Origin of the sequence: Noviherbaspirillum galbum (assembly GCF_010974945.1) — a bacterium.
Classification (GTDB): Bacteria; Pseudomonadota; Gammaproteobacteria; order Burkholderiales; family Burkholderiaceae_D; genus Noviherbaspirillum; species Noviherbaspirillum galbum.
This window is the reverse complement of sequence record NZ_JAAIVB010000078.1, coordinates 1-56,092: the sequence shown is the minus strand read 5'-3', so window position 1 is coordinate 56,092 and position 56,092 is coordinate 1. Positions and strand designations below refer to the sequence as shown.

Sequence of the window (56,092 nt, the reverse complement as noted above, 5' to 3'; positions counted from 1 at the left end):
TATCCACTCCGATTTCTTCGACGTCGTGGCAGGGGATCATACGGCAGGACTGTTCTGGCGATCCAGCGGCACCACGGCCACCGGGCAACCCCTGCAATACGACGGCGTCAGCCATCTCGAGCTGAACGACGAGGGAAAGATCGCGCGCTTTCAAGGATTCTTTGATACGCGGCAGATGACCTTCAAGACCGGCGCACACTGAAGGGTGCCGGCTGTCCGACTGTTTGCCTATCGGAGAACCCGGACAAATCCCGGACAATGAATTTAACACCAGGAAAGGAAACGCTATGCTAGGACGTCTCGTCACTGCCGCTGCCATCGCTGCCGGCGGCTATATTCTCTCCAAGCAATTGATGAAGTCCCGCGGATCCGACATGGAGTCGACCGTGGAAGAATCCATCGAGGTCAATGTGCCGATCAGCACCGCCTACAACCAATGGACGCAATTCGAGGACCTGCCTAAGTTCATGGACAGCGTGCATGAGGTGCGCCAGATCGACGACAAGCATCTGCACTGGAAGGCCAGCATCGCCGGCAAGGACAAGGAATGGGATGCGGAGATCACCGAGCAGATTCCCGAAGAGCGCATCGCGTGGCGCAGCACCGGCGGCGTGCACAATGCCGGCGTCGTCACCTTCCACAAGATCTCGGAAAACAAGACACGGGTCATGCTGCAAATGGACTATGACCCGGAATCCGTCGATGAAAAGGTCGGCGATGCCCTCGGATTCGTCAAGCTGCAGGCCAAGGCGAACCTGAAGCGCTACAAGGAACTGGTTGAGAGCCGCGGCTCGGAAACCGGCGCCTGGCGTGGAACGATTCCCCGGCAATAAGGCATCGCCGAGGCATCGATGAAAAAGGGGGCGCGTCGCGCCCCCTCTTCATTTCGTCCCTATGATGACGGCAAAGGCGGCCTAGTCGTCGTTGATCGCGGCCTGGCTTCCGGCGCGCGGCGCCGCGGCAAGGCCGGTTCGCGGCGATGCCTCCATCGAGCGCGAGGCGGCGACACGGTGCGAAGCGCTCGCGGCATTCGCCGCATTCGATACGCTGGCCGCCGCCAGGTTTTCCACCATGTCGGCACGCTCCTCCAGCAGCGCATCGAGCAGGGTTCGCATGCTTTCGGCAGTGGCGTCCCATGATGTGCGCGACAGCTTCTCGCGCATGGCGCGGATGCGGGCGCGGATGGCTTCGCTCGACATGCTCAGCACCCGCTCGCAGGCAGCGATGAATTCCTCCGGCGTGGCGGCGATCTCGACAACATCGCTATGCAGGTCCACCACGTCGGTCACTGGCGTGCTGACGATGGGCAGTTCGGCCGCCATGTATTCCAGCGACTTGGTCGGACTGATGAACCGCGTGGACTCGTTCATGGCGAACGGCATCAGGCAGACATCCCAGGCTGCCAGGAACTTGGGCAGGTCCGCATAGGACTGCTGTCCGAGGTAATGGATGTTGGGCCGCTGCGGCAGCGTGTCGGCGTCTATCTTCTGCGCGACCGGTCCGACGAGGACGATTTGCCACTCCGGGCGCGCGTCCGCGACGCGCGCAACCAGATCGGTGTCGAGCCGCTCGTCGATCACGCCATAGAAGCCAAGCCGCGGATGCGGCAACGATTCTTGTGAAGGATGGGCGATGTTCCTGTCGAGCGCTTGGCGGAAATGGCTGGCGTCGACGCTGCTCGGAAAGCAGTGAACGTCGGGATGCCTGTCCTTCTTGGCGCGGTACAGGCTGGGGCCGCCGGTGAACACGATGTCCGCGCGCTTGAGCAGCGCGTCTTCGCGTTCCAGCAGTCCGGCCGGCGGATTCTTGAACAGGCTGAGCTCGTCCATGCAGTCGTACACAACGCGGTCGGGATCGACTCCCTCGAGCAGCGGCAGCGCCATGGGTGTATAGAACCACACAAGGGAAATCGCGTTCTTGTCGGTGATCTGCTTCAGCAGGGATTTCAGGTAAGGCATCTGGGCATCGGCATATCCCGGATCCTTCGACGGCGTGAGCGGTCTGTAGACCGTCAGGTTAGGCATGGGCCTGGAAACTTGCAGGGTACTCGGACCTTCGTGGAATTCTGGCTCTTCGAAAAAGAGCACGCGGTAATGCTTGGCTAGCCGGGAGAGAAGATGCTGTGGACGTTGATAGACAAAGTCCCAGCGTAGATGGGAAAAGACAAGAATGGAATCCATGCAGCCTCTGGTTCTGGTAATCGATGGAAAGGAGCATCCTATTCGATGCCATACTTGTCAATTTGTTCAATTGCACCGCGCGACCCGGCATGCGCAGGCGCATGGCGCAATGAATTAGCGCCGTGAAGCGGCGCGATGTTCCGCGAAGGCAAGCGCCGTCGACGCGGACCTTGCGAACCGTCCGCGTCGACGGCCTTGCGAAAGACGATCAGGCCGCGCGGAGCGAAGCCATGTCGATGACGAAGCGATATTTCACGTCGCTCTTGAGCATGCGTTCGTAAGCATCGTTGATGTCCTGGATGCGGATCATCTCGATGTCCGACACGATGTCGCGCTCGCCGCAGAAGTCCAGCATTTCCTGCGTCTCGGCGATCCCGCCGATGAGCGAGCCTGCAAGACGCTTGCGTCCGAAGATCAGGTTGAATACCTGAGGCGATGGATGCGGAGTGGCAGGCGCGCCTACCAGGGTCATCGTTCCGTCCCGCTTGAGCAGTTCGATGAAGGGGTCGAGCGGATGAGGCGCGGCCACCGTGTTGAGGATGAAGTCGAATGAGTTGCGGTGCGCGCGCATTTCCTGAGCATCGCGGGATATCACCACGTCATCCGCGCCCAGCCGCTTTGCGTCTTCGCGCTTTCCCGGGGACGTGGTGAACAGCACGACATGCGCGCCCATGGCATGTGCGAGCTTGATGCCCATGTGCCCGAGACCGCCGAGGCCGACGATGCCGACTTTCTGTCCGGGCCCGACTTTCCATTGACGCAGCGGGGAATAGGTCGTGATGCCGGCGCACAACAGCGGCGCGGCGCCGGCCGGGTCAAGCTTGTCGGGGATGCGCAGCACGAACTTGTCGCGCACGATGATGTTGTTCGAATAGCCGCCATAGGTCATGCCGCCGCTATGGCCTTCTTCGCCGTTATAGGTGCCGACGAAGCCGTTCTCGCAATATTGTTCCAGACCCTCGCTGCAGGCGCTGCAGTGCTGGCAGGAATCGACCATGCAGCCAACGCCGGCGAGATCGCCTTCCTTGAAGCGGGTAACCTGGTTTCCCACGCGCGTGATGCGGCCGATGATTTCGTGTCCGGGAACGACGGGATAAATGGTGTTGCCCCATTCGTTCCGCGCCGTGTGGAGGTCGGAATGGCAGACGCCGCAGAAAAGGATATCGATCTGGACGTCGTCAGGCCGAAGGTCGCGGCGCTGGAAATCCAGCTTGCTTAGTGGTTCGTTCGCGCTCGTCGCGCCAAATCCGGTGGATGCCAGCATGATCCAGGCTCCTTGAATAAAGATCAATGGAGTTGGATGGACTGGAAGCGCGCTGGCCAGTTCCTTTTTGCCAAGCCGCGAAGGAGAGATTCCTGTCTGGGCGTGAACCCGAGGGTGCCCGGGCCCGCGCCTGTCCAGGGTGTCAGCGCTTGTAGTAGCCGCTGGAGAAGATCATGTCATCCGTCTTCTCGAAGTAGACGGTCTTCGGCTGCAATTCCTTGGTCACCGGGTTCGGCCACACGTAGTCCGCATGTCCCTTGCCGCCGGTCTTTGCCTGTCCGATGATGTCCTTGATGAATTCCTTGCCGTTCGCATCCTTCAATGCCGACACGTCCTTGCCGATCAGTTTGGGATTGGTGCCATGGGCCAGAACGTTTCCTTGCATGTCATAAACGGAAATGTAAAGGTCACGGTCGACGAATTGGCCCTTGTTGTTAGACACTTCGGCCAGGGTCTTGTCTTTGCCATTGGCCTTCAGGTAGGCCACCGCTTTTTTAACCATCGCCGTGGCTTCGTCCGCCGTGCCACTTTCCGCCGCGACACACAGGCTGCTTGCCGTGAATGCCAGCGCCGTCACGAACAATTTGATGGATCGGGTCATCATGCTTTTGTCCCCCTCTGTATTTATTAGTTAATGAAAGCTAACCTAGAGTAAATATATCATTTCCCTAGAGCAATACAAGGGGTGGTTGCGTGGATCTGACAAATGGCGTTGTCTGTTGCAGTGCACGACAAGTCCATGCGGGCATGTCCGTCAAGCCGGAGCGGCGACGCGCGTGCAAATCATTGAGGTAATTAAACGAAACGCCGGCTTTTTGGACGGGCCTCACCCAAGATCGCGCGAAGCGGCTAAAGTAAATCCCTGAGCAAGAGCACCAGGGTTTCCGGACACGATGAAGTATCCGGCAGCTGCTCCGTTTTCCGCGCGGAGCCGCATTCAAGACTGGAGCGCTCGAGTGGCAACCGGAGACCGCCCCATGAAGGAAACATTCCGCCTGTTTCGTGACCTCATGCTCGCGCCATTGATGCTGCTGTTGCTTCTCGGCGCTTATGTCTTCCCAGAACGAGAAGGAAGAGGCGATCCTTACGGCAGCACCGACAGTCGCGACTAGGGTAGCGTTCCCGCCCGCTTGCCGCGCAAGCATGAACACACAATCCCGCAAGAGAATATGATGGTGGCCGGCGCGCCCGCGTGCGGACGCGCCGGAAATTCATCACATCACATTCGACAAGAGGGGGAACATGCACGCCTATCGCAAGCCGTTTTTCATCCACGCCGTCAGCGCACTGGCCTTGTGCTGGAGCGCCGCCGCTGCCGCCGCGCCGGATACCGCCGTCCTGGCGCAGGTGCAGAAGCAGAAGGATCCGTTGCTCGCCACGCTGAAGGACCTCGTGTCCATCGAGTCCGGAAGCAAGGACAGGGAAGGCCTGGACCGCATCTCGCAACTCGTGCATGACCGCCTGAAGGCGCTCGGCGGGCAGGTAGAATTCATCGAGCCCGGGCAGGACGCCTATCGCATGCATGACACGCCGGAAAAGATCGGCCGCATGGTGCGCGCCACCTTCAAGGGCAATGGCAGCAAGAAGATCCTGCTGATCGCGCACATGGACACGGTCTACCTGAAGGGAATGCTTGCCAAGCAGCCCTTCCGCATCGATGGCAACCGCGCCTACGGCCTGGGGATCGGCGATGACAAGGCGGGCGTGGCAGTGATCCTGCATACCCTGGCGACGCTGAAGTCGCTCGATGCGCGCGACTTCGGCACCCTTACCGTGCTGATCAACGGCGACGAGGAAATCAGCTCGCCTGCGTCGCGCGCATTGTTCACCAAGCTGGGCGCGGAACATGACCTGACGATGTCGTTCGAAGGCTCTCCCGTCAGCAAGGACCACTTGTCCCTGGCGACAGCGGGAATCGCGGCGGTGACGATGAAGGTGACCGGCAAGGCCTCGCATGCGGGCGCCGCTCCCGAGCTCGGGAGAAATGCCATCTACGAACTCGTGCACCAGATCCAGCAGACCAAGGACTTCTCCGATCCGGCACGCGGATTGAAGATGAACTGGACGATGATTTCCGGCGGCACCAACAGGAATGTCATTCCCGCCGAGGCGCAGGCCGCCGCTGATGCCCGCGCCATCCGCGTCTCCGATTTCGATGCCCTCGAGACTCGCCTGCGCGACACGGTGAGGAAGCAGAGCATTCCCGATGCCAAGGTCGATATGCAGTTCGAACGCCGACGCCCGCCCCTCGAATTGCGGCCGGCCGCAGTGAAGGCAGGCGAGATCGCCAAGCGGGTCTATGCCGAACTCGACAAGAACCTCATCATCGACGACTCTGTGCAAGGCGGCGGCACCGACGCGGCATTCGCCGGATTGAACAACCAGAACGCGGTGCTGGAAAGGTTTGGCTTGCTGGCATTCGGCGCGCATTCCAACGACAACGAATACATCCTCATCGACTCGATCGAGCCGCGGCTGTATCTTGCCACCCGCCTGATCATGGAGTTCTCCCGCCAATCGCCCTGATGTCTGGATGAATCAGGCATCGCCAGCTTGACCCTCACGTTACGTCAGACTGTATGCTGTCGGCAGTTGGATAGACGGGATGACTGACATGCTGCTGAAAGTTGGCGAGCTCGCAAGGCGCACCGGATTGACGGTGCGCACCTTGCATCACTATGACGAGATCGGACTGCTCCGGCCATCCGCACGGTCGGGGGCAGGGTATCGTCTCTATGACCTCGATGACATCGAGCGGCTGCATCGCATCCAGGCATTGCGGCAGCTCGACATTCCGCTGGCCGAGATCGCCGCGCTGCTGCAGTCCGATTCGGCGGATCTCGGCACGGTCATCGACCGGCAGATCGCCGCGCTGGAGCAGCAGGCGGAGCGCGCGCTGCTGCTGCGCGACCGGCTTGCCAGCCTGCGCCGGCTGGTTCATCTCAAGGATGAAGCCAACGTCGGCGACTGGCTGGATACCTTGGCCATGATGGCAGTCTATGACCGGTATTTCACGCCGGAAGAACTGCAGCGCTTGCGTGCGCGCGAAAACACGCATACGGCCATCCTCGAACGCCTCGTCGGCCAGGTGCGCGACCTGATGCAGCGCGGCGTTTCCCCGGCCAGCCCCGAGGCCCTGGCGCTGGCCGGGCCGTGGCTGGTGCACTCCCTCGAACACATGGCCGGAGATTCGCGGCTCATCCACAAGCTCGATGCCCTGCATCGCGAGCAAAGCGAAATCCAGCGCCTGACCGGCGTCGACCGGGCCATGCTCGACTACATGACCGAGGCGACCGCCGAATACCGTCTCGGCCTGTACGCGAAGCACCTGGATCCCGCCACGATCGCCGAAATCCGGCCGCGTTATTTCGCGCATTACCGCGCGTGGCCTTCGCTGATCGCACGGGCGCACGACCTGCAGGAGCAGGGCGTTTCCCCGGCTTCTCCCGAGGCGCAGATGCTGGCCGCAAGCTGGGTCAAGGTATTCCAGGACACCTGGGGCGCCGATCCAGTCATGCGCGAAAAAGTGCGCGCGATCCATGTCCGCGAACCGGACATCATGGCAGGCAGCGGCTTCGCCGCGCAGACCATGGAGTTCGTCACGCTGGCCATCTCGCATTGGCAGGGAAAGGAGAAAAAATGAAAGCGACACAGGAAAAACAGGGGCCAAGCCTCTTTGCAAGCGCGAGTTTCCGCTGGCTGTTCGGCGGCGCGCTGATCTCCCAGCTCGGCGACCAGTTCACCATGATCGCCCTGCCGTGGCTGGTGCTGACGCTGACCGGCGACACGCTTGCGCTGGGAACGGTGATGGCCTTGATGGCAGTACCGCGTGCGCTGTTTATCCTCGTGGGCGGCGCGCTGGTGGATCGGTTTTCGCCTAAAAGCGTGCTGTTGCTGACGAAGCATGTGAATACCGCCCTGCTCGGCGCGCTGGCGCTTGTCGTGTTCTTCGATTGCCGGTCCCTCTGGCTGATCGATGGGCTGGCCCTCGCCATCGGCCTTGCCACCGCATTCAGCCTACCGGCGGCGACGTCGATCATGCCGCACGTCGTGCCGCGCGAATGGCTCGGCAAGGCAAACGGCATCATGATGGGCGCGCGCCAGCTTTCGATGTTCCTCGGGCCGCTGTTCGCCGGCGTGCTGATCGCCGTGTTCGGCCAGGGCGCGAAGGCTGCGGATGCCATGCCGGATTCGGCGGGCGTTGCCGCGGCATTCGCGGTCGATGCCTTGAGCTTCATCGTTTCCGCATGGACCTTGTCGAAGGTCGTTACCCGTGATCCCGTCGGGCCCGTTGCGGCGGTAAAGGAAAAGGTATGGAGTGCCGTGAGCAGCGGCCTGGCGTACGTGTGGCGCGATGCGAGCCTGCGCACATGCTTCTGCTACTGGGCGGCCGTGGCCTTGTTCATCAGCGGACCGATCCAGGTAGCGATCCCCGTGCTGGCGCATGAGGTGGGCAGCAGCGCATCCGCGCTCGGCATGCTCGCCGGCGCGTATGGAGCAGGAAGCCTGGCCGGCATGGTGGCCTCGATCGCACGACCCGGCCTGCGCATCATCGGCTTCGGCGCCACGATCCTGCTGCTCGACGGCGTGATCGGCTTGCTGTTCGTGCCGCTGGGACTGATCCGGGCGACATGGCAGGGACTTCCGCTCCTCCTGGCGATCGGGCTTCTTGGCGGCTACCTTCAGGTCATGGTGTTCAGCTGGCTGCAGCGCCGGATCAAGCCGTCGATGATGGGCCGCACCATGGCGCTGTTCATGTTCATCATGATGGGAGTGGCGCCGATGTCCTCGTCCGTGACGGGATGGCTGTTGCGCAGCATCAGCCTGCGCGCGCTCTTTGCGTACAGCGGATGCCTCCTTGTGCTGATCGTGCTTGCCACGGCTGTCCTGTCAGGCATGCGGTCCGTGACGGACGCGGCGGCGGAATCACCCTGATCGGGAAATGAACCCATTGCGGGCATCACGGTGCCCGCAAGGGATCGCGGTTGCATTATCAAGCTTCAAACTTAAACCTCAAGGCCTGAGCCTTAATGCTCAAGCCGGCGCTTAATGACCTTCCTTTCCCCGGCCCGTCTTGCGCTGCAATTCGTCGATGCGTTGCGCCGCCTGTGCCTTGGTCATGTTGCCGTCGACCTCCTCGTGCGCTTCTTCCGCCAGGGTCTGCAGATAGGAACGCTGGGCGCCCGTCATCGGCTCATCTCCCGTGGTCCAATCCTTCGGATCCTTGATCATGTTGCTTTCCTGCGCGTTTTCCTGCGTTCGCTTGTCCATCTTCAACTCCAGAAACAAATGATGTTCGTTTAAGACTACTGTATAAAAAGCCAGTTCCCTGAAGTTGATGGATGTCGGTTAGCTGTGCAGGCATCGATGCGATCGGGCCAGTACACTTGCCGGCAAGCGAGCAATACAGTACCGGCAGGGAAACGTCAAACTGGCACTGTGGCCATCGCGCGCCGGCGACTACACTTTCACTTCCCATCGTGGCCGCCATGCAAGAGCACGGACACGACCAACCGACACCGCAGGAAGGAAAGAATCATCATGGCAAGAGTGCCGTTCAAGACCGTGGACGTCTTCACGACGACGCCGTTCCAGGGCAACCCCGTTGCCGTGGTCATGGATGCAAGCGGTCTTTCCCCGGAGCAGATGCAGCAGATCGCGCGCTGGACCAACCTTTCGGAAACGACATTCGTCATTCCCGTCACAGCGCAGGGAGCGGATTACCATGTGCGGATCTTTACGCCGGGCGCTGAATTGCCCTTCGCCGGCCATCCGACGATAGGCACGGCGCATGCGCTTCTCGAAGCGGGCAAGGTGGAGGCCAGGAACGGTATCCTTGTCCAGCAATGCAAGGCGGGACTCATCCGGTTGAACGTGGAGCAGGCCAGCGACGGCAATCGCTGGATACACTTCGACCTGCCCGAGCCGCGCATTGCCGCGCTGGACGGGGATCAGGCCCGGGAACTCGAAGCCATCATCGGCTCGCCGCTGGAGCCGGGCAGGGCGCCTCTCCTGGTGGATGTCGGCGCGCGCTGGATCATCGCGCAGCTTCCCGCCGCACAGGCAGTCCTTGCCGTCCGGCCAGACCTGCAGCGCATGAAACGCCAGGACATCGCGGGCCGCCATACCGGGGTCGTCGTCTTCGGCGAGCATGCACCGGGCACGCATGCGGGCATCGAGGTCCGCGCGTTCGCGCCCGCTCATGGTATCGATGAAGATCCGGTATGCGGCAGCGGAAACGGTTGTGTTGCCGCCTACATACGCCACACCGGGCAAGTGTCCAGATTCGGAAGTGAATTTCTCGCCACGCAGGGCGCGGCGGTTGGACGTGCCGGAACGCTCCGGCTTGCCATTTCCGGCGAGAGGATACGCGTCGGCGGCAATGCTGTGACTTGCGTCGACGGCACGCTGGGCCTGTAGCCTGCCGACAGCGCACCCCACTTCTTCGCCATACTCAAGGAGGTTGCCGGCGCGGCTTGGTCCCCGCCAGCAACCCGATCATTGCTGGCCCATTCAGGCAGCGCCGGATTTTGCGGCCATCGCCTTTCCGACTTCCATCTGTCCCTGCTGCATGCCGGAGCGGGGCACGATCTCGCCCTCGCGGTCCGCGAGCCGCTCCTCCTGCGCGGCGAGCCGCTCGGGCGAACTAGCGCCTGAACCGACGTGGACGCCGTCCGTAAGCGTGATGTTGGAACGGGAAAAGGTCCCGGCGCCCGCGCACAACACGGTCTTGGTCGGGCCGTTGGGCGACACGAGATAAATGAGGCCCGGCGTGACGGCTTCCGGCGCCAGCATGGCGAGGATTTCCGGTGTCATGATGCCTTCGGTCATGCGGGTGGCCGCCGTCGGCGCGAGGCAATTGACGCGGACATTGTATTTTTCCCCTTCGAGCGCGAGGGTCTGCATCAGTCCGACCAAGGCCATCTTTGCCGCTCCATAATTCGCTTGCCCGAAATTGCCGAAGAGGCCGGAGGAGGAAGTGGTCATGACGATGCGGCCGTAATTCTGCTGCTTCATGATTTCCCACACGGCCTTCGTGCAATACACCGCACCCATCAGGTGGACGTCCACGATGGTGCGGAAGTCGTCGAGGGTCATCTTGGAAAAGGTCTTGTCGCGCAAGAAGCCGGCATTGTTGACCAGGATATCGACCCGTCCCCATTGCCGCATGGCCTGGTCGACCATTTCCTGCACGGCGGCGGGATCGGTGACCGATGATGCGTTCGCGATCGCCTCGCCGCCCGCGGCGCGGATCTCTTCGACCACGCGTTCGGCAGCCGAGAGCGCGCTGCCGCTGCCGTCGCGCGCGACACCCAGGTCGTTCACCACGACCTTTGCGCCGCGTGCCGCGAGCTGCATGGCATGGGAGCGCCCCAAGCCTCCGCCGGCGCCCGTCACGATTGCAACCTGACCATCGAAGCGGATGGATGAAGAGTCGTTGGATGTTGTCATAACCCTGGGAAAGAAGTTGGTTTTTGGAACGGCCATCTTACCCAATGCCAGCCCGATTTGCTCGGAATCAAAACCGGGCGGCGGTCCGATTCACACATGCTTACAAAACTCGGATTGCCATCACGGAATAAAATTGCGATATTGCAACCCAAATCGGATCGGGGTCTTGTAAATTACGGAACCTTGAAGCGCACGCCGAACGAGTCGTGCCGACCATGCTAAGGCCCAAAGCAGACGAGAGGAAATCATGCTGAACAAATTTATTGCCATTGCTTCCATCATTGCCGTTCCCGCGCTGGCCAGCGCAACCTCCTACCAGATAGTCGAACAACCGCGCCAGGAATGCTGGAATGAACAGGTCCCCGTGCAGACTTCCTCCCAGGGAATCGGCGGGGCGATCGTCGGCGGCGTCGCGGGTGGCATCCTCGGCAATCAGGTTGGCGGCGGAAGCGGCAAGACGGTGGCAACCGCGGTGGGCGCCGCCACAGGGGCAGTCGTCGGCGACCGCATGGCCGCGCAAGGCAGTGCCCGCGGTACGTCCTACCAGACGGTTCAACGTTGCCGTACCGTCGTCGAACAGGTCAAGGTCCCGGTGCAGGAACAGCGCGGACATTTCTGCCCGCCCGGCCAGGCCAAGAAGGGCAATTGCTGACCTTCCCGTCCTGTGACGGCGACCGGCGCGCCTGAACTTCCCGGCCCGGCATCCAGCCATGCCGATGGCGGCATTTCGTTGCCAGAACCATCACCGATCCAGCATGTCATAGCGGAAAACCTCTTTCCGCCATGGCAAGCTCATCCATACTCACCGACGAATCGGCCCGGCTCGAAAACCTGTATAGCCACGGCTTGCTGGACACGCCTTTCGAAGTCGTCTTCGACGAAATAGCCTCGCTGGCCGCCAAGATCTGCGGCGTGCCCTATGGCATGGTGACCGTGCTTGACGGCAAGCGCCAGTGGATCAAGGCGGCGCGCGGCCTCGACGTCCAGGAAATTTCGCGCGACATCAGCTTCTGCAGCTACACCATCCAGCAGGACGACGTCTTCTACGTTCCGGACATGCTGGCCGACGAGCGCTTTGCCAGCAATCCCTTCGTTACCGGACCGCTGGCGATCCGCGTGTACGCCGGCGCTCCCGTCGTCAGCGACGAGGGGTACAAGCTGGGAACGGTGTGCGTCCTGTCCGACCGGCCGCAAGCTTTGGATAACTGGCAGCTGGACGCCCTCAGGCAACTTTCGCAAGTCGTGCGCACCCTCTTCAGCGCCCGGCGCAAGGAATCGGAACTGGAACGCGAAAGAATCCGGCTGCAGGAAGCACTCGAGCGCCGGCATCACGAGCTGGACCTGACTTACCGCCGGCTCAGCGAAGAAATGGAGCTTGCGCGCGAGCTCCAGCACCGCTTCCTTCCTGCCTACAAGCGCGTCTTCAATGTCACCTTCGACTGGTTGTTCCGCGCCTCGAGCTATCTCAGCGGCGACCTGTTCGATTACTTCCCCCTTGACCAGCGCTATCTCTGCTTCCATGTCTGCGATGTGGCGGGCCACGGCGTTGCATCCGCCCTCCTGGCGTTCGGCATGCAGCGCCAGCTGTCCGCCGCAAGGTTCGACATGGCGGCATACCTGCAACGAATGAACGGCGATTTGCGACGCGCGATCAGGATGATCGCCGGCGAGTGCAACAGGCGCTTCCTATCCCTGAATGAAAGCGGCCTCTACGCAACCATGGTCATCGGCGTGATCGATGCCGAGACCGGCGAAGGCGCACTGGTGCAGGCGGGCCATCCTCATCCCCTGATGATCGCGCCCGGTTCGGGGCAGGTCAGCGCCATCGGCGAAGGCGGCCTTCCCATCGGCATGTTCCCGGATGCCGAGTACGACGCATGCGGCTTTCATCTGCAGACGGGTTCCCGCCTCTTCCTGTATTCGGATGGCATCCTGGACTGTGAAAATCCGGACCAGGCCCCCTTCGGCCGGCAACGATTCGAACGCATCCTTTCGGATTTCGCCGACGCCCCGCTCGACCAGGCGAAGAAGCGCCTGGAGCAGGCCCTGCTGGAATGGCATGGAAGGAACAGGGGATTTTCGGACGACATCACTTTTCTCGCCCTGGAGTACCGCGGACGCCTGACCGGCCAAGTCAATACGCCCTCATGATGCAGGAAACGATCTGCAATATGGCTGTAATGGCAGTAATGGCCGCATCGTTCTCGCTTGCCTGTTCCGCTGCAATGGCGCAGGTCCGGGAATGGAACGATCCCTTCGTGCCGCGGCCCAAGCCGCCGGACGGGGAAGAGCAGGCGCCGACGCTGAAGCTGCGGCTGGCATTCGACCTGCCGCTGAAGACGGGAGAACGCAATCCGACGGGCAAGTCGACCCAAGGCTCGCCGCCGGTCTCACCGACGATGCAGGCTGAGTTGCGCTGGCAGTCGGCCGACTACTGGTTCGCCGGCATGACGTTCTACCGCTATGTGCTTTCCGGCCGGCAGCCATGGAACCCAGAATTCACCTACACCTTTGGATACGACGACTGGCATCCGAACACCTTCAGCCTCGTCTATGGCAATTACTCCGGCAACCGCATTCATCCAGCCCAAGGCCATCCGTTTTCCCTGTTCCGCCAGGGGAACATCTCTCTCGGCTACAAGTTCAAGCTGCCGGAAGAACTGGACCCGATATTCAAGGCGGATGAAACGCATGATGTGAATTGCAGCGTCAATGCCAACGCGACGCCGCGCTATCTCGACCTGAAAACGCTTGCCACGCAACGATACAAGCGCACGTTTTCAGTGGGTTGCCGTTATTCGCTGCCGAGCAACCTTTATGCGAACGCTACCTTCTTCTATTTTCCCGACAAGAACCAGCAGCAGCCCTGGGATCCTGATTTCACCTATGGCTTCGGCTATTTCGACTGGCATCCCGGGACCGTGACCGTGCAATACAACAACTATGCAGGGAACCGCCTGCCATGGAACGACCGCGCCGGCGACGGCAATTTTCGCCGCGGCAGCATTTCCATTTCATGGTCGATGAACTGGTAATTGCCTCCTTGGCAAACTTCTTTGCAGATGCAATGTCAATCTGGACAAGAACGGACCGAGCCCGGTAGAAACCGGCAGCATGGCGAACCAAGCGGAGAGAACGATGGCGGCGGAACAGGAACTGATCGATATCAGCAAAAACAACGAGGTAACCATCATCCGTCCCCGCATCAAGCGGCTCGATGCGACGGTAGCGCTGGCGTTCAAGGAGGCCGTCCTCAAGGTCATCGCGACGGGCGAGCAGGTCCTGGTCCTGAATCTCGATGCCGTGCAGTTCATGGATTCAAGCGGACTGGGCGCCGTCGTGTCCGTGCTCAAGGCGCTGGGATCGAGGGGAAAGCTTGCCGTCTGCAATGCGAATGGCGCCTTGCTGAGCCTGTTCAAGCTCACGCGCATGGACAAGGTCTTTACCATTTCAGGAAGCATGGAAGAAGCCATGCAGCAACTCGGCACCTGATCCTGTCGGGAGGACGGATGACAACGAATTCTCCGAGCGACGATGAGCTTGATGGCGATGAGCCGGTCAGGGACCTGCTTATTGATCCGCCAGGCGATGCCATCTTGCCTTCCGGCGGCATGCGCGGTCTCGCCCACCGCCGTGTGCGCTTCCATGTGCCCGCCGCGCTGGAAGACATTTCCGCCGTGGCGGTATCGGTCAGGGCATTCATCGCGGGCAACGTGGCGGAAGAACTCTGCAATGCCATCGAGCTCGGCGTGACCGAGGCGCTGACCAACGTCGTGACTCATGGCTATGCGGGCGTGGCCCACGCGGCCGTCGAGGTGACCGTGGAAGAGTCGCCCGCCGCCGTGGTGGTCCAGGTGATCGACAGCGGCAGGCCGATCCCGGAAGAAGCGTTTCGCCGCGCCGGCCAGGATGTGTTCGACTTCGATCCCGATGACATCGACCGCCTGCCGGTGGGCGGAATGGGTCTCTCTCTCATCAAGGAATTGTTCGATGCGGTGAGATACGAATCGCAGGATGGCATCAACCGCCTTACCCTGGCGAAACGCATCGGGGCGACGCCGTCGGCAACCACCGAATCCGACTTTTAGGGCAACGACAAGAAGCAGGAGAAAGGCTTGGATTTTTACTTCAGACAATTCGAACATCGAAAACCGCCGCCGCCACTGCCCCATTCGCCCGCCATCGAAGCCATCTGGCAGTTCCTCATCGTCATCGCCCTGATCCTTGGCGCCAACTACATCCGCTGGCGCTGGATGCACTCATTGAACATGGATGCGCTCTGGTTCGCCATTCCGCTCGGCGTGGCGGAAACCTTCGCCTATGTTGGCCTGGTGCTGTTCGCCTTCAACCTCTGGCGTACCGGCGACTACCCGATGCGGCCGCCGCCGGCAACGATAGGCGATTGCGCAGACAACCCGGGCGAAGAACATCGCCGCATCGTCATCGACATCTTCATCACCACATATAACGAAGAAGAAGAACTGGTGCGCCTGTCGATCCAGGACGCCAAGGCGGTACGCTATCCGCATCCCATCGACGTCCGCATCCATGTGCTGGACGACGGACGGCGGCAGCTGATGCGGGAAGTCGCGGAGCAGGAGGGCGTGAACTACATCACCCGGGCCAGCAACATCGGTTTCAAGGCCGGCAACCTGCGCAACGCGATGGAGCATACCTCGGGCGATTTCATCGTCATCTGCGATGCCGACACCCGGCTGTTTCCGACCTACCTCGAACATACGCTGGGATACTTCCGCGACCACGACGTCGCCTGGGTGCAGACGCCGCAATGGTTCTATGACATCCCCGATGGAGAAACCCTGGACCATTACCTTCAACGCAAGGCCGGCGGGGCGGGGCGATGGGCCGGCATCGCGGTGCAGAAGCTGGTCGGCCCGGTACGCGTCGGGGACGATCCGTTCGTCAGCGACCCGCAGATGTTCTACGACGTGCTCATGCGGCGCCGCAATCCTGCCAACGCCTCGTTCTGCTGCGGCGCCGGGTCCATCCACCGGCGCGAAGCGGTGATGCAGGCCGCGCTGCGCGCATTTGCCAATACCGTGGGCCGCCATGTCGAGAAGCACACGGCCGACGTGGCGGATCCGGAACTGCAGCGCGATCTCGGCGACGCCATGCGCACGCAGATGGTCCTCGAAACCGAGTTCACGCCCTACAAGTTCCACGTTTCCGAAGACATCTATACTTCCATCGTCCTGCATAACGATGAAGCGAGGCGCTGGAAATCGGTGCTGCATCCGCAGGTCGAGTCCCGCATGCTTTCTCCCCAGGACTTGCTGTCGTGGGCGATCCAGCGCTTCAAGTATGCCGGCGGCACGCTCGACATCTTCTTCCGCGACAATCCCCTGTTCAGGGGGCGCATGACCTGGGCGCAGCGGACCATGTACCTGTCGACCTTCTGGTCCTATTTCGGTTGCCTCTGGAACATCGTTTTCATCGCCGCGCCCATCATCTACCTCTTTACCGGCGTGGCGCCGCTCGCGGCCTACAGCACCGCGTTCTACCTGCATTCGCTTCCCTTCCTGATCGCTACCGAGCTGGCCTTCATGTTCGGCATGTGGGGCGTGAAGGCATGGGAAGGGAAGGCGTCCTACCTGTCCTTCTTTTCGATCAACTTCAGGGCGCTGTGGACGGTGCTCAAGGGCGAAAAGATCAAGTTTCCGGTCACGCCCAAGGAAAGGCAGGAGGGCAACTTCCTCGAGTTGGTGATCCCGCAGATCATCGTGGTTGCCCTGACCGCCGCAGGCGTGCTGTATGGCTGCTTCCGGGTGTTCGGCCTGGGCGAGTCCGACCAGCTGCAAAGCCTGATCGTGAACGCCGCATGGGGACTCAACAACATCCTGGTGATGCTGCCCATGATACGCGCCGCGACATGGAGGCCGTCCGACGATGGGGAAGGAGAAGCGCAAGGGCAGTTACAGGGGGCGGCATGAACAAGGAAAATCTCATCAGGGCGCGCAGCAACATCATCTTCATCCTCGCGCTCATCATCGGCTTTGCGCTGGTCATGATGATCGAGCGCAACAGCGTCGAACCCGCCGCCGCGAGGAGCAAGGCGCCGGCCGCGTCCCAGGCGGCTCCGCCTGTTGCCGCGAGCCGCGACCTGCCGCAGCCGCCGGAGCTGCGCGGGCTGAATCCGTCCGAACAGGCGTGGGCCCGCATCGCATGGCATTACTTCGAACGCAACGTCGATCCCGCCACCGGCCTCGCGCACTCCGTGGACAATTACCAGGCCACGACGATGTGGGACTCGGCTTCCTACCTGCTGGCCTTGATGTCTGCCGAACGCATCGGCCTGGTGGGCCGCAAGGAATTCGACCAGAGGATGGACAAGGCCCTGGCGTCGCTCGCCAGCCTGCCTCTGCAGGACGGCGCGCTGCCCAACAAGTCGTACAGCACCTCTTCGCTCGCCATGGTCGATTATACCGGCAAGCCTGCGCCCGACGGCATAGGCTGGTCGGCGCTGGACATCGCGCGCCTGCTCGTTCCGCTCGGCGCCATCGCCTGGAATTATCCCGAGCACGCGGCCGGCGCGTCGAAGCTCGTCGGCCGCTGGCAATTGCAGCGCATGGTGCGCGACGGCGCGCTGGCCGGCATGCACCGTACCGAGGATGGCAAGCTCCAGCTCCTCCAGGAAGGCCGGCTGGGTTATGAACAGTATGGCGCGCGAGCCCTGGCGCTGACCGGCATGTCCGCGCCCGCCGCGCTGGACTACGATCGCCAGCTGGCATACGTCGACATCTATGGCATCGCGGTGCCGCGCGATCTCAGGGAAGCCGCGACGGGCGGCGCCCATAACTACGTGCTCAGCGAACCTTATGTTCTCGACGGCCTCGAGCTGGGGTGGGACCAGGTCTCGCGCGAACTGGCATGGCGGGTATACCGGGCGCAGGAAGAGCGGTTCAGGCGCACCGGGCAACTGACGGCGGTGTCGGAAGACCACCTCGACCGGGCGCCTTACTTTGCCTACAACACGATCTATGCCGACGGCAAGCCGTGGTTCACGCTGACCGATACCGGCAAGGATGTGTCCGCGCTGCGCAGCATCAGCGTCAAGGCAGCCTTCGGCTGGTACGCGCTGTTCCGCACGCCCTATGCGACGCAGCTGGTGGAGGCCATCGCGCCCATGAACGACCCGGAGCGAGGCTGGTATGCCGGCATGTATGAAGCCGACAAGTCGGCCAACAAGGCATTGACGGCGAATACGAACGCGGTCGTCCTCGAAAGCCTGAGCTACATCGCGCGGGGACGCCTGCTCGGACCGTCCGCCGACCTGCCGAAGGAGAAACCATGAAGCGCATCGGAATGCGCGTTGCCGCATTGACCGTGTTGCTGGCGTTGGGCGCCTGCGGCACGATTGCCGCGACCCGCTACGAGCAGGTGCCGGCGGCTCGCTACGAGCAGCGGACGGGCGCGCTGAGCGACGTTGAAATGAACATGGCACGGACGGCCTGGAAGTATTTCGAGAACAACACCCAACCCGAGACCGGGCTCGTGAATGCGGTCGATGGTTATCCTTCGACGACCATGTGGGACACAGCGTCCTACATCGGCGCGCTGGTCGCGGCCCGCGAGCTGGGCATTATCACGCCGAAGCAGGCATACGACCGCTTCTCGGCATTGATCCGCTCGCTCAACGAGCTGAAGCTGTTCCGCAATGAATTGCCCAACAAGGTCTACCACACCAAGACACGGGAGATGACCGACTACGGCAACAAGCCGGGAGAGATCGGCTTTTCGGCGCTCGACCTCGGGCGCCTGCTGGTTTGGCTGAAGATCGTGAAGGAACGCTATCCGGAGCACGCCGAGGACATCGACCGCTTCGTGCTGCGCTGGAACTTCGAGCATGTGGTCGACCGCAGCGGGACCATGTACGGTGCCAACCTCGACAAGGAAAAGAAGGTGCAGTACGTGCAGGAGGGGCGGCTCGGCTACGAGGAATATTCGGCGAAGGGATTCCAGCTGTGGGGCATTTCGACGGAGATGGCTTCCAGGCCGGAGCCTTATGAGACCGTGACGACGCACGGCGTGTCGGTTCCCTTCGATTCCCGAGATTCCCGCGAAACCTCGCAGCATAACTATGTGGTGTCGGAAAGCTATGTGCTGGACGGGATCGAGTTCAACTGGGACCTCGCCCTCGACCGCGGCACCGACATCAAGCGGCATAGCCATGACTGGATGGAGAACTTCGCGCACCGCGTCTACCAGGCGCAGGAGAACCGCTACCGGGACACCGGCATCCTGACCGCCCGCTCCGAACACCAGCTCGACCAGGAACCCTACTTCGCCTACGACACGGTGTACACCGACGGCTTCACCTGGAACACGATCACCGACACCGGCAAGCATGTGCCGCAGTTTGCCGCGGTGTCGCTCAAGGCCGCGCTTGGCATGTGGGTGCTATGGAAATCCGATTACACCGACGTGCTGTTCAGGTCCATCGTCAATACCTATGATCCGCAGAAGGGCTATTACGAAGCCATCCTGGAAAACGGAAAGGGCCCCATCAAGGCGTTCACTGCCAACAATAACGGCATCCTGCTGGAGGCCTTGCTCTACAAGGCGCAGGGCAAGCTGTTGAAGTGGGGAGGGCGGGGCAAGGGCATGTGGGAAAAGACCCTTGACCAAGCCTATGGGACCGATGCCGCGACGCGATACAGCTTCCGCCGGGTCGGCGCCGAGGCTTGTCCCGCCGCGTCATGCTGATGCGCGCACGCATTCCGTCATGTTGGCGCCGCATTGCCGGCATGATTTGCTGGACCATCATTGCAGGCAACCTGGCATCTTGCGGAGTCGTGGCGCGACAGGGCGAAAAGCTGGCCGACCTGCAGAAGCATGAAGGATCGGTCGGCCGCTTCGGACGTCCGACCGAGACCGAGATGCTATGGGCCAAAGCCGCCTGGCGCTACGTCGAGAACAATACCAATCCGGAGAACGGACTCGTCAACGGCTTAGACCGTTACCCGGTCTTTTCCATGTCGCAGGTTGCGGATTACCTGGCTGCCCTGGCGGCGGCCCGCAGCTTCCAGTTGATCGACGCGCGCGAATTCGACCAGCGCATGTCACGCCTTCTCAAGTTCCTCAACACGATGGAATTGTCGGAGAACAGCGTTCCGGCCAGGCTTTACAACGCCATGACGGGCAAGATGGTGAACCAGGAAAACCAGCCTGGGGACATCGGCTGGTCCGCGATCGAGGTCGGCCGCTTGCTGACATGGATGAAGATCATTGGCCTGCGCTTCCCCCAATACCGCGAATACCTCGACAAGGCAGTGCTGCGATGGAATTTCTGCCAGGTAGTCGATGATTGCGGTGTCATGCATGCCGTCTCGCGCGGAAAGGACGGGCGCAAGCGTTACCAGGAAGGGCGCCTCGGTTATGAGCAGAGCGCCGCCGCCGGCTTTGCCGCATGGGGATTCGATGCGCGCCGCGTCTGGTCTTCGATGCGTACGGAAACCGTCTCCATCCTTGGCATCCCGCTCGAATATGATGCGCGCGATCCGCGCACCACGGGCGCCCAGGCGCCGGTGGTCACCGTGCCTTATGTCTTGCTGGGCATGGAATATGGCTGGCGCTATCCCGGGACGGAGCAGCGCCTCGATCTGCATCGTTATGCCGACCGGGTTTACCGTGTCCAGGAAGCCCGCCATGCCGAACAGGGAATCCTTACCGCCCGCACGGATTACGCGATCAGAAAAGAACCCTTCCATGTGATCGATGCGATTTATGCGGCGGGTTTTCCGTGGAATACCGTCGACGAGTCCGGCAAGCGCCACGAGGAGATGGCGCTGGTCTCGACCAGGGCGGCGTTCGGCATGTGGGCGCTGTGGCCGACGCCCTATGCAGATAGGCTGATGCGGTCGGTGCGCCAGTTATACAACCCGGAGCGCGGATGGTATGAGGGACGTTTTGAGAAAACGGGAGAAGTGCTGGAATCGCTCAGCCTGGAAACCAACGCCATGGTGCTGGAAACCTTGCTTTTCAAGGCTTACGGCCAGCTTCATCCGGAGAACGCGGCGCCGGGGTACTTCGATCGCCGCACGTCCGATCCTTTCCTGCCTACAAAGCAGTGTTTGCCGCCGGAACGAAAGATGTGCGCGGCACCGTGAACTGCATGCGAATGGCGGCGCAGTGGGGCGGCTACTGGCCTATCCATACCGAGTTGTAGTCCGCCTTGCCGGGCGTCCCGTCGTAGTAGCCGGGGAAGACGAGCGCGCTGTCCATGTTGTCGCCGTACCAGGCATTCATCATCAGTTTCATCGGCGTCGACTGCGCCGCCGCGACGCGGCGCAATTCGACCCACTGCCCGGCGTCGTTCATCACGAACCAGGAAATCGAGTCAGGCTGCCACACGATGCTGTATTTTCGCGATGACTTGAAAGGATCGATGCCGTAGGCGCCGAGGTCGATGTCCAGTTGGTCGGGTTGTCCGGCGATCCAGTAATTCGTGTGCAGCAGCGGTTTGCCGCCGATGAATTCGATGTCGATCTCTGCATGGCTGCTGGTGCCGGCCACGCCGTCGTACAGGAAGAATGAACTGACTGTGCCCTTCACGTTGGCAGGCTTCATGTCGACGATATAGGTACCGTACTGCCAATACTGGTTCGTTCTGACCTCGGCGCATTTTCCGGAGCTGCCGCTGAAGCTGAGCGAGAGCAGGCCCTTGTTCTTGGAAACGTCCTGGCTGGAGAAAGTGCAGCCGAAGGGGTGTCCGTTCACCCAGGACGAAATCTGCCAGGCGCTGCCAAGTCCACCCTTCGTGTTGAAGTCATCGAAGAATACCTGGGTCGCCTGCGCGTGCGCGCCGCCCGTCATGAGAGAGCCGGCAAGGCACAAAGCCGCCGCCATGAGTTTTTTTGCTTCCACGTTAATCGCCGCCTGATGTTGCCCGTATTGACCGCGGCCGCGCCTTCAAGGAGAACGTTGCCGTGGAGTAACATTAGCATAAGCGACTTAGCCTGCGTAGACATAAATGAAAGCAGTTGTAAAAAGACAGGTTGCCAAGGCCAGCGGCTGGAGCGGGATGCATCAGCGAGGGATCCAGCGAAAAAGGAAGCGATTTTTGACCATGACCCAGCAAATCAGCAGGGCCAGGGCATGGATCAGGGTGTTCACCCACGGATCGTGCATGCCTGGAAGAGGAGAATTGGAAACAATCAGCAAAAGATAAACATGCACGAAAAAGACGTACATCGATTCCTGGCCGAGAGGGATGAAAAGCCATCCGAGCGCCTTGTCGATGGGCCGCCATGCCAAGGTCAGCAGGCACATCAGGCTAACCATGAGCACGGCGGTGTTCAATACGCGCCCGGGGCCCAGCTTGTACTTGAGGAAGTAATCCTGATACAGCGACTGGAAGGTTTCTGGGGCGATAAGGTGCATGGTGGCCCAGTCCGGCAGCTCGGGCAAGGGATGATTCAAGGAGAAAAGCATCAGCAGCAGGGACGCGGCGATGCATGCCGCAACGACCATGTGGCCGGCGGGCGTGCGAAAGAAGGCATCGATGGTGCGGCGGTGATAGCCGGCGGCGACGCCGTGCACGAACAACAGCTGCCACGCCAGGATGGGAAAGCCATATTCGAACTGGCAGACCGTGAGGCGGATTGCGGCCGTGCCTGGAATCGATTCCGGCGTGACGTAGTTGACGAAGTAGAGCAGCCAGCTGGCGGCCAGCAGCCAGCCAGTCTTGCCATGGTATAAGGCCCGGAACAACAAGGGCGTGAACAGGAACAGCGCCACGTACAAGCCGACGATCTGGAACTGGTGGGGCGCCGCCGCAAGCACGAGCACGTGCAGCAGGGTAACGAAAAGGCCCGCCTCGACCGGCGGGTAAAGCGAATAAGTCTGCCCGCTGACGGGGTCGGTGAAATGCGTGAGGACGGAAGCATCGATTCCGGGAACGAGCCGCAGCAGGGCGACCGAGCCGGCGACGATGACGGCGATCTTGTATAGCGTCCAGCACCGCTTGAACAGTTTGATGGTGCAGGCGGGAAGGCCCTCCGTCCTCAGCTTCTTGCCATACACCGCGCCGGTCACCACGCCTGCCAGCAAGATGAACACTTCCGCCGAGGACATGACGCCGATGCGCTCCCAGGCGATGAGAGCGAACCAGGAGAAGTAATTGAAGTGAGCCGTGAACAACAGCAGGAAAACCATGCCTCGCAGGAAGTCGATGCGCAGGTCCCGCGTCGAGCTGCCCTGAATGTAGCGCATGGAAGGCCGCGCATTCACATGGCCCTCGGTTTGCCGCTCGGAAGAGAGTGTTGGAGAGATGGGCATGGCTCCGCGCTGATTCGTCCTGATGCTCCGACTATGCATGTTGGACAACGTTCTCTGTGCTTCACACCGGCATTAAGGTAGGCCAAGGAAATGACCGCATTGCTGGCAGGCCAGGCCAGGTATGGGCCGTCTTACCTTCCCCGGGATTGATTTCAATCAAATACCGGCCCGTGCTTGTTGCGTGGTAGAAACTTCTTGTCTAAGATATGCCTATAAGAAAATATAAATAAACGGAGACGTCATGCGGACCGGCCAAGCCGGCTGCATCGGCAGTACAACCATCCTGCCAGTCATGCCGGCCCCGCGCCGGCGCCGGCCTGCGCAGCGCTCACGCGCCGACATCGCGCGCCTGTCGCGCTGATGCTGTTCGCCCCATCTTTTGCGGGCAAAGACTCGTCCTTAGTCGTTTGATTCCACGGGCTTGCGAAAGAGATATCATGAATATTCGGTCACTGAAAATCGGAGCGCGTCTCCAACTCGGCTTCGGCGTGCTCCTCGCGTGGGTAGTCTGCGTCCTGATCGCGGGAATTCTCGTCAGCGGCAACGCGCGGCGCTCCCACAATTCCGCTACCCAGGTGGCGAACAGCAAGGTCCAGCTTGCCAACACCATGCGCAGCGCCGTGCTGGAAGGCGGCATCGCCATGCGCAACGTCGGGCTGCAGTACAGCATGCCTGAAATGCAGAAGGAAGAGAGCAAGCTGGCGGTGCAGCGCAAGCGGTTCCAGGAAGCGAAGGACAAGCTCGTGTCCACCGGGCTCGACGACGACGAAAACAAGATCCTCGTAGCCATCGAGGGTCTCGACAAGCAGACGGAAGGCCCGTTCAAGGAAGCGATCGAGCTGGTGAAAGGCTACAGCAACGAGGGTGCCGGCAAGCTGATCTCTTCCAAGATCGACCCGCTTAACCAGCAGGCCGTGCAGCAGATCGACAAGCTGGTCCAGCTGCAGCAGGTGCACATCGACCGGCTGATGGAAGCCTCCGAGTCCACCGGCCAGAAGATCACCATGGTGCTCATCATTACCGGCATCGCGACGGTGTTGATGGGCGGCGCGGTGTCGTTCTTCACCACCCGCAGCATCACCGGACCCCTGGGCGAAGCGCTCGATGTCGCCAAGCGCGTCGCCGCCGGCAAGCTGGGCACGCCGATCGAGGTGACGGGCAAGGATGAAATGGGCGAGCTGCTGGGCGCGCTCAAGGAAATGGACGAAAGCCTGTCGCGCATCGTCAGCCAGGTCCGCGACAACACCGAGCAGATCCGCGCCAATTCGGACGAACTGTCCGATGGCAATGCCAACCTGTCTTCTCGTACCGATGCCCAGGCAGATGCCATCCAGCAGACCGTGGAATCGATGAGCCAGCTGACCTCGCGGGTGAATGAGAACGCCGCCAATGCGCAGCAGGCGAACCAGCTCGTTCAATCGGCTTCCGCTTCCGCGCTCAAGGGCGGCGAGGTCGTCAGCCGGGTGGTCGGCACGATGACCTCCATCAAGGACAGCTCGCGCAAGATCGTCGACATCATCAGCGTGATCGATGGCATCGCCTTCCAGACAAACATCCTTGCACTGAACGCCGCGGTCGAGGCGGCGCGCGCCGGGGAGCAGGGTCGGGGCTTCGCCGTGGTCGCATCCGAAGTGCGCAACCTGGCCCAGCGTTCGGCCGCCGCGGCAAAGGAAATCAAGGAACTGATCAACGATTCAGTCAGCAAGGTGGAGAGCGGCAATGCGCTCGTCGGCCAGGCAGGCACCCAGATGGAAGAGATCGTCACCGCCGTCAAGCATGTCGTTGCCATCATGGATGAGATCAGCGGCGCCAGCCAGGAGCAGAGCGCCGGCATCGAGGAAGTGAATCAGGCCGTCTCCACGATGGACGAGATGACGCGCCAGAACGGCGCCCTGGTGCAACAGGCCGCCGTTGCAGCCGCCGCCATGCAGCAGCGGGCCGCCGTGCTTGCCCAGGCTGTGTCGGCGTTTCACGTCACTGGCCATGCAGGGAATGTGATCCAAGCCAGCTTTCCGGGCGTCAGTCCTGATGTCGAGGAAGAAACCGATCAGCCCAGCCTGAGCAACGTCCGGCTGAAGCTGATCGGCTAATTGGCTGAGTGCACCGCCGGTCAGACGCCCGGAGGCTGGGGAGCTTCCAGGCGCTCCGGCGAGCGCTTGATGCTTTCATGCTGGTGGTCCTGCACCTTTCCCTTGTATTTCAGGACCTGCCGGTCCAGCTTGTCCACCGCACAGTCCACCGCCGCATACAGGTCTTCGGCAAAGTGTTCGACGTGAATCACGTTGCCCTTGAGCCGCATATTGATTTCCGCGCGCTGCCGCTTCTCCTTTTCGGACGGCTTTTCCACACCTAGAACGACGGCAATGTCGATGATCTGGTCAAAATGCCGGGTAATTCGTTCCAGTTTTTTTTCGACGTATTCACGCAATGCCGGGCTGACGTCGACGTGTTGTCCTGTAAGCAGTAGATTCATGGAAGTTCCATTCCGCAAGTTAAGGAAATCCTGATCCGAAGATCAAGTGCTCTTGTGTCCTTATGACGGTGGACAATCATGCAGGTTCATCATCGGACCAGGAACGTTGACATTGCGGGCGCGCAAGATTGCATCATCCCAATCGTCACCGGCAGCGTTTCTGCGGCAACGATGGACGAACAAGAGCCTGTTCGGAAAAGCCGCCTTCCGAATCGGCGGCATTTTCGAACAGGCTCTTGCAGCATGAGGATCGCAGCGGCACCTCGTGCTGAGAGGTCGGCATCGCTCATTGTTGATCAGCGGATCAGATGAACGAGATTTTCCTGCGCCTGATAGGCGGAGTCGCCACGATAGGTCATCGGTACGGCATACTCCGATCCGCTGCGCGTGCGGTACCAGAGTTCGCCATCCCGGAAACCCTGGAGGGTTTCGCTTTTCTGGTCCATCTGTTTCATGATTTCTTCGAGGCTCATTTTCATTTCCTTTGGTAGGTGGTCTTTAATGGCATGCCGTGCAACTGCGACTGCGCCATCCCGCACGGCGAGGGTGGTGCGTTGAAGAGGTGCGGCGCAATCGGGTAATGCGCGCCGCGTCGAACGGATGTGGAAAGCGAAGGGTGAGCGAGATCCTGGCAATGCCATGCGCTTTCAAAAAGCGCGAGGGGAGTGCAGGACACGATTGCCTTGCAGGCGTTCCCCGGCCAGGCAGGCACGGCTGAGAGCCATGTCTGCTTGAACGGGTGAAGCCTCCTTCCGTGCGTTTCAAAGATCGACGTCTTGTCCGGTTCTCCGGGGACGGCCTCCTAAGAGGACTTCACTGCCGGCCGCTAGACGCGGCATTACGCGCAAGGACGATGAAAACAAAAAGCCCGGATGTCCTTGGGATCATCCGGGCTGGTCGCCTTGCCTGACTGTCAGGCTGGTCGAAGGTGGTGCTGCTATCCTCCTTCGTCCAGGAGGACATTCCTCCGGATGATGCTGTATTGCGTCGAATGATTCAGGCCGTTGGATCGGTTGCGGCCATTGGTGAGATGCATGCTGCGGGAGCCATTCATGCCGTCGTTGCTGCGGACGCCATTGCGGGATCCGGCGCGGGATGCGGACGGAACGACGAACGTGGAGCAGCGGAAGGCCATGACGGACGTCGGGCGTTGCTGCAACGTGGTCTGCTGTAGCATGCAAGCTTTCATATCGCCCTCCGTCTAAGTTGAATGACACTGGTGGAAGTCAGGGCAGCCGCTTCAAACGAGCGCGCTGCGCGTGGACCGGATGCCTGTCGATGAAATCTCTCGGACTCATCAGCGGCCTGAGGCCTGGGCCAAGACACCGGAAGAATTCATTCTGCCATGTCAAAAAAATAAAAACAATCGGGACAGGGGTGTTTTTTTCAGACGCGGGAATATCCCGTCACGCACGCGCGGCTTGTCGCTGTCCCGTGACTGTCTTGTCACTGGCCCGCAAGGCAATTACCATTGCCACCTCGCAGAGCGGCATGGCTCGGTCGCCGCGCCGCATCGCGAACCGATCGAATCGGGCATTGATATTTCCCATCCCCGGCCATTGCGCGTGGTCGATAATCGTGCCCAACACTTGATCGTTGCCATGTTCAACGGACTTCCGGAATTACTGTCATGCCGCGTGCAAGACCTGAACTGACAAGCGTCACTCTCCGCAGGATGATGTCCGTGGCCACGGCATGCCTGCTCGTCGCGGCTTCGCTCGCGACGACCGCACGCGCTGCTGATGCCGACGACCTGCCTGCCGGGAAGCGCGTCCTGTTCATCGGCAACAGCTATACCTACTACCATGCCATGCCGAGGCTGGTGTCCGAGCTTGCCGAACTGAACGGCGCGCCCCATCCCGTCGTCAAGACCGTCACCGTCGGCGGCGCGCGGCTGGGAGACCATTGGTTAAATGGCGATGCCCAGCAAGCCATCGATTCCGCGAAATGGGACGTCGTGGTGCTGCAGGAGGCCAGCCAGCAACCCTTCATCGACGATCGCTCGACGCGGCGATACGTGGCCTCATTCGCGGACCGTATACGCCGCGCCGGCGCCCAGCCTGCGATCTATCTCACCTGGGCGCGCGCCTACGCGCCCGAACGGCAACTCTCGCTGAACAGCTTTTACCGGGCGCTTGGCTTGGCGAACAACGCGATGGTCGTTCCCGTGGGGCCTGCCTGGCAAATCGCCATGCGCATGCAGGCCGGACTGCGGCTGCACGACCCCGACGACAGCCATCCCAGCCTGGCGGGATCATGCATCGCCGCCTATGCGTTTCACGCCGCCATCTGGCAGCGTCCGGCAGAGACGCCACATCCGGCGTGCGCCGAGTGGCACGCCATCGCGGTCGCGGCCGTGGCCGAAGCGATCGATCAGGAACGCCTGCAGGCGCAAGCCTTGCGCCGCTGAGGCATGCCAGGATCCGCAAGCACGCACGCTCGCTCTGTCCATCCAAGGACCGTTTACTTCGGGGCCTTCGACCGCCACAATCTTGGCGATCTTCTCTTTCCCCATGTCTTCCATGCCATGCGCACCAAGGACGCCGAAGAGCCTCTCTTTGCCGGACTGGCAGATCGGGACTTGCGACCTCTTGGCGGGCATGACGTCCATTCCATCACGCAGATCCTTGCCGATGCGCGCGGGCCGCTGAGGATCATCCATGTCGGCGGCGAGATACTTACCTGCGACGCATGGGAAGCGGCCGTCATGCTGGCAGCGAACGACGAGGCGGCGCGCATCGTTCGTGCTCTCGATAGGCATCCGGAAGAGCGGATGACGTGGGCGCGCAAGCGTCTTCACAGGCCGGACCTGGCGCCCTACGTGCTGCCGCCTTCTGGCCTGCATGACCTTCCCGCTGGAACCTCCGTGCATTTTCACGCGGCGGGCGGCGTGACGCTTGGCCGGCGCGACCCGGCGTTCCAGCATGAAGTCCTGGGCAAGCTTCGGCGCGCCAACAGCCTGACTGTACGCGACAACATCACCGTTTCGCAGCTGGCACGTGCGGGGATTCGCGCAAGCGTGATACCCGACGCCGTCGTCATGGTGGCTGACGCATGCGCGACGGAGATCGCGGCGCGGATGCCGGCGGGATCGAAAGAGGGAGAGGCGGCCGACGTGGCGCGGCGCTGTGCCAAAGGATACATCGCGGTCCAGTGCAACGCCGAGTTCGGGGACGATGCCACGGTGCGCGCGCTGGCCGGGCAACTGCGGGCCTTATGCGTGGCGGCCTCGCTGCCCTGCGTCCTGTTTCGTGCCGGTGCAGCGCCGTGGCACGATGACCTAGAGGTTCTTCGACGCATCGCGCAAGCGATGCGACCCGCTCCAGCTCTGCTCTTCGAATCCCAGCACGTATGGGAAGCATGCGCCTTGATCGCCATGGCGCGCCTGGTATGCGCGAGCAGTCTCCATGCGGTCATCGTCGCCATGTCGCACGCCATCCCTTGCGTCACGATCGGCAAGCCGGGGAATGATGCCGTTGATGGCAAGCATGCCGCCTTTGCGGCGACGTGGGGCTTGCCGGGTTTTCCGGCGGCCGCGCCGGCAGACGCCCTCGTAGAAGCTGCCTTGTCCGCGCTGGCAACGGACCCGGCGCTGCGGCGCCGCCATGCCGGCGCATTGATGGATGCGCATGAACACGCCATGGCGAACTTCGACGGGGAGAAGCGGTGAACGGCCTGCTGGAATGGAAGGATGCCGCCCTGCAGCGTGAGGAGGCTGGCGGAAAAGGCTGGCAGCTCGGATTGCTGGCGCGGTATGGCGTGCCGGTGCCTGACGGATTCGTGGTTCCCGCAAGTGCCTGCCGCCAGGTCATGGAAGAGACGGGCTTGATGGCGGAGATCGAGGCGGCTGAGCACGGCGGCGATGCCAGCGCAAGCGCCGCAATTGCCGCCGCCTGCCATGCGGCGCTGCTGGCTTGCAGCATTCCGCCCGGCCTGACCGCCGATCTGGCTGCGGCGATGGACGCTCGGGACTGGGCAGCGCAGCCGCTTGCCGTGCGGTCTTCCGGCACGTCGGAGGATTCGGAAAAGGCCTCCTTCGCCGGCATCCACTTGTCGCGGCTGAACGTGCGCGGCATGCCGGACCTGCTGCAAGCGATCCGCGAGGTGTGGGCGTCGCTGTGGACGCCGCAAGCGGTCGCCTATCGGGAACGCCTCGGCATCTCGCACGCGCAGGCATCGATGGCGGTCGTGATCATGCGCCTGCTGCCGGCGCAGGCGGCCGGCATCGCCTTCAGCTGCGATCCGCGCACCGGGCGGGACGACAGGATCGTGATTCACGCGCATTGGGGCCTGGCGGAATCGCTGGTGTCGGGCGAGGCGGCCGGGGACGAATATCTCTTGCAGGAAGACGTTCATGGCGGCGCGCTGATGCTGGCCGAGTGGCGGGTCGGCAGCAAGCTGCGGCAGACCGGCCTGCGAGAAGACGGCGGGACGGCGCTGCGCGACACCGATCCAGCCGCCGCGCGCCGCCGCGTGCTCGACGATGGGCAGGCGCTGGCATTGGGGCAGCTTGTGCGCTCCACCGCGTTCGCGCTGGACATGGGCCGGCCCTGCCATGACATCGAATGGGTGTGGGATGGCGAACGCTTCTGGCTGGTGCAAGCGAGGCCGGTGACCGCCATGGCAACGAATACCTATGCGGAAATCGCGAGCCAGCCCGTGATCTGGACCAACGGCAATACGCGCGACGTCGTGCCCTTTCCTCTCTCCGCGCTGGACTGGTGGTCGGTGCGGCGGATGGTCAACGTCATCCTCGAGCAAGGCTTGCGGATGGCGGCCTATCCCGTCCTTCCGGGAGCGCAAAGGACGGCACTGCACCAGGGCAGGCTGTATCTGAACCTGTCGCTGGTCATGTGGGAAGGCTATGACGCATTCGGCGTCTCGCCCGGACGGATCAACGAACTCGCCGGCGGCCACCAGCCTGAGATCGCGGTGCCGCCCCAACGCTGGAAGGATCGGCTGCGGCGCCTGCCGCGCATCGCGCGCTACCTTGCCGGCTCGATCGGCGTGCGCCGCAGGGCACATGCCATCGCGGCCCGCGCCGAACGGCTGGCGGCGCAATGGCGCGCCATGCCCTTGCCGCGGGATGCGCTTGCCTGCCACCAGGCGCTGCTCGAACGCATCGCCCAGGTCCAGGGGCAGCGTGAACTGGCATTCCTGCAAGGGTCGGGCGGCGCCAGCCTTGCCATCCTGGTCGACAGGCTGGAGCGTTGGCTGCCCGGACAAGCCTACCGGCTCGCGTCGGCGCTGCTCGCGGGCGGCGAGCCGAGCGTCACGGCGCAACAGGGTTACGCCATGATGGACCTGGCGCGCGCCGCTGCGGCGGACCCGCCATTGCGCCGATGGATCACCGGCGCGGAACGCGACGACCAGGCATGGCAGCGGTTGCCGCCATCGCATCCTTTCCGCCAGGGATTCGAGGACTTCCTGCGCCGCTACGGCCATCGCGGCATCTATGAAAGCTACTGGCGCCAGCCTCGCTGGCACGAGGATCCTGGCTATGTTCTCGACAGCATTGCCGGCCTGCTGGACGTGTCCCGCGAGGCGGTGCAAGCGAGGCAGCGCAGGGCAGTCGACGACGCCTGGGAAGTCGTGCGCGCCGGCGTGCCATGGTATCGCCGGCCAGGCCTCAAGGCCCTGGTCCGCCAGGCCAATGCGGAAAGCAGCCAGCGCGAACTGGCGCGCAGCAGCTTCATGCGGCTGTCCGATGCCTGCAGGCCGTTGCTGCTGCATATCGGCGGGCTCCTGGCGACCCGGCAGGCGCTCGCCGCGCCCCCGGAAGTGTTCGAGTTGACGGCGGAGGAAATCGGGATGGCATTGACCGGACGGCTCCCGCCGGCAGGCGCGGCGGCCCGCGTGCGGGACCGCCTCGCGCAGCGCGCGCATTGGGAGCGGCAGCCTGGCCCCGATGTCGTGATGGAAGGCGGCCAGGCCGCGGTTTCCGGCAAGCCCGAGGTCCGGGGCATGGCGGGCGACGTGCGGCTCGGCGTCGCGACCGGGGCGGGCATCGCGCGCGGCGTGGCGCGCATCGTACGCGCCCCCGGGGATGGCGCGCGGCTGGGTCCAGGCGAGATCCTGGTGGCGCCCTCCACCGACCCCGCATGGACGCCGCTGTTCCTGAAAGCGGGAGGACTGGTGATGGAAACCGGCGGTTATCTTTCGCACGGGGCCATCGTCGCGCGCGAATTCGCGGTGCCGGCGGTGGTAAACGTGAAGGGCGTGCTCGACTGGATACGCGACGGCGATCTCGTCGAGGTCAACGGCGCGACCGGCGAAGTGCGCCGCCTGGCGCCAGGCACGGCGTGAGCTGGATGGAAGCGGATGGATTGGCCACGCAGGGACGTGCGAAATCCGGCCTTGAAGCGCCGCGCAAGGCTTATACTTCAAGCTCGGCATCGACGTCGTTGTTGACTGGAAAAACGGATACTGAAAAGCCGCGCGACAACAGCCATGGGAGCGGAAAACAACGTGCAACACGCATCAACAGCGAAAGACAAGACCATTCTCGTCGCCGTGCGTCCGCGAGACGTGCCGCAGGTCACTGACGTGCTGGGTAGCGAATTCAGCCTGGTCATCACCCATTCCATGGAAGACGCCGTCGCGGAGCTCGACGAGCGGATCGGCTTCGTGGCTTGCGGCGTGCACTTCGACAGCGGCCGGATGTTCGACCTGCTCCGGCACGTCAAGAGCCATGCCCCGTTCAATGCCCTTCCTTTTTACATCCTGCTTGGCTCTGGGCGGTATTCGCCGCAGATCATGCATGGCATCCGCAGCGCCGCGAAGCTCATGGGGGCGTCGGGCTTCACCGACCTGTCCGTGCTGCGCGAAACGTACGGCGACCAGGCGTACGCGCGGATGCGCCAGGTCGTGCGCGAGGCGCTCTCCGGCCCCGGAAACGATGTGCTTGCCGGCAGGCCGGTCTCCGAGGGAAGCGGCCAGGCGCATGACCGCTGATCCCGTTTTTCTCCCTTGCAGGAGCGCATGATCATGGCGATGAAACGCATAGCGATCAATACCGGAGGCGGGGACGCCCCAGGCCTGAATGCCGTGATCCGCGCGGTGGTCAGCGCCGCGACGAACCGCGGCTGGGAATGCATCGGCATCCGCGACGGTTTCGATGGCATCCTTCAACCCGAACGTTACCCGTCGGGCGGCTTCGTCCGTCTCACTCCTGATACGGTGCGCGGCATCTCCCACCTCGGAGGCACGATCCTCGGCACCACCAATCGCGGCAATCCGCTTTCCTACCCGACCCGCACGCCTGCGGGCGAGACGGTGCTTGCCGACCGGTCCGACGACATCCTCGCCTTCTTTGCCAGCAAGGACATCGATGCCCTGGTGGCGGTGGGCGGCGACGGCTCGCTGACCATCGCCGAGGCGCTCGGCCGCAAGGGCTTGAAAGTCATAGGCGTTCCCAAGACCATCGACAACGACCTCGACAAGACGGTCACCACCTTCGGCTTCGACACCGCGGTCACCTTCGCGACCGAATGCCTGGACCGCCTGCACAGCACGGCGGAAAGCCACCAGCGCATCATGGTCGTCGAGGTCATGGGACGCTACGCCGGATGGATCGCCCTGCATGCGGGCATTGCCGGCGGCGCGCATGGCATCCTGATTCCCGAGATTCCCTACGAGATCGACCGGGTGGCGGACAAGGTCAAGGCGCGCGACCAGCTCGGGCGCATGTATTCCATCATCGTGGTCGCCGAGGGCGCGCATGCCAGGGGAGGCGCGATGGCGGTTGCGGCGCCCGCCGCGGACGGCCACGTGGAGCGGCTGGGCGGCATCGGCGAACGGGTCGCGCACCAACTGCAGGAGCGCACCGGCAAGGAGGCGCGCGTCGTGGTGCTCGGCCACCTGCTGCGCGGCGGCAGCCCGACGGCGTTCGACCGGCTCGCGGCCCTGCGTTTCGGCGCGGCAGCGGTGCGCGCGCTGGACGAGGGCAAGCACGGCATCATGGTGGCGCTGGCGTTCCCGAACGTGCAGTACGTGCCGCTTGCCGAACTCATCGGCCGCATGAAGAGCGTACCGCTCGAAGGCGATACCGTGGCGACCGGCCGCGACCTCGGCATCAGCTTCGGCGATTAAGGAAAGGCGGATCGGATACGCTCATGCAGGCCGAAGACCTGAAGCTTCTCGTCACATGGCGAATGCCGTACGGAAAGTACAAGGACAGGCTGCTCGCCGACCTGCCCGGGCATTACCTGGGCTGGATGTCCCGGGAAGGATTTCCTCCAGGGCGGCTGGGCGAACTGCTGGCGATCATGTTCGAGCTGGACCACAACGCCTTGCGCCACCTGCTCGATCCCTTGCGCCGTCAGTGACAGGCGCAACGGATCGGCCTTCCAGACGCGCTCCTTACATGCTTTCGTAGACCGATTCGCGCCGCTCGAACAGCGGACGCTGGCCGGAACGATCGATCGCCCGCCGCATCGGGTTCCTGCCGGCCAGGAAGAAATGCATGGGATTGCGGCGCTCCATGCCGCGGTCGGAAGCGCGGCGCGACCGCAGCTGCCTGCGTCCCGATGCGACCCAGGTGACGGCGGCGGCGGTGCCGACCAGGCCGATGATGACTGCCCTGCCAAGCATTGACATCCCTTGGCGTTCTGTTTGCTCCTGACGGTATTTCATATTCATTCCACGTGCCCCGAGGCGTTCATTGAACATCAGCTCTACTATGACCGGAGGGGCGCAGGCTTGTTCTTGGCAATCATCAGCTTCATTGCAGATTTTCGGTCTTTCGGCGCGCCGGCTGCGTTTGTTCAACAGCGCGCCGGCCGCCCGGCGCCAGCCGGAGGATCGATGCCGGATGCGATAATGGCGGGAACGCGGCCGGTCCGGGCCGCACCCGTCCAACCAATTCAGACAACATGGAAAACGATCCCCGTCCCGTCCCGCCGGAGGAGCCGGCCTTGGAAGACTGCTGCCAGAGCGGCTGCGATCCCTGCATCTTCGACCGCTACACCGACGACCTGCAGCGCTACCGGCAGGCGCTGCGCGAATGGGAGGCCCGGCATGCGCCGGCCGGCCCGGTCACAGGAAGTTGACCTTCGGGAATTTCGCCCGGAATTCCTCGGGCATGGGCGCCACGCGCTTGGCCGTGTAATTGAAGAAGACAAAGCCCGATTTCGCCATGGCGATCAGCATCCCGTCGCGCGGACGCGAGATGCGGAAGATGATGTCGCCGCCATAGGCATTGAAATCCATGACGCCGACGTCGAACAGCAGCTGGTCCCGTGCATACGCTTCGCTCTTGTAGGTGGTCGCCAGGTCGGTGACGATGATGCCCACGTCGTCCGCCTGCCTCTCGCGGATGCCGAATTCCCACAGGAAGCGGGCGCGCGCTTCGGAAATCATGGAAATCATCGAGTCGTTGCCAAGATGGTTTGCCGCATTGATATCGGTGACGCGGACCGTCAGCGTGGTGGAATAATGGAATTGGTCTTCTGGAAATTCGAGGGTGAGGCGGGCCATGGCGAAGCGATCTTGCAAAGGAGACGCCATTGTACCCGTCATTCCCTGCGGATACGCCGCCTGGCTTGCGCGCGGGAAATCGTGCCGCCCTTGCCCTTGCGCATATCGTTTCCGCCTCACAGCCTTTTCAAGCTTTAATGCGGAGTGCTCTGACCAGCCTCAATATCACGGGTTGCATGCGCGGACAGTTCCATGGGCACAATGTATAGTGTTTTGCATCGACGTTCCTGCCAAAGCCGCTCCGGCAGCGCGTGCATCACCGTACCCCATAATGTGTCATGGCGCCGCCATTGCCGGTCAGCCATGCGAATGTGCGGACACCGTGCCCTTGCGCGGTCCGTACGCCTACCCTTCCGCCGTCACGAGAAAGGATGCCCCATGGCCTCACGTGAAAACAATCCACGCCTGACCGAGCACGGCGTTGTCTTCCAGGTCAGCATTGGCGGGTCGGAACACCAGTGCGTCATTTCACGCGAGGCACTGGAGTCGCTTTCCGACATGAAGGATGTCGACGTGTCGGACGCCGACTCGCTCGACGTGTTCCACGCCTTCGAAACCACGATCCGTTCCACCGCCAAGACCCTGGCGGATGCCGAGCCGGCGCAACCCATCCTGGAAATCAAGCCTTCCATCTTCCGCCTGCATCCCGAAGGACGCCCCGCAGCTCCCTGATCCCCGGGCCCGCTGCGCGGGGCATCACTGGAAGGCAACCTCGGCGAAGCTGCGCAGCTTGCGGCTGTGAAGCTTGTCCACTCCCTGCTTGCGCAGCAGCTCCACTGCACGGATGCCGATGCGCAAATGCTGGTCGACCCGTTCCCGGTAAAAATGATTCGCCATTCCCGGCAGCTTGATCTCGCCATGCAGCGGTTTGTCGCTAACGCATAGCAGGGTGCCATAGGGTACGCGGAAACGGAAACCGTTCGCCGCGATCGTCGCGCTCTCCATGTCCAGGGCAATGGCGCGGCTTTGCGAGAAGCGGCGCTCCGGCGTGCGGTGCGGCAGCAGTTCCCAGTTGCGGTTGTCGGTGCTGGCCACGGTGCCGGTGCGCATCACGCGCTTGAGTTCATAACCCGTCAGCTGCGTTACTTCCGCAACCGCGGCCTCGAGGGCGAGCTGGACTTCCGCGAGCGGCGGGATCGGCACCCAGAGCGGCAGGTCTTCGTCCAGGACGTGATCTTCGCGGACGTAACCGTGGGCGAGCACGTAGTCGCCGAGCTGCTGGGTATTGCGCAGCCCTGCGCAGTGGCCGAGCATCAGCCAGGCATGCGGACGCAGCACCGCCACATGGTCGGTAATGGTCTTCGCATTGGCGGGACCGACGCCGATGTTGATCATGGTGATGCCGCAGCCGTCTTCGCGCACGAGGTGGTAGGCCGGCATCTGCGGCATGCGCGGCGGCGGCGCCCCGAGCGCATCGCCCGGCTGCGGCGCTTCGCCGATGCGGCGCGTGACGACGTTGCCCGGCTCGACGAAGGCAACGTAGCCGTGCTGGTCTTCCGATGCATCCGGCCGGGCGCGCGCCATGATTTCATGGCCGAGCTTGAGGAATTCGTCGATGTAAAACTGGTAGTTGGTGAACAGCACGAAATTCTGGAAGTGCTCTGCGGCCGTGCCCGTGTAGTGCCGCAGGCGCTGCAATGAATAATCGACCCGGGGCGCGGTAAACAAGGCCAGCGGCTGGGGCTCGCCCGCGGGAATGTCGTTGGTGCCGTTGGCGATGCCGTCGTCCATTGCGGCAAGGTCGGGCAGGTCGAACAGGTCGCGCATGGCGAGGCGCCGCTCGGGCGGCATCGTGCCCTCGATGTGATCATGCTCCGCGAAGGAGAAATGCACCGGGATGGGCTGCGCGCTGACCCCGATCTCCAGCCGCACCTGGTGGTTGTAGCCGTGGTTCTTCAGGAGAAGCCGGAATTGTTCGGGGTAATAATTGGCGAACAGATCCGGACGGGTAAGGGTGGTCTCGTAGGTGCCGGGGCCGGCGACGAAGCCGTACGACCGGCGGGAATCCGCGCGCGCCACGGTATCGGTATGCACCCGCACATAGGGGTAGCACGCCCGGACGCGGCTCGGAAAATTCTCACCCTCCACGAAACGGCGCAGGCAGTCGCGCAGATGCTGGATGCCGGAATGATAGATGAGGCGGACCTGTTCGAGCGCGGCGGCGGGATCATCGTAGAGCGCGGGTGCGACATAGGGCGGAGTGAGCAACAGGGACTCCCTGGTGATGGACTTGGCCTATTGTAGAACAAGCGCCCGCCGGTGATGGCGGACATGAAGGGAAGGAAGGCAAAAACCCATACGTATGGGATGGCGGAAGTCCATGCCGCGGGTAACATTCTCCACCGTAAGCACGCCCTGCGTGTCCGATTGCATGTTCATTCGATGGAGGCTTTTCCGATGTATCCGTCCGCGACCGATATTGTCTTTCACTTCTGGCGTTTGATGGCGGGCAATGACTTCGGGGCGGTGGGCGCCGTGCTGGCGCATGACTTTACGCTGGAGCGGCCGCAATCCGAGGATCGCGTCACTGGCGCCGACGGGTTCGCAAGCATGAACGGCCAGTTCGCCGACGGCGCTCCCTGGCGCTTCACCGTCCATCGCGTCGTCGGCGGCAGCGACGAAGCGGTTTCCGATGTCAGCATGAGCGACGGAATGCGCGAGATGCGCGTCATTTCTTTTTTCGAGATCAGCGGCGGCAAGATTTCGCAGATCACCGAATACTGGCAGGATTGCTGTCCGCTGCCGCTCCTGATGCAGCGCGGCGCCGGGGACCTGCGCAATCCTGCCTGACCATCAATCCGATGGTTCACCGCTCAGGACAGCAGCCGGCCCATCTTTTCCGAGACCAGGTCAGCCAGCTTTTCCATCGGCGTCAGGCGCTTGGCGGTGATGACGACGCGGGGCAGGGAGGCGTCGACGGCCGCCGTGGCGCAATCCGCCGGTGCGGCCTGGGGATGGATCGCGCTGACCGCGGCGGCGGCTGTGAGGGCGGCAACGGCGGCGACGATGGCGATGTGCAGGGAGCGTGCGGTTTTCATGGCGTATCCTTTCCGGTGCGTGTTGTTCGAGGTGTTGTCGCGATGTGATGGTGTCACTGTAGCCATGCCTTGCCGGGGACGCGACCGGAATGCGACGAACTGCGGAAATGCGGGATCGAACTGCAAAAAGCCACGCTGAAGCGGACGGGGAAGCGGACGTGGACGATGCGGCGCCCTGCCGGGAAATGTGGCATTCTTGCGCCTTGCCGCCATTCCCTGCTTTCCGGAGATTCCCCATGCTGACCATCCGTCCCGCCGCCGCCGGCGACCTGCCCTCCATCCGCGCGCTGCTGGATGCCAATGCCCTCCCTTCGGACGACATCACGGCCGGCCACCTGGCGCATTTCATCGTCCTCAGCCAGACCTCGCGCGTGCTTGGCGCGGTGGGCCTCGAAGCCGATGGCAGCAAGGGAACGATCCTGTCGCTGGCGGTGGAGCCGTCCATGCACAGCCGAGGCCTCGGCAGCCGGCTGCTGGAACTGATCGAGAGCCATGCGCGGGAAGCCGGCATCGATGATCTTTATCTGCTGCCCGGCACGGCCGGCGGCTTCTTCAGGATGTACGGTTACGAACCGGCCGAGCGCGACGCGGTGCCGGCGGGATTGCAGTCAGGTTCTGGCGCTTCGCTTTCCGAACCGGCTGCGGCCATGTTCAAGCGCCTGGACTAAAGCCTGGACTAAGTGCGGCCGCGGCGCAGGCTGCCCGCCGCCCAGCATGCTACGGCCGCCGCGATGGCGAGGTGATAGAGGTCGAGGCGCGCGAACCCATGCCATTCCCCCTTCGTGCCGATCAGCAGTCCCGCCAGGGCAAACAGGACGGCCCCCGCCAGCGAACTCCACAAGGCATGCCGGCGGCCGCCCCAGACGATGCCGGCCAGGGCGACGATGTTGACTGCCAGCGAGACGAACGGCGGCAGAAAGGGGAATGCCGCCAGCGCCAGCGCCGCGAGCAGCCAGGACCCGGGGACGCGCAAGGCATCCAGCGCCACCAGGAACAGGCTGATCTTTCCGGACAGCCTGCTCGCGAAGCGATGCGGCTCCCCGAGTCCGGCCAGTCCCGCATACTCCAGCGCGCCAAGCGCCGAGGCGATGCCGATCAGGGCGAAACCGATGGCCGCCAGTGCATCTCTCCTCTTCCAGCAAACCAGGCTGGCCGCGAGGCAGGCTGAGAGAAGAACGATTTCACAGGCGACGTGGATGAACATGGAACGACAGGCATGCTGGCAATGACGGGATGGGGAATCCTGCCGCCACGCAACATGCTTGTCAAGGTGGAACTCAGGCCCTCATGCCTTCGCGGATGGCGTGCGCGGCGTTCCACCCAAGACGCTTCATCAGCAAGTCTTCCGTGATGCAGTGCAGGGCCGCCGCGTCGGCGCGCAGGGTGATGAAGGGAGGGCCCTCCGCTTCCCCGGACAGGGGCGCGGGAACCCGCGCCAGGCGAGGCGCGTGGAAGCCCAGCGAGCGGGCGAGGGCGATCGCGCGGTGGTTGGCTTCACGGGTCTGGACGTTGGCGACGACCGGCCGGGGCCGTTCCCGATAGAGCAGCTCGAAGGCGAAGGCGGTCGCCAGCCGCGCCACGCCGCGGCCTTCGAGTTCGGGGTGCACCGCGAAAGACAGGTTGCACCCAAGTTCATCGTTGCCAAGGATGATGCGCCGCGCCCAGGCGACGCCGGCGATACGCCCGCCATGCATCGCGCTGACGCAGACCGGCATGCCATCGGCCTCCCGCCACCCCGCGGCTTGCATGACGGCATGGCCGGGACCGAGCAGGTCGGCATAGCGCCGGCTATTCCCCCAGATCATTGCCTGGACGAGGCGGGGAAACAGGCGCCGCCCCTCCAGGTTGAAGACGAATCCGCGATACGCGCCAAGGGGCAGGGGCGACGTATCCGGCACGATCCACCGAATCGGCATCGAGCCACCCTTCGATGCGTCAGTCCGACCTGCGGCCGGCGCCCAGCACGCGCATCAGCGTTTCCTTGCCATGGGTGGCGATCTGTCTTTCCACCTGGGCGAGGGCAGTATGTTCCGTGCCTTGTGGGCCGCTGGCGATCCGCTTGCCGGAAGACCTTTCCGTGACGGCCCAGCCTCCGTGCCGGTCATACAGCCAGGCATGCAGGATGAACTGTATTTCTTCGCAGCCCGGCACGACGACTTCCTCGCCGCTCAGTTCCTGCGCCTGTCCAAACTCGTTGCAGATCAAGAATTTTTCCATCGTGAGTATCCGTGTAGCATCTCGGCGCAAGCTAGGGGCCGGTCCATGATATATACAATTACGGGATTGGATTGCAAGACGGCGGGGGAGTGCCATCACCGGCTCGTCATTCCTCAGGCGCGGCCCGGGGAACCCGCCCGCGATTTAAGCTTTCCAACGAGAACAGGCGAATCAAACCAAGGAAAGAAAAGATGTCAATGACGACCCAGTATGCCGACGTGGAACCGTCGCGCGAACAGGTGGATGCCATCAACGGCCCGGTCGTGCTCGAATTCGGAGCCCCGTGGTGCAGCATCTGCATGGGAACGCAGGATGCGATCGGCGCGGCAATGAACGACCATCCGGCAGTGCGGCACATCAAGATCGAGGACGGCAGGGGCCGGCCGCTGGGCAGGAGCTTTCGCGTGAAGCTTTGGCCCACGCTGGTGTTCATGCGCGACGGCGCGGAAGTGGGCCGGTTGGTGCGGCCCGGTTCCGCCGGCCAGATCCGCGAGGCGCTTGCGCAATTGCAGTCGCCCCCAGGCGCGGTCTAAGCCGCGGGAAAGGCGCGCTGCAGGATCTGCTGCTGCGCCGCCGCGTCCGCACGCAACGTGCCGTAGACCCTGCCGCCGGCCGCGCCGGAACGGCTGTCGATGAAGGCATCCGCCATCCACGCCGGCGCGTGCGCCAGCATCAGGCTGCCTTGCAGCGCCAGGACCAGTTGCTGGACGAAGCGGCGTCCCAGCATTTCGCGCTGCTCCGGCGGCGCGGCCAGGTTTTCCTTCAATGATTGCAGCAGGGCCGCCATGCCGGCATGCGATGCGCCGGCCCGGGACAGTTCCTGCATCAGCAGCGACGCGCCTTCGGGTTCGCGTTCGATGGCACGCATCACGTCCAGGCACATCACGTTGCCCGATCCTTCCCAGATCGAATTCACCGGCGCTTCCCGGTAATGACGGGCCATCGGGCCGGTCTCGACGTAGCCGTTGCCGCCCCAGACTTCCATGCACTCGCCGGCGAACTCGATGGCTCGCTTGCAGACCCAGAACTTGGCCGCCGGCGTGACGATGCGCCGCCACGCGCGCTCCAGCGGATCGGACGGCGCTTCGAAGGATCGCGCCAGCCTCAGCATGAGCAGGGTGGCGGCCTCGGATTCGAGCGCGAGATCGGCCAGGACGTTGCGCATCAGCGGCTGATCGGCGAGATGGCGGCCGAACGCGCTGCGGTGCCGCGCATGGTGGATGGCCTGTACCAGGGCCTGGCGCATGAGGGCGGCGCTGCCGATGACGCAGTCAAGGCGGGTATGGTTGGCCATCTCGATGATGGTGGGAACGCCGCGTCCTTCATCGCCTACCATGATGCCGCTGGCTTCCTGGAACTCGACTTCGCTGCTGGAGTTGGAACGGTTGCCGAGCTTGTCCTTCAGGCGCTGCACCAGCACGCTGTTCTTGCCGCCGTCGGCACGCCAGCGCGGCACGAAGAAGCAGGACACGCCATTCTCCGTCCGTGCCAGCACGAGGTGGGCGTCGCACATCGGCGCCGAGAAAAACCACTTGTGGCCGGTCAGCGCATATTCCGCGCCGCGGCCCTCGCCATTCAGCGGACGCGCCATGGTGCTGTTGGTGCGCACGTCGGAGCCGCCCTGCTTCTCGGTCATGCCCATGCCGATCATGATGGATTTCTTTTGCGCGATCGGCAGGTCGCGCGGATCGTGCTCCCTGGAAAACAGCTTGTCGCGCAGGCCGGCGAACAGGGAGGGTTCGTTCTGCAGCACCGGGATGGACGCGAAGGTCATGGTGGTCGGGCAGAGCGATCCGGCTTCCACCTGGGCTTGCAGGAAATAACCGGCGGCGCGCGCGACGTGCGCTCCCGGGCGCGGATCGGACCAGGGCATGGCATGCAGGCCTTCGCGCCGCAGCAGCGCCAGCAGGGCATGCCAGCTCGGGTGGAAATCGACCTTGTCTACCCGGTTGCCGAAGCGGTCATGGGTGGAAAGTTCCGGCAGGAACCGGTTGGCTTGTTCGCCGAGTTCCAGCGTTTCCTTCCGCCCGAGCTCTTCGCCGAAGCGCGCGAGGTTTTCCCGGTACCAGTCAGCGCCTTCGCGGCGGGCGTTTTCCTGCAAGGCAGGATCGGTCAGGAAGAGGTTGTAGTCCTGCAGTTCGGGCACCTGGTTGGTGACCTCATGGGTAGGCCATGGCATGCTTGTCTCCGTCGCACTCTCGATGCGACATCTTACAGCGCGCCGGACGCGGGCAGGGCGGCGCGCTGTAAGGCACGCAATGTTTAGAGTAAAGATTCAAGCCGCAAGACGCCTTCCCCGCAGGCCAGGTCGGCATGCCTCAATGCAGCAGGGGATGCAGCACCAGGCCGAGCACGGCAGCGATGACGATGATGGCGGGCTCCTGCAGCTTCCTGAACTTCAACAGCAGCAGCACCGTCCCGATGGCGATGCAGGCGGTCGGCAGGTCGACGATGGAACGCCGCGCGATCACGATCACCGAGCCGGCGATGGCGCCGACCGCCGCGGCGGTGATGCCGTCCACGAAGGCCACCACGCCGGGCAGCCTGCCGTAGCGCTTGAAGTATGGCGCCGGGATGATGGTGAACAGGTAGCAAGGCACGAAGGTGGCGAACGCGGCCACGCTCGCGCCGGACAGCCCGGCGATCAGGTAGCCGATGAAGCCGACGGTGATCACCACCGGCCCGGGAGTGATCATCGCAACGGCGACGGCATCGACGAATTGCTTGTCGTTGAGCCAGTGGTGTTCGGTCACCACGCCGCCGTACAGGAAAGGCACGATCGCGAGGCCGGAACCGAAGACGAAGGCGCCGGCCTTCGCGAAGAAGATGCCGACCTGCGCCAGCACCGAGCCATCGACCGAGCCGAGGAGGCTGCCGGCGAGCGGCATCTGGGTCAGGGCGGCCGCCTGCAGCTTGCCCGGCCAGCGCGGCGGTGCGCGTAGCAGCCAGACCAGGATGCCCGCCGCGATGAACAGCCAGGCGATCTCGGACTCGGTGACTACGGTGACCACGGCAAGGACAAGATAGATGGCCCAGAGCAGCTTGTCCTTGCCGACGCTCTTTTCCGTCAGCTTCCTGGCGCTCATCGCGATGATGCCGATCACGGCCGCGCCGACGCCGTAGAACACCGCCTGCATCCATGGCAGGCCGCCGAAACGGACGTAGGCCCATCCCAGCGCGACCACCATGAGGAAAGAGGGGAGCACGAAGGCGAGGCCGGCGAGGGTGGCGCCGCGGATGCGGTAATGCACATAGCCGAGGTAGATGCCAAGCTGCGCCGCCAGCGGTCCGGGCGCGAGCTGGGCGAGCGCCAGGCCTTCCTTGTAATCCGCCTCGGATATCCAGCGCCGGTCCTCCACGAGGTCGCGGTGCATGTAGCCGACGAGGGCGACCGGTCCGCCGAATCCGAGGCTGCCGAGACGCAGCATGTAGCGGACGAGCTGCCAGAGCGTGTACGACGGTTTCGCGGCCGCCGGGCCATCCTCGTGGTGCATGGCATTCTCCTCGTTCTCTTCTCCAGGAGAGTACATGATATCAATCCGCCATGTCGTCCTCGTACATTCTGGTTATCTGCTTATGACTCCACGGCCTCATTCAGGACAGCAGGCGACGTCCGGCATGAAGGGCGCGGATCTGCACGGCAACCGCATACAGCAGCAGCGCCGCGCTCGCGTAGCGCACGCTACGCACGATGCCGAAGAAGAGCAGCCTTTCCAGCGACACCGGACCGAGTCCCGCGGTGCCGGCAACCCAGCCCAGCACGGCGGCGGCGGCCAGCCCGGCCAGCACCAGGACGCGGGCGCCCGGCCGCAAGCCGGCATGCGGCGCGTCGCTTGCCGGCGTCCGGATCCACCAGCGTGCGATCCACAACGCGAGCACCGCGAGTCCGAGCGCTGTGCTGGCATGCTGCAGCAGGTTGTAGAGCGGCAGGAACACGCCATCGGCGAGGGCAAGCGGTTGGTGCAGCCAGGTCCAGTAACGCGTCGGCAGCGTATTGCCATGCGTGAAGCTGTCCCATGCGAGATGCGTCGCCGCGCCCGCCGCGAACGAGGCCAGCAGCACGAGCAGGTCGCGCGCCGTGCGCGGCACCCAGGCCGCGGGGTCGCCGTTCAGCCTGCGCCCCAGGGATGCGGGCATCAGCGCAAGCAGCGGCCCTTTCAGCAACAGGTAGTACAGGACGTAAGCCACCAGCCCCGCCGGAACGCAGAAGAAGGCGATGCCGGCCAGGCTGTGGCTGAACCATCCCGGTACGCCCAGCTTGAAGAAGTAGGCGAAGTCGGGACTCATGCTGCCGATCGCGAGAGCCTGCGCGTTGGCCGCCGGCCAGAAGCGGCGCACGGGGAGAATGGCGGCCGGATGGGCGAAAGTGAAGGGCATGGAGGACGGCGAACGGGGCGGGTAGGACACCGGGCATTCTACCGCGGACAAGCCTGTTGCAGGACGTGACAGCGGTGTTCCAAATTGCAGCAGCATGGCGCGCATCCCGGCCGCAAAAGACTGCGCGGGAAGGAAAAATCCAGTGGCACAGGACTTGCCTATTCGTGGGAAACCCGCATCCACCAACAAGGAGAGACCATGAAAACCCTGCTCACCCACGCCCTCGCCGCCGCGATCGTCGCCGGCACCGCCTTCTACACCGCCACCGCGGCAGCCCACGGCGACGTCACGCCGCAGGCCGTCGACACCAAGGGACTGCCGCAGCTCGGCGATCAGTGGCGTGAAGAGAATCCGTTCTCCGGCAACAAGGACGCCATCCGCATCGGCAGTTCCGCCTATAACCAGAACTGCGCGCGCTGCCACGGCATCGAAGCGATTTCCGGCGGCATCGCGCCCGACCTGCGCATGCTCGACCGCGACTGCGTCAAGCTCGCCAACGAAAGCAAGAAAAAGGCTTGCTACAAGGACGTCGACAAGTACTTCCTCAGCTCGGTCCGCAACGGCAAGGTGCGCAACGGCGCGGTCTACATGCCGAAGTTCGAGGGCATCCTGTCGCAGGAAGCCTTCTGGTCCGTCAAGTCTTATCTCGAGACCCGCCGCGAAGTCAAATAAGGCGGTGCCCGGCGCGCGGGCCTGAAGCCTTTTTCACATAACAACGACAATGGAGACAAGCATGAAACAAGCAAGCACGCGCGTCGCGCGCATCCTGTTGCTGGCCGCCTGCGCCCTGGCGGCCGCGATGCCGGCCTGGGCCGATCTCGCCGAGGCGAAGAAGACCGGCGTCCTGAAGGTGGCGGTCTACAAGGGCATGCCGCCGTTTTCCGACAACGGCGCCGGCATCGACGTCGACATCGCCAACGCCCTCGCGGGCAAGCTGGGCCTCAAGATGAGCCTGCTGCCCTTCGACGCCGGCGAGGAAGTCAACGACGACTTGCGCAACATGGTCTGGAAAGGTCATTACCTCGGATACGGCCCCGCCGACGTGATGATGCACGTTCCCGTCGACCGCCGGCTGATGGAAGACAACAAGCGGGTCGAGATCTTCGCGCCCTATTACCGCGACCGGGTGCGCCTCGTGCGCGACGTCCGCAAGGTACCGCAGTGCGACGGCATCGACTGCATCGCCGGCAAGCCCGTCGGCGTGGAAAAGGTATCCATCGCCGCCATGCTGCTGCTGGGCGAAGGGGAAGGCCGCTACCGCAACGACGTGCGCATTTTCGAACATGCCACCGATGCCATGGAAAAACTGCGCGCGGGAGAACTCGCCGCGGTGCTCGCCACGCAGTCCGAGATCGAGTCCGGCATGAAGGGCGATGCCAATCTCGCGATGTCGGACGTGCGCTTCGCCCGCTTGCCGGGACAGGGCTGGGTCGCCGGGCTGGCGGTAAAGAAGGAAAACCTCGAACTAGCGAAGGCGCTGCAGGCGGCCATGAATGACCTGGTGGAATCGGGCGAGCTTGCCGCCATCTTCCGCAAATACGGCGTCAATCCGGTCAAGCCCTGAGCCCTGATCCCTCCTCATGCTGGCCCTATCCGCAACGCGCCGCCATGCCGTGTTCCGCATGGCCATGGAGTTCATCGTTACCTTCCTGCTGCTGTCCGGCCTGAGCCTGCTGATGGCGGGCCGCGAGGCGCGTGCCGGCGTCATGACGCGCGACGCCATGGCGCGCGCCTTCCCCTCGCCCTATCTGCTCGGCGAGCGCGACCCGGCCTTGCCGGTCTGGCCGGTGTTCAAGCAAAACGCTACCAGCAACGATCTCGTCGGCTATGCCTTCGAGTCGATCGACTTCGTTGCCATTCCGGGATTCGCGGGCGTTCCGGTCAACATGCTGGTGCTGCTCGGCCCGTCCGGCGAGTTCGTGGACGTGCGCGTGATCTCGCATCATGAGCCGGTGTTCCTCGACGGCCTGGGCGAAGCGCCGCTGCACCGCTTTGCCGCGCAGTACCGCGGCCTCTCGCTGCGCCAGAACATTGCCATCGACGCCGCGCCGCGCAACCGCGCCGGCAACGACGCCGGCAACGTTCATATCGATGGCGTGGCGAAAGCCACCGCCTCCGTGCGCATCATCAACCAGAGCGTGATCGCCGCCGCCTTGAAGGTGGCGCGCGCGCGGCTCGGCTTTTCCGGCGGCAGCGATCCGGACCGGATCGCCCGCGTCCGGCAAAACTATCTGGAACGCCTGCGCCCTGAAGAGCTGCAAGCCGCGGGACTGCTATCCCGCCTGCAGCTCGATAATGCCGCCGTCGAACGTGCCTTCGCCGGCAGCGAAGCGGAAGGTATCGACCAGGAGGCCGTGTCGCAGCCGTCGTCGAGCTTCATTGACCTCGCGGTGACGCCCTTGTCCGTGCCGTCCGCCGCCCAGAGCCTGTTGACGCCGCGCGACCAGGAGCGCCTGAAGGGCCGGCTCGAGCCCGGCGACCATGCCTTGCTCGTTTCCTGGCGCGGCCGCTACGGCATCGTGTCGGACAGCTTCGTGCCCGGCACGGTATCCGACCGCCTCGTCCTCAGCCAGGGCGGCCTGCCGATGGAGATGCGCGACCTGAACTTCGACCTGAAGCCGCCAGCGGACTCGCCGCTGCAGGGCAGGCAGTTCAAGATTTTCCGCGTCATCGCGCAGAGCGGTCTCGACCCCGCGCTGCCCATGCAGTTCGCCTTCAAGGTACAGCGCTTCAAGGGCCAGATCTACCCCGAGAAATTCACCCGCGATTTTTCTTTTTCGCTGGCTTTGCCGGCACGATTCGTCGTCAAGCCGGAGCCCGACAACAAGGGCTGGCTGCCGATCTGGAAGCAGCGCTGGATGGAAATCGCGCTGGCCGTCGCGGCGCTGGCGCTGCTGTTCGCCGCCCTGCTGCGCTGGCGCGGACTGGTGGCGGACGGCCGCCGCTTCGGGCGCATCCGCACGGGCTTTCTCGGCTTCACCCTTGTTTTCATCGGCTGGTTCGCGCAAGGGCAGTTATCCATCGTCAACCTCACCGGGCTGGTCCAGGCGCTCCATGAAAAGCGCGACCTGTCGTATCTCATGTACGACCCGATGTCGATCGTGTTATGGGGAGGGGTGCTGGTCAGCCTGTTCATTTGGGGACGGGGCACATTCTGCGGCTGGCTCTGTCCCTTCGGCGCCATGCAGGAATTCGTTGCCAAAGCCGCGCGGCTGCTGCGCGTGCCGCAATGGCGCGTGGGCAGGCGGACGGACCAGGCATTGCGCGGCCTGAAATACATCGCGCTGGCGGGGATCCTGGCTTGCGCCTGGTGGTCGCCGGCCTGGACCGACAGGCTCGTCGAGCTCGAACCCTTCAAGACGGCCATCACTCTCAACTTCGTCCGCGCCTGGCCTTACGTGCTGTATGCCGCCGGACTGCTGGCCCTCAATGCGCTCGTCTACAAGGCGTTCTGCCGTTATCTGTGTCCGTTCGGCGCCGGCCTGGCGGTGCTGGGGCGGGTGCGCCTGTGGAACTGGCTGCCGCGCCGGAAGGAATGCGGCACGCCCTGCCAGACCTGCCGCCATCGATGCGACTATGGCGCGATCCGCAAGGACGGCGCCATCCGCTACGACGAATGCTTCCAGTGCATGGATTGCGTCGTCATCCACCAGAGCGACGACCTGTGCGCGCCGCTCCTGCTGGAAAAGAAGCGGCGGGTGATTCCGGTGCGCGCGGCCTGACATCTACTTGTATCTTCGGGGGACATGATGCGACGACGACAATTTCTCGCGGCCGGCATGGGCATCGTTGCCGCTGCCTGCGGCTGGGAAAGGATGCTTCCGGAAGGCCAGCGCGTCTATCGCGGCGCCAGCCTCGCTTTCGGCACCACGGTATCGATGCAGGTGGTGCATCACGACGAAGGCGCCGCCATGGAGGCCATCTCTGCCGCCTTCGCCGCCGCCGCGGAGGTTGACCGGCTGATGAGCCTGTACCGCCCCGATAGCCAGGTGCGCATCCTCAACGACGAAGGCCGTCTCGGACATCCGCATCCTCACCTGCTGCGCGTGCTGGAGACGGCGCAATACCTGTCGATGCGCACCCAAGGCGCATTCGACGTCACGGTGCAGCCGCTCTGGGAGCCGAGTGTCGACGGCCGTGACCGGTCGCAGGCCTTGCAGAAGGTGGGATGGCGCGATCTTGCGTTCAGCGCGCATGAAGTCCGCCTCAAGCGGCCGGGCATGGCCGTCACGCTCAACGGCATCGCCCAAGGCTACGCCACCGACGTCGCCCTCGCCACGCTGCGCCGGCGTGGCATCGAACACGCCTTGGTGGATATCGGCGAGTTGCGCAGTGCCGGCAGGCGCGACCAGGCGCACCCATGGCAGATCGGACTGGCCGATCCGCGGCGGGAAGCGGCGATGATTGCCGCCGCCGCCATGGATGGGCGCGGAGTAGCAACTTCCGGCGACTATGCGACGCGCTTCGCCGACGGCTACGCCGACCATCACATCTGGAACCCGCTGACCGGGCGATCTCCCGAGGAACTGTCCAGCGTCACCGTCTTCGCGCCCGATGCCATGATGGCCGACGGGTTGTCGACCGCCCTGATGGTGCTCGGCAGGGAAGAAGGGATGCGGCTCGTCAGCGACATGAAGGGCGTCGACGTCTTCATGGTCGACAAGGCAGGCCGCATTTTCCGCACGGCGAATGTCCCGCTCATCTGACGTCCAACTGATAAAAAAATGAACGCCCGCCGGAGCAGTTGCTGCAAAACCGGACATGCGCCGTTCCCGCCCCAGCGGCGGAACATCCCCGCGAGACCGGCCGGCGATCATCTGGCGGCCCTCGCCGCGCCGCGCGAATTCCCTTGAAATACAAGGACTAAGGCCATGCCTCATGCCGGCTCCGGCATGAGGCGCCAAAGACATTCTCATTACCGGCACAGCTCTTGCCATGTTGCCCCCAAGCCATGTCCATGGTGATTTCAACATTAAATTTGGGAGAGAACATGAAGAAGAGTTTGTTGGCGGGCGCGTGCGCCCTGATGGGCTGTCATGCGGCGCAGGCCGTCGAGATGCAGGCGGGAGAATGGAACGTCTCGGTTGGCGGCATCGTCAATGCCTACTACACCGCCGTCGGTTGCTCGGGCGCCGACGTGGCCGGCATCGCCCTCGCGGGCAAGGCTCTCGGCTGCGGCGGAGAAGATCACCGCACCACCATCGGCAACGGCCTGCTGCCGAATGCGCTCATCGTCGGCGCGAAGAGCAAGCAGGGCGGCTACGACGTCGGCGGAACGATCGGCATCATGGCGCACACCGCGACCGACAGCGCCATCGCGGCGAACAATGGCGTCGACGTGCGCCAGGCATTCATCACCGTCGGCAACGGCGAGCTCGGCACCTTCAAGCTCGGCCGCGATTATGGCATCTTCGGCTCGAATGCCATCCTGAGCGACATGACGCTGCTCGGCGCGGGCGCGCCGGTGCAGGCCACCCAGCGCGGCCGGGTGACGCTGGGTCATATCGGCGCGGGCTATACCTACCTTGGCACCTACGGCCAGATCGCCTACAGCGCACCGAAGGCCGGCGGGCTCGGGTTCGACGTGGCGCTGGTCAGTCCCGTCGGCAACGGCGGCATCTTCAACGCCAAGTCGATGCCGCAGCTGCAGGGACAAGTCTCCGTCGGCGGGCAAGGATTCAAGGCATGGGCCGGCGCCAAGACGCAGAAGTTCTATTCCACCACCGCCGCGCCTGACTTCAACATGAACGCCTTCGAGATCGGCGCGTCCTGGACCGCGGGCGACCTGGCGCTGCTCGGCAACGCGCAGACCGGCAAGGGTCTCGGCATCCTCTCCGATGGCGACCAGGGCGACATCCGCTCGAACAACGTCTTCCTTCAGGCGACCTACAAGACGTCCGACAAGCTCAAGCTCGGCATCGGCTACGGGATGAGCCGCAACCAGGATGACACCGCCGGCCTGCGTTCGAACCGCAACCTGACGATCGGCTCCTATTACGCGCTGACGAAGAGCGTGACGCTGGTGGGCGAGGTCGGGCAAACCCGATCGCGCGACGTCGCCGGCCGCGATGCGCGCCTGAACGGCATTTCGCTTGGCGGCATCCTGTTCTTCTAAACCTGCATTTCCGCCGGAAACGAACGCCCGCATGGCAGCGCGCCGTGCGGGCGTCGACGTTTTCGGCGCGTACCGGGAGCTTGCGTCGCAGAGGTGTTGCAAGGCTGTTCAGAGACGAGTGTTGCAGCTTGTGACACCCGCGCTCCGGTTGCTCAAATTCCGCACAACCCGCCGCCCAGGCATGGCCTGAAACCGCCTGAATTCCCGGTTTCGACGCTGGCACAGGTATTGCCAATAAGGGATCGTGCTACCGCACTCGAACCCATCACCCCATACGCCAACTCGGAGGAAGACATGAATCTGGCAGACATCACCAAACTGGGCATCGCCACCCCGTTCAAGCAGCGCTACGACAACTTCATCGGTGGCAAGTTCGTTCCCCCGACCAAGGGCGAATACTTCGAGAACATCAGCCCGGTGATCGGCCGCGCCTTCTGCGAAGTGGCACGTTCAAGCGCCGACGACATCGAGCTGGCGCTCGATGCCGCGCACGCCGCCAAGAAAGGCTGGGCCAAGACGTCCCCGACCGACCGCGCGAACATCCTCAACAAGATCGCCGACCGCATGGAAGCCAACCTGCAGCTCCTGGCGACCGCGGAAACGATCGACAACGGCAAGCCCATCCGCGAGACCATGGCGGCCGACATTCCCCTGGCCATCGACCATTTCCGTTACTTCGCCGCCTGCATCCGCTCGCAGGAAGGCAGCATCGGCGAAATCGATTCCGAAACCTACGCCTATCATTTCCATGAGCCGCTCGGCGTCGTCGGCCAGATCATTCCCTGGAACTTCCCGATCCTGATGGCCGCATGGAAGGTGGCGCCCGCGCTGGCGGCCGGCAACTGCGTGGTGCTCAAGCCTGCCGAGCAGACGCCCGCGTCCATCATGGTCCTGGTGGAACTGATCGCCGACCTTCTGCCGCCCGGCGTGCTCAACGTCGTCAATGGCTTCGGCCTGGAAGCCGGCAAGCCGCTGGCCTCGAACAAGCGCATCGCCAAGATCGCCTTCACCGGCGAGACCGGCACCGGCCGCCTGATCATGCAATACGCGTCGCAGAATCTCATCCCCGTGACGCTGGAACTCGGCGGCAAGTCGCCCAACATCTTCTTTGCCGACGTCATGGACAAGGATGACGAGTTCTTCGACAAGTGCCTCGAAGGTTTCGCCATGTTCGCGCTGAACCAGGGCGAGGTCTGCACCTGCCCGTCGCGCGTGCTGGTGCAGGAATCCATCTATGACCGGTTCATCGAGCGTGCGGTCCAGCGCGTGAATGCCATCAAGCAGGGCAGCCCCCTGGATGCGTCCACCATGATCGGCGCGCAGGCATCCCAGGAGCAGCTCGAGAAGATCTTGTCCTACATCGACATTGGCCGCCAGGAAGGCGCCGAGGTGCTGACCGGCGGCGAGCGCCACCAGCTGCCGGGCGACCTGCAGTCAGGCTACTACGTCAAGCCGACGATCTTCCGCGGCCACAACAAGATGCGCATCTTCCAGGAAGAAATCTTCGGGCCGGTGGTTTCGGTGACGACCTTCAAGGATGAGGAAGAAGCGCTGGCGATCGCGAACGATACCCTCTATGGCCTCGGCGCCGGCGTGTGGAGCCGCGACGGCGCGCGCGCCTTCCGCATGGGCCGCAACATCGAAGCCGGCCGCGTCTGGACCAACTGCTACCACCTCTATCCGGCGCATGCCGCGTTCGGCGGCTACAAGCAGTCCGGCATCGGCCGCGAGACGCACAAGATGATGCTCGACCATTACCAGCAGACGAAGAACCTGCTGGTGAGCTACAGCCCGAAGGCGCTCGGCTTCTTCTAAGCGAGATCGCGCCGGGGCGGTCCGCGCCGCCCCTGCGCCCAACGAAGGAGGACAGATGGCAGAGAACATTCCGCCGCGCGTGGTCGCCACGGACGCCGCCATGGACCTGATCGGAACACTGACGCAACGCTATGGTCCCCTGATGTTTTTCCAGTCCGGCGGATGCTGCGATGGCAGTTCGCCGATGTGTTACCCGGCCGGCGAATTCAGCCTCAGCCAGGCCGACGTCTGCATGGGCACGCTGAATGGCGCGCCCTTCTACATCGGCCACGACCAGTTCGAATACTGGAAGCACACCCAGCTGATCATCGACGTCGTGCCGGGCATGGGTGGCATGTTTTCGCTGGAAAACGGAACGGGCAGCCGCTTCTTCACCCGTTCCCGGCTGTTCAGCGATGAAGAATGCGACCTGCTGGCCAAGCGGGAAGCGAGGGAAGAAGCACAGTAACGATCAGGCCAATTCAAAATTTCAACCTTGGAGGAGATAAAGTGAAGAACACGATATTGACAACGATGGTGCTTGCCGCGCTGGCAAGCCCTCTGCTGGCGCATGCCGCCGGCAATGACAAGTCCACGCCGGTGACCGACGCCATGTTGGACAACGACGCGAAGAGCACCAAGGACGTGCTGTCCTGGGGCATGGGCCCGCAAGGCCAGCGTTACTCCCCGCTCAACCAGATTAATTCAAAGAACGCCGCGCGCCTCGTGCCAGCGTGGTCGTTCTCGTTCGGCGGCGAGAAGCAGCGCGGCCAGGAATCCCAGCCGGTGATCCACGACGGCCGCATGTTCGTCACCGCCTCCTATTCGCGCATCTATGCGCTGGATGCCAAGACCGGCGAGAAGCTGTGGAAGTACGAGCACCGCCTGCCGGAAGGCATCATGCCCTGCTGCGACGTGGTCAACCGCGGCGCCGCGCTCTATGACAACCTCGTGATCTTCAGCACGCTGGATGCCTATCTCGTCGCGCTCGACCAGAAGACCGGCGACCTCGTGTGGAAGGAAAAGATCGATGACTACGCCGCCGGCTATTCCAACACCGCCGCGCCGCTGATTGCCAAGGGCTTGCTGCTGACCGGCGTGTCGGGCGGCGAGTTCGGCGTGGTCGGCCGCGTCGAGGCGCGCGATCCGCGCACCGGCCAGCTGGTCTGGATGCGTCCGACGGTCGAAGGCCACATGGGCTACAAGTACGACAAGGATGGCAAGTCCACCGAGAACGGCATTTCCGGCACCACCAACAAGTCCTGGCCCGGCGAGCTGTGGAAGACCGGCGGCGCGGCGACCTGGCTCGGCGGCACCTATGACCCGTCCACCGGCCTGGCCTATTTCGGCACCGGCAACCCAGCCCCCTGGAACAGCCACCTCCGGCCCGGCGACAACCTGTTCTCCTCATCCACGGTTGCCATCGACGTCGCGACCGGCCAGATCAAGTGGCATTACCAGACGACCCCGCACGACGGCTGGGACTTCGACGGCGTGAACGAATTCGTCACCTTCGACATGAACGGCAAGCGCTTCGGCGGCAAGGCCGACCGCAATGGCTTCTTCTACGTGATCGACGCCAAGGACGGCAAGCTGCAGAACGCCTTCCCCTTCGTCAAGAAGATCACTTGGGCGACCGGAATCGACCTCAAGACCGGCCGTCCCAACTACACGCCGACCGGACGTCCCGGCGATCCGACGAAAGGCAGCGATGGCAAGAAAGGCGAAGTCGTGTTTGCCGCGCCGGGCTTCCTCGGCGGGAAGAACCAGATGCCCATGGCGTTCAGCCCGAATACCGGTCTGTTCTATGTGCCCGCGAACGAGTGGGGCATGGACATCTGGAACGAACCGATCAGCTACAAGAAGGGCGCCGCCTTCCTTGGCGCAGGCTTCACCATCAAGCCGCTGAACGAAGACTACATCGGCGCGCTGCGCGCGGTCGATCCGAAGAGCGGCAAGATTGTCTGGGAAGTGAAGAACAACGCGCCGCTGTGGGGCGGCGTCATGACCACCGGCGGCAACCTGGTGTTCTATGGCACGCCCGAGGGCTTCATCAAGGCGATCGACGCGAAGACCGGCAAGGAAGTCTGGAAATTTCAGACCGGCTCCGGCGTGGTCGCGCCGCCGGTCACCTGGGAAGAGAACGGCGTGCAGTACGTTGCGGTCGTGTCCGGCTGGGGCGGCGCGGTTCCCCTGTGGGGCGGCGAAGTGGCCAAGCGCGTGAACTTCCTCGAACAGGGCGGCTCGGTCTGGGTCTTCAAGCTCGCATCGATCTAAGTCATCCTCTCTGGTTGTCTCCACTCCACCTTCCGCCGGCGCTGTCCGGCGGTCCTTCTCCGGGAGTGTTTGCCGGCGGCGCTTGCCGCCGGTTTTTTTTGTCCTGCCGATACGGCGGCCATCGTGTCTCCGGCAGCGAATGCGCCAGCCTGCAACACCTGTCCCATTCAGGGACAGATGATCCTCAAGAATCGCTGCATGCGAACGGCTTTTGCACCGGAGCCGCCTCTTCCGCGCTCCAACCAACGGCATGAGGCGTGGCATGCAACTTGCTGAATTGGGTATCAGAGGCATCGGCCTGCTGCACCTGGCGAAGGCGCACAGCGAGGCACACCAAGGCAAGCTGCCCTGCCTATAACAACGATGGAGACAAGATTACGATGAGCCGCAATCCTGATTCGCGAACCAACTGGCGCTGGACCGGAATCCTGTTGCCGATTTGCGCGGCATGGCCCTGCGTGCCGGCGACGGCACAGACCGCCGCCTCAACCGACGACGGCCGCCCGCCGGAGAGCATCGTCATCTCCGCCAGCCGCAACGCCCAGCGCCAGTTCGACGCCGCTGCTTCCATCGACGCCATCCAGCTCGATCCCCTACGCGCCAACACGCCCCTGGTCAACCTCTCCGAACTCACCGGCGCCGTCCCCGGCCTGCAGCTGCGCGAACGCCAGAACTACGCCCAGGACCTGCAGCTCTCCGTGCGCGGCTTCGGCACCCGCTCCACCTTCGGCGTGCGCGGCATCCGCCTGCTCATCGACGGCATCCCCGCCACCATGCCCGACGGCCAGGGCCAGGCCGCTTCCGCCAGCCTGCCCTCCGTCCAGCGCATCGAGGTCCTGCGCGGCCCCGTCGCCCAGCTCTATGGCAATGCCTCCGGCGGCGTGGTGCAGATCTTTTCCCAGGACCCGCCCCTGCGCCCCGGCGCCAACCAGGCCAGCGTTGCCGCCGGCGCCGGCAGCGACAACCAGCGCCAGCTCACCGCCGGCTTCGCCGCGGGCACCGATGGCGCCGGCCTGCGCGCCGACCTGAGCCACTACACCACCGACGGCTATCGCGACCACAGCGCCGCCGAGCGCAACCAGTTCAATGCCAAGGGTGTCTGGAACGCCGGCCCCGACACCACCCTCACCG

Annotated in this window: 58 protein-coding genes (1 of these 58 cut by a window edge); 38 read left to right on the top strand and 20 right to left on the bottom strand. The window is 63.5% G+C overall.

Features of this window, described 5'->3' with window-relative positions:
* Window positions 1-202 carry the final stretch of a nuclear transport factor 2 family protein gene (locus G3574_RS22935; RefSeq protein WP_163967875.1) on the top strand. The gene continues 215 nt to the left of window position 1, outside the view, so the window shows 202 of its 417 coding nt (coding positions 216-417); its start codon lies off the left edge, out of view; its stop codon occupies window positions 200-202.
* Window positions 203-287: 85 nt separating this feature from the next.
* A complete protein-coding gene (locus G3574_RS22930) occupies window positions 288-833 on the top strand; it encodes an SRPBCC family protein (RefSeq protein ID WP_235953580.1) in 546 nt (181 codons plus the stop codon).
* Window positions 834-914: 81 nt separating this feature from the next.
* Here the strand turns inward: G3574_RS22930 and G3574_RS22925 are convergent, their stop codons facing one another.
* The 3 genes from G3574_RS22925 to G3574_RS22915 form a co-directional block, all read right to left on the bottom strand.
* Complete coding sequence (locus G3574_RS22925; protein ID WP_235953579.1) at window positions 915-2,024, bottom strand: glycosyltransferase; 1,110 nt, start codon at window positions 2,022-2,024, stop codon at window positions 915-917.
* Between the two features lie 364 nt (window positions 2,025-2,388).
* Complete coding sequence (locus G3574_RS22920; RefSeq protein WP_163967873.1) at window positions 2,389-3,444, bottom strand: NAD(P)-dependent alcohol dehydrogenase; 1,056 nt, start codon at window positions 3,442-3,444, stop codon at window positions 2,389-2,391.
* Window positions 3,445-3,586: 142 nt separating this feature from the next.
* Window positions 3,587-4,048, bottom strand: coding sequence for a cache domain-containing protein (locus tag G3574_RS22915; protein WP_328804839.1), 462 nt, complete (start codon window positions 4,046-4,048; stop codon window positions 3,587-3,589).
* Window positions 4,049-4,421: 373 nt separating this feature from the next.
* Between G3574_RS22915 and G3574_RS28725 the strand changes: the two genes are divergently transcribed.
* The 4 genes from G3574_RS28725 (at window position 4,422) to G3574_RS22900 (ending at window position 8,379) form a co-directional block, all read left to right on the top strand.
* Window positions 4,422-4,556 (top strand): hypothetical protein, encoded by a 135-nt coding sequence (locus G3574_RS28725; protein ID WP_268958905.1) that lies wholly within the window; start codon window positions 4,422-4,424, stop codon window positions 4,554-4,556.
* Window positions 4,557-4,686: 130 nt separating this feature from the next.
* Entirely contained in the window at window positions 4,687-5,970 is a 1,284-nt protein-coding gene (locus G3574_RS22910) for a glutamate carboxypeptidase (protein ID WP_163967872.1), read from the top strand.
* A gap of 79 nt (window positions 5,971-6,049) precedes the next feature.
* On the top strand, window positions 6,050-7,087 hold the full coding sequence (locus G3574_RS22905; protein ID WP_163967871.1) for a MerR family transcriptional regulator: 1,038 nt from the start codon (window positions 6,050-6,052) through the stop codon (window positions 7,085-7,087).
* A complete protein-coding gene (locus tag G3574_RS22900; RefSeq protein WP_163967870.1) occupies window positions 7,084-8,379 on the top strand; it encodes an MFS transporter in 1,296 nt (431 codons plus the stop codon). The genes G3574_RS22905 and G3574_RS22900 overlap by 4 nt, the downstream gene beginning before the upstream one ends.
* Before the next feature lie 111 nt (window positions 8,380-8,490).
* On the opposite strand, the gene G3574_RS22895 is transcribed toward G3574_RS22900, so the two are convergent.
* Window positions 8,491-8,715, bottom strand: coding sequence for a DUF3072 domain-containing protein (locus tag G3574_RS22895; RefSeq protein WP_205609892.1), 225 nt, complete (start codon window positions 8,713-8,715; stop codon window positions 8,491-8,493).
* A gap of 270 nt (window positions 8,716-8,985) precedes the next feature.
* Between G3574_RS22895 and G3574_RS22890 the strand changes: the two genes are divergently transcribed.
* Window positions 8,986-9,864: a PhzF family phenazine biosynthesis protein gene (locus G3574_RS22890; RefSeq protein ID WP_163967869.1), complete on the top strand. Its 879-nt coding sequence runs from the start codon at window positions 8,986-8,988 to the stop codon at window positions 9,862-9,864.
* A gap of 93 nt (window positions 9,865-9,957) precedes the next feature.
* Here the strand turns inward: G3574_RS22890 and G3574_RS22885 are convergent, their stop codons facing one another.
* A complete protein-coding gene (locus G3574_RS22885; protein ID WP_163967868.1) occupies window positions 9,958-10,896 on the bottom strand; it encodes an SDR family NAD(P)-dependent oxidoreductase in 939 nt (312 codons plus the stop codon).
* A 247-nt stretch (window positions 10,897-11,143) separates the two neighbouring features.
* Here G3574_RS22885 and G3574_RS22880 point away from each other — a divergent pair, with 247 nt between their 5' ends.
* The 9 genes from G3574_RS22880 (at window position 11,144) to G3574_RS22840 (ending at window position 21,023) form a co-directional block, all read left to right on the top strand.
* Complete coding sequence (locus G3574_RS22880; protein WP_163967867.1) at window positions 11,144-11,548, top strand: glycine zipper 2TM domain-containing protein; 405 nt, start codon at window positions 11,144-11,146, stop codon at window positions 11,546-11,548.
* A gap of 131 nt (window positions 11,549-11,679) precedes the next feature.
* Window positions 11,680-13,047, top strand: coding sequence for a PP2C family protein-serine/threonine phosphatase (locus G3574_RS22875; RefSeq protein WP_163967866.1), 1,368 nt, complete (start codon window positions 11,680-11,682; stop codon window positions 13,045-13,047).
* A 20-nt stretch (window positions 13,048-13,067) separates the two neighbouring features.
* Complete coding sequence (locus G3574_RS22870) at window positions 13,068-13,931, top strand: hypothetical protein (protein WP_163967865.1); 864 nt, start codon at window positions 13,068-13,070, stop codon at window positions 13,929-13,931.
* A gap of 79 nt (window positions 13,932-14,010) precedes the next feature.
* Complete coding sequence (locus tag G3574_RS22865; RefSeq protein ID WP_205609891.1) at window positions 14,011-14,388, top strand: STAS domain-containing protein; 378 nt, start codon at window positions 14,011-14,013, stop codon at window positions 14,386-14,388.
* A gap of 17 nt (window positions 14,389-14,405) precedes the next feature.
* A complete protein-coding gene (locus G3574_RS22860; protein WP_163967864.1) occupies window positions 14,406-14,984 on the top strand; it encodes an ATP-binding protein in 579 nt (192 codons plus the stop codon).
* A gap of 27 nt (window positions 14,985-15,011) precedes the next feature.
* A complete protein-coding gene (locus G3574_RS22855; RefSeq protein ID WP_163967863.1) occupies window positions 15,012-16,847 on the top strand; it encodes a glycosyltransferase family 2 protein in 1,836 nt (611 codons plus the stop codon).
* A complete protein-coding gene (locus tag G3574_RS22850) occupies window positions 16,844-18,208 on the top strand; it encodes a DUF3131 domain-containing protein (RefSeq protein ID WP_163967862.1) in 1,365 nt (454 codons plus the stop codon). Before G3574_RS22855 ends, G3574_RS22850 begins: the two co-directional genes overlap by 4 nt.
* Window positions 18,205-19,620: a DUF3131 domain-containing protein gene (locus G3574_RS22845; protein ID WP_205609890.1), complete on the top strand. Its 1,416-nt coding sequence runs from the start codon at window positions 18,205-18,207 to the stop codon at window positions 19,618-19,620. Before G3574_RS22850 ends, G3574_RS22845 begins: the two co-directional genes overlap by 4 nt.
* 41 nt (window positions 19,621-19,661) lie before the next feature.
* Complete coding sequence (locus G3574_RS22840; protein ID WP_163967861.1) at window positions 19,662-21,023, top strand: DUF3131 domain-containing protein; 1,362 nt, start codon at window positions 19,662-19,664, stop codon at window positions 21,021-21,023.
* A gap of 31 nt (window positions 21,024-21,054) precedes the next feature.
* Here the strand turns inward: G3574_RS22840 and G3574_RS22835 are convergent, their stop codons facing one another.
* Together G3574_RS22835 and opgC are read right to left on the bottom strand one after the other, a co-directional pair.
* Window positions 21,055-21,780 carry a family 16 glycosylhydrolase gene (locus tag G3574_RS22835; RefSeq protein ID WP_163967860.1) on the bottom strand — a complete coding sequence of 242 codons (726 nt, stop codon included), beginning with the start codon at window positions 21,778-21,780 and terminating at the stop codon, window positions 21,055-21,057.
* Window positions 21,781-21,942: 162 nt separating this feature from the next.
* Complete coding sequence (opgC, locus tag G3574_RS22830; RefSeq protein ID WP_163967859.1) at window positions 21,943-23,127, bottom strand: OpgC domain-containing protein; 1,185 nt, start codon at window positions 23,125-23,127, stop codon at window positions 21,943-21,945.
* A 503-nt stretch (window positions 23,128-23,630) separates the two neighbouring features.
* On the opposite strand from opgC, the gene G3574_RS28865 reads away from it, so the two are divergent.
* The gene (locus G3574_RS28865; protein WP_163967858.1) at window positions 23,631-25,283 is read left to right on the top strand and encodes a methyl-accepting chemotaxis protein; all 1,653 of its coding nucleotides are present in this window, start codon (window positions 23,631-23,633) and stop codon (window positions 25,281-25,283) included.
* A gap of 20 nt (window positions 25,284-25,303) precedes the next feature.
* Here G3574_RS28865 and hpf read toward each other — a convergent pair whose 3' ends face one another.
* From hpf to G3574_RS22810, 3 genes are all read right to left on the bottom strand, one after another.
* A complete protein-coding gene (gene hpf, locus G3574_RS22820) occupies window positions 25,304-25,666 on the bottom strand; it encodes a ribosome hibernation-promoting factor, HPF/YfiA family (protein ID WP_163967857.1) in 363 nt (120 codons plus the stop codon).
* 296 nt (window positions 25,667-25,962) lie between these two features.
* Complete coding sequence (locus tag G3574_RS22815) at window positions 25,963-26,307, bottom strand: hypothetical protein (protein WP_163967856.1); 345 nt, start codon at window positions 26,305-26,307, stop codon at window positions 25,963-25,965.
* Between the two features lie 296 nt (window positions 26,308-26,603).
* Window positions 26,604-26,843, bottom strand: coding sequence for a hypothetical protein (locus tag G3574_RS22810; RefSeq protein WP_163967855.1), 240 nt, complete (start codon window positions 26,841-26,843; stop codon window positions 26,604-26,606).
* Between the two features lie 82 nt (window positions 26,844-26,925).
* Here G3574_RS22810 and G3574_RS22805 point away from each other — a divergent pair, with 82 nt between their 5' ends.
* From G3574_RS22805 to G3574_RS22775, 7 genes are all read left to right on the top strand, one after another.
* Window positions 26,926-27,321 (top strand): hypothetical protein, encoded by a 396-nt coding sequence (locus tag G3574_RS22805; protein WP_163967854.1) that lies wholly within the window; start codon window positions 26,926-26,928, stop codon window positions 27,319-27,321.
* 29 nt (window positions 27,322-27,350) lie between these two features.
* Entirely contained in the window at window positions 27,351-28,076 is a 726-nt protein-coding gene (locus G3574_RS22800) for an SGNH/GDSL hydrolase family protein (protein ID WP_163967853.1), read from the top strand.
* A gap of 171 nt (window positions 28,077-28,247) precedes the next feature.
* Window positions 28,248-29,336, top strand: coding sequence for a polysaccharide pyruvyl transferase family protein (locus G3574_RS22795; protein WP_163967852.1), 1,089 nt, complete (start codon window positions 28,248-28,250; stop codon window positions 29,334-29,336).
* The gene (locus tag G3574_RS22790) at window positions 29,333-31,972 is read left to right on the top strand and encodes a PEP/pyruvate-binding domain-containing protein (RefSeq protein ID WP_163967851.1); all 2,640 of its coding nucleotides are present in this window, start codon (window positions 29,333-29,335) and stop codon (window positions 31,970-31,972) included. Before G3574_RS22795 ends, G3574_RS22790 begins: the two co-directional genes overlap by 4 nt.
* A gap of 162 nt (window positions 31,973-32,134) precedes the next feature.
* The gene (locus tag G3574_RS22785; RefSeq protein WP_163967850.1) at window positions 32,135-32,620 is read left to right on the top strand and encodes a hypothetical protein; all 486 of its coding nucleotides are present in this window, start codon (window positions 32,135-32,137) and stop codon (window positions 32,618-32,620) included.
* Between the two features lie 33 nt (window positions 32,621-32,653).
* Entirely contained in the window at window positions 32,654-33,757 is a 1,104-nt protein-coding gene (locus G3574_RS22780; protein WP_235953578.1) for a 6-phosphofructokinase, read from the top strand.
* 23 nt (window positions 33,758-33,780) lie between these two features.
* Window positions 33,781-33,993 (top strand): DUF3820 family protein, encoded by a 213-nt coding sequence (locus G3574_RS22775; RefSeq protein ID WP_163967848.1) that lies wholly within the window; start codon window positions 33,781-33,783, stop codon window positions 33,991-33,993.
* Between the two features lie 34 nt (window positions 33,994-34,027).
* On the opposite strand, the gene G3574_RS22770 is transcribed toward G3574_RS22775, so the two are convergent.
* Entirely contained in the window at window positions 34,028-34,258 is a 231-nt protein-coding gene (locus tag G3574_RS22770) for a hypothetical protein (RefSeq protein ID WP_163967847.1), read from the bottom strand.
* 281 nt (window positions 34,259-34,539) lie between these two features.
* Here G3574_RS22770 and G3574_RS22765 point away from each other — a divergent pair, with 281 nt between their 5' ends.
* A complete protein-coding gene (locus G3574_RS22765) occupies window positions 34,540-34,716 on the top strand; it encodes an oxidoreductase-like domain-containing protein (protein WP_163967846.1) in 177 nt (58 codons plus the stop codon).
* Here G3574_RS22765 and G3574_RS22760 read toward each other — a convergent pair.
* Window positions 34,703-35,143 (bottom strand): thioesterase family protein, encoded by a 441-nt coding sequence (locus G3574_RS22760; protein WP_163967845.1) that lies wholly within the window; start codon window positions 35,141-35,143, stop codon window positions 34,703-34,705. The genes G3574_RS22765 and G3574_RS22760 overlap by 14 nt on opposite strands.
* A gap of 378 nt (window positions 35,144-35,521) precedes the next feature.
* On the opposite strand from G3574_RS22760, the gene G3574_RS22755 reads away from it, so the two are divergent.
* Window positions 35,522-35,815, top strand: a complete 294-nt coding sequence (locus G3574_RS22755) for a DUF1488 family protein (RefSeq protein ID WP_163967844.1) — start codon at window positions 35,522-35,524, stop codon at window positions 35,813-35,815.
* Between the two features lie 24 nt (window positions 35,816-35,839).
* On the opposite strand, the gene G3574_RS22750 is transcribed toward G3574_RS22755, so the two are convergent.
* The gene (locus G3574_RS22750; protein ID WP_163967843.1) at window positions 35,840-37,351 is read right to left on the bottom strand and encodes an AMP nucleosidase; all 1,512 of its coding nucleotides are present in this window, start codon (window positions 37,349-37,351) and stop codon (window positions 35,840-35,842) included.
* Window positions 37,352-37,414: 63 nt separating this feature from the next.
* Here G3574_RS22750 and G3574_RS22745 point away from each other — a divergent pair, with 63 nt between their 5' ends.
* Entirely contained in the window at window positions 37,415-37,933 is a 519-nt protein-coding gene (locus G3574_RS22745) for a nuclear transport factor 2 family protein (RefSeq protein ID WP_235953577.1), read from the top strand.
* A 23-nt stretch (window positions 37,934-37,956) separates the two neighbouring features.
* Here the strand turns inward: G3574_RS22745 and G3574_RS22740 are convergent, their stop codons facing one another.
* Window positions 37,957-38,181, bottom strand: coding sequence for a hypothetical protein (locus G3574_RS22740; RefSeq protein ID WP_163967842.1), 225 nt, complete (start codon window positions 38,179-38,181; stop codon window positions 37,957-37,959).
* A gap of 236 nt (window positions 38,182-38,417) precedes the next feature.
* Here G3574_RS22740 and G3574_RS22735 point away from each other — a divergent pair, with 236 nt between their 5' ends.
* Window positions 38,418-38,849: a GNAT family N-acetyltransferase gene (locus tag G3574_RS22735; RefSeq protein ID WP_163967841.1), complete on the top strand. Its 432-nt coding sequence runs from the start codon at window positions 38,418-38,420 to the stop codon at window positions 38,847-38,849.
* 8 nt (window positions 38,850-38,857) lie between these two features.
* Here the strand turns inward: G3574_RS22735 and G3574_RS22730 are convergent, their stop codons facing one another.
* The 3 genes from G3574_RS22730 to G3574_RS22720 all read right to left on the bottom strand — a co-directional run bounded on the left by G3574_RS22730 (window position 38,858) and on the right by G3574_RS22720 (window position 40,398).
* A complete protein-coding gene (locus tag G3574_RS22730; RefSeq protein WP_163967840.1) occupies window positions 38,858-39,385 on the bottom strand; it encodes a hypothetical protein in 528 nt (175 codons plus the stop codon).
* Between the two features lie 73 nt (window positions 39,386-39,458).
* A complete protein-coding gene (locus tag G3574_RS22725) occupies window positions 39,459-40,097 on the bottom strand; it encodes a GNAT family N-acetyltransferase (protein ID WP_163967839.1) in 639 nt (212 codons plus the stop codon).
* Window positions 40,098-40,116: 19 nt separating this feature from the next.
* Window positions 40,117-40,398: a hypothetical protein gene (locus G3574_RS22720; protein WP_163967838.1), complete on the bottom strand. Its 282-nt coding sequence runs from the start codon at window positions 40,396-40,398 to the stop codon at window positions 40,117-40,119.
* A gap of 191 nt (window positions 40,399-40,589) precedes the next feature.
* Between G3574_RS22720 and G3574_RS22715 the strand changes: the two genes are divergently transcribed.
* Window positions 40,590-40,931, top strand: coding sequence for a thioredoxin family protein (locus tag G3574_RS22715; RefSeq protein ID WP_163967837.1), 342 nt, complete (start codon window positions 40,590-40,592; stop codon window positions 40,929-40,931).
* Here G3574_RS22715 and G3574_RS22710 read toward each other — a convergent pair.
* The 3 genes from G3574_RS22710 to G3574_RS22700 form a co-directional block, all read right to left on the bottom strand.
* Window positions 40,928-42,577 carry an isovaleryl-CoA dehydrogenase gene (locus G3574_RS22710; RefSeq protein WP_163967836.1) on the bottom strand — a complete coding sequence of 550 codons (1,650 nt, stop codon included), beginning with the start codon at window positions 42,575-42,577 and terminating at the stop codon, window positions 40,928-40,930. The genes G3574_RS22715 and G3574_RS22710 overlap by 4 nt on opposite strands.
* 139 nt (window positions 42,578-42,716) lie before the next feature.
* The gene (locus G3574_RS22705) at window positions 42,717-43,892 is read right to left on the bottom strand and encodes a chromate transporter (RefSeq protein WP_163968141.1); all 1,176 of its coding nucleotides are present in this window, start codon (window positions 43,890-43,892) and stop codon (window positions 42,717-42,719) included.
* A gap of 100 nt (window positions 43,893-43,992) precedes the next feature.
* Window positions 43,993-44,775: a DUF4184 family protein gene (locus tag G3574_RS22700; RefSeq protein WP_163967835.1), complete on the bottom strand. Its 783-nt coding sequence runs from the start codon at window positions 44,773-44,775 to the stop codon at window positions 43,993-43,995.
* A 198-nt stretch (window positions 44,776-44,973) separates the two neighbouring features.
* Between G3574_RS22700 and pedF the strand changes: the two genes are divergently transcribed.
* The 9 genes from pedF to G3574_RS22655 all read left to right on the top strand — a co-directional run.
* Window positions 44,974-45,447: a cytochrome c-550 PedF gene (gene pedF, locus G3574_RS22695; RefSeq protein ID WP_163967834.1), complete on the top strand. Its 474-nt coding sequence runs from the start codon at window positions 44,974-44,976 to the stop codon at window positions 45,445-45,447.
* 61 nt (window positions 45,448-45,508) lie between these two features.
* Entirely contained in the window at window positions 45,509-46,339 is an 831-nt protein-coding gene (locus G3574_RS22690; protein WP_163967833.1) for a substrate-binding periplasmic protein, read from the top strand.
* 16 nt (window positions 46,340-46,355) lie between these two features.
* Complete coding sequence (locus G3574_RS22685) at window positions 46,356-48,497, top strand: 4Fe-4S binding protein (protein WP_235953576.1); 2,142 nt, start codon at window positions 46,356-46,358, stop codon at window positions 48,495-48,497.
* Between the two features lie 24 nt (window positions 48,498-48,521).
* The gene (locus tag G3574_RS22680; RefSeq protein WP_235953575.1) at window positions 48,522-49,481 is read left to right on the top strand and encodes an FAD:protein FMN transferase; all 960 of its coding nucleotides are present in this window, start codon (window positions 48,522-48,524) and stop codon (window positions 49,479-49,481) included.
* Between the two features lie 284 nt (window positions 49,482-49,765).
* Entirely contained in the window at window positions 49,766-50,890 is a 1,125-nt protein-coding gene (locus tag G3574_RS22675; protein WP_163967832.1) for a porin, read from the top strand.
* A gap of 294 nt (window positions 50,891-51,184) precedes the next feature.
* Entirely contained in the window at window positions 51,185-52,705 is a 1,521-nt protein-coding gene (gene adh, locus G3574_RS22670) for an aldehyde dehydrogenase (protein WP_163967831.1), read from the top strand.
* A 55-nt stretch (window positions 52,706-52,760) separates the two neighbouring features.
* Complete coding sequence (locus G3574_RS22665; protein ID WP_163967830.1) at window positions 52,761-53,153, top strand: DUF779 domain-containing protein; 393 nt, start codon at window positions 52,761-52,763, stop codon at window positions 53,151-53,153.
* Between the two features lie 65 nt (window positions 53,154-53,218).
* A complete protein-coding gene (locus tag G3574_RS22660) occupies window positions 53,219-54,961 on the top strand; it encodes a PQQ-dependent methanol/ethanol family dehydrogenase (RefSeq protein WP_163968138.1) in 1,743 nt (580 codons plus the stop codon).
* A gap of 380 nt (window positions 54,962-55,341) precedes the next feature.
* The coding region (locus tag G3574_RS22655; RefSeq protein ID WP_163967829.1) for a TonB-dependent receptor plug domain-containing protein at window positions 55,342-56,092 on the top strand (751 nt) is incomplete at its 3' end.

Bases quoted from the DNA above. Each gene is read 5' to 3' on its own strand.
- G3574_RS22930 (WP_235953580.1), top strand. From the start codon at position 288: ATGCTAGGACGTCTCGTCACTGCCGCTGCCATCGCTGCCGGCGGCTAT.
- G3574_RS22925 (WP_235953579.1), bottom strand. From the start codon at position 2,024: ATGCCTAACCTGACGGTCTACAGACCGCTCACGCCGTCGAAGGATCCG.
- G3574_RS22920 (WP_163967873.1), bottom strand. From the start codon at position 3,444: ATGCTGGCATCCACCGGATTTGGCGCGACGAGCGCGAACGAACCACTA.
- G3574_RS22915 (WP_328804839.1), bottom strand. From the start codon at position 4,048: ATGATGACCCGATCCATCAAATTGTTCGTGACGGCGCTGGCATTCACG.
- G3574_RS28725 (WP_268958905.1), top strand. From the start codon at position 4,422: ATGAAGGAAACATTCCGCCTGTTTCGTGACCTCATGCTCGCGCCATTG.
- G3574_RS22910 (WP_163967872.1), top strand. From the start codon at position 4,687: ATGCACGCCTATCGCAAGCCGTTTTTCATCCACGCCGTCAGCGCACTG.
- G3574_RS22905 (WP_163967871.1), top strand. From the start codon at position 6,050: ATGACTGACATGCTGCTGAAAGTTGGCGAGCTCGCAAGGCGCACCGGA.
- G3574_RS22900 (WP_163967870.1), top strand. From the start codon at position 7,084: ATGAAAGCGACACAGGAAAAACAGGGGCCAAGCCTCTTTGCAAGCGCG.
- G3574_RS22895 (WP_205609892.1), bottom strand. From the start codon at position 8,715: ATGGACAAGCGAACGCAGGAAAACGCGCAGGAAAGCAACATGATCAAG.
- G3574_RS22890 (WP_163967869.1), top strand. From the start codon at position 8,986: ATGGCAAGAGTGCCGTTCAAGACCGTGGACGTCTTCACGACGACGCCG.
- G3574_RS22885 (WP_163967868.1), bottom strand. From the start codon at position 10,896: ATGACAACATCCAACGACTCTTCATCCATCCGCTTCGATGGTCAGGTT.
- G3574_RS22880 (WP_163967867.1), top strand. From the start codon at position 11,144: ATGCTGAACAAATTTATTGCCATTGCTTCCATCATTGCCGTTCCCGCG.
- G3574_RS22875 (WP_163967866.1), top strand. From the start codon at position 11,680: ATGGCAAGCTCATCCATACTCACCGACGAATCGGCCCGGCTCGAAAAC.
- G3574_RS22870 (WP_163967865.1), top strand. From the start codon at position 13,068: ATGGCTGTAATGGCAGTAATGGCCGCATCGTTCTCGCTTGCCTGTTCC.
- G3574_RS22865 (WP_205609891.1), top strand. From the start codon at position 14,011: ATGGCGAACCAAGCGGAGAGAACGATGGCGGCGGAACAGGAACTGATC.
- G3574_RS22860 (WP_163967864.1), top strand. From the start codon at position 14,406: ATGACAACGAATTCTCCGAGCGACGATGAGCTTGATGGCGATGAGCCG.
- G3574_RS22850 (WP_163967862.1), top strand. From the start codon at position 16,844: ATGAACAAGGAAAATCTCATCAGGGCGCGCAGCAACATCATCTTCATC.
- G3574_RS22845 (WP_205609890.1), top strand. From the start codon at position 18,205: ATGAAGCGCATCGGAATGCGCGTTGCCGCATTGACCGTGTTGCTGGCG.
- G3574_RS22840 (WP_163967861.1), top strand. From the start codon at position 19,662: ATGATTTGCTGGACCATCATTGCAGGCAACCTGGCATCTTGCGGAGTC.
- opgC (WP_163967859.1), bottom strand. From the start codon at position 23,127: ATGCGCTACATTCAGGGCAGCTCGACGCGGGACCTGCGCATCGACTTC.
- G3574_RS28865 (WP_163967858.1), top strand. From the start codon at position 23,631: ATGAATATTCGGTCACTGAAAATCGGAGCGCGTCTCCAACTCGGCTTC.
- hpf (WP_163967857.1), bottom strand. From the start codon at position 25,666: ATGAATCTACTGCTTACAGGACAACACGTCGACGTCAGCCCGGCATTG.
- G3574_RS22815 (WP_163967856.1), bottom strand. From the start codon at position 26,307: ATGGCATTGCCAGGATCTCGCTCACCCTTCGCTTTCCACATCCGTTCG.
- G3574_RS22810 (WP_163967855.1), bottom strand. From the start codon at position 26,843: ATGCTACAGCAGACCACGTTGCAGCAACGCCCGACGTCCGTCATGGCC.
- G3574_RS22780 (WP_235953578.1), top strand. From the start codon at position 32,654: ATGGCGATGAAACGCATAGCGATCAATACCGGAGGCGGGGACGCCCCA.
- G3574_RS22775 (WP_163967848.1), top strand. From the start codon at position 33,781: ATGCAGGCCGAAGACCTGAAGCTTCTCGTCACATGGCGAATGCCGTAC.
- G3574_RS22770 (WP_163967847.1), bottom strand. From the start codon at position 34,258: ATGCTTGGCAGGGCAGTCATCATCGGCCTGGTCGGCACCGCCGCCGCC.
- G3574_RS22765 (WP_163967846.1), top strand. From the start codon at position 34,540: ATGGAAAACGATCCCCGTCCCGTCCCGCCGGAGGAGCCGGCCTTGGAA.
- G3574_RS22760 (WP_163967845.1), bottom strand. From the start codon at position 35,143: ATGGCCCGCCTCACCCTCGAATTTCCAGAAGACCAATTCCATTATTCC.
- G3574_RS22755 (WP_163967844.1), top strand. From the start codon at position 35,522: ATGGCCTCACGTGAAAACAATCCACGCCTGACCGAGCACGGCGTTGTC.
- G3574_RS22745 (WP_235953577.1), top strand. From the start codon at position 37,415: ATGAAGGGAAGGAAGGCAAAAACCCATACGTATGGGATGGCGGAAGTC.
- G3574_RS22740 (WP_163967842.1), bottom strand. From the start codon at position 38,181: ATGAAAACCGCACGCTCCCTGCACATCGCCATCGTCGCCGCCGTTGCC.
- G3574_RS22735 (WP_163967841.1), top strand. From the start codon at position 38,418: ATGCTGACCATCCGTCCCGCCGCCGCCGGCGACCTGCCCTCCATCCGC.
- G3574_RS22730 (WP_163967840.1), bottom strand. From the start codon at position 39,385: ATGTTCATCCACGTCGCCTGTGAAATCGTTCTTCTCTCAGCCTGCCTC.
- G3574_RS22725 (WP_163967839.1), bottom strand. From the start codon at position 40,097: ATGCCGATTCGGTGGATCGTGCCGGATACGTCGCCCCTGCCCCTTGGC.
- G3574_RS22720 (WP_163967838.1), bottom strand. From the start codon at position 40,398: ATGGAAAAATTCTTGATCTGCAACGAGTTTGGACAGGCGCAGGAACTG.
- G3574_RS22715 (WP_163967837.1), top strand. From the start codon at position 40,590: ATGTCAATGACGACCCAGTATGCCGACGTGGAACCGTCGCGCGAACAG.
- G3574_RS22710 (WP_163967836.1), bottom strand. From the start codon at position 42,577: ATGCCATGGCCTACCCATGAGGTCACCAACCAGGTGCCCGAACTGCAG.
- G3574_RS22705 (WP_163968141.1), bottom strand. From the start codon at position 43,892: ATGCACCACGAGGATGGCCCGGCGGCCGCGAAACCGTCGTACACGCTC.
- G3574_RS22700 (WP_163967835.1), bottom strand. From the start codon at position 44,775: ATGCCCTTCACTTTCGCCCATCCGGCCGCCATTCTCCCCGTGCGCCGC.
- pedF (WP_163967834.1), top strand. From the start codon at position 44,974: ATGAAAACCCTGCTCACCCACGCCCTCGCCGCCGCGATCGTCGCCGGC.
- G3574_RS22690 (WP_163967833.1), top strand. From the start codon at position 45,509: ATGAAACAAGCAAGCACGCGCGTCGCGCGCATCCTGTTGCTGGCCGCC.
- G3574_RS22685 (WP_235953576.1), top strand. From the start codon at position 46,356: ATGCTGGCCCTATCCGCAACGCGCCGCCATGCCGTGTTCCGCATGGCC.
- G3574_RS22680 (WP_235953575.1), top strand. From the start codon at position 48,522: ATGATGCGACGACGACAATTTCTCGCGGCCGGCATGGGCATCGTTGCC.
- G3574_RS22675 (WP_163967832.1), top strand. From the start codon at position 49,766: ATGAAGAAGAGTTTGTTGGCGGGCGCGTGCGCCCTGATGGGCTGTCAT.
- adh (WP_163967831.1), top strand. From the start codon at position 51,185: ATGAATCTGGCAGACATCACCAAACTGGGCATCGCCACCCCGTTCAAG.
- G3574_RS22665 (WP_163967830.1), top strand. From the start codon at position 52,761: ATGGCAGAGAACATTCCGCCGCGCGTGGTCGCCACGGACGCCGCCATG.
- G3574_RS22660 (WP_163968138.1), top strand. From the start codon at position 53,219: ATGGTGCTTGCCGCGCTGGCAAGCCCTCTGCTGGCGCATGCCGCCGGC.